This is a genomic window from Lysobacter sp. (assembly GCF_035655815.1).
Lineage (GTDB): Bacteria > Pseudomonadota > Gammaproteobacteria > Xanthomonadales > Xanthomonadaceae > Lysobacter_J.
Genome location: NZ_DASRTS010000064.1, coordinates 1 through 57,671 on the forward strand (window position 1 = coordinate 1; position 57,671 = coordinate 57,671).

35 protein-coding genes (1 of these 35 running past the window's edge) are annotated in these 57,671 nt (G+C 69.1%); 17 read left to right on the plus strand and 18 right to left on the minus strand.

All coding sequences use genetic code 11. The features are described from left to right. Positions 1–44 precede the first annotated feature (44 nt). The 8 genes from VFE83_RS16895 (at position 45) to VFE83_RS16930 (ending at position 10,736) form a co-directional block, all read left to right on the plus strand. Complete coding sequence (locus VFE83_RS16895) at positions 45–824, plus strand: ParA family protein (protein WP_324908303.1); 780 nt, start codon at positions 45–47, stop codon at positions 822–824. Between the two features lie 68 nt (positions 825–892). Further along, positions 893–2,023 (plus strand): chemotaxis protein CheW, encoded by a 1,131-nt coding sequence (locus VFE83_RS16900; RefSeq protein ID WP_324908305.1) that lies wholly within the window; start codon positions 893–895, stop codon positions 2,021–2,023. Positions 2,024–2,516: 493 nt separating this feature from the next. Next, positions 2,517–2,801 carry an STAS domain-containing protein gene (locus VFE83_RS16905; protein ID WP_324908307.1) on the plus strand — a complete coding sequence of 95 codons (285 nt, stop codon included), beginning with the start codon at positions 2,517–2,519 and terminating at the stop codon, positions 2,799–2,801. Between the two features lie 39 nt (positions 2,802–2,840). Then, positions 2,841–3,206, plus strand: a complete 366-nt coding sequence (locus VFE83_RS16910; RefSeq protein ID WP_115844924.1) for a response regulator — start codon at positions 2,841–2,843, stop codon at positions 3,204–3,206. A 124-nt stretch (positions 3,207–3,330) separates the two neighbouring features. Further along, a complete protein-coding gene (locus VFE83_RS16915; RefSeq protein ID WP_324908312.1) occupies positions 3,331–5,328 on the plus strand; it encodes a chemotaxis protein CheA in 1,998 nt (665 codons plus the stop codon). Positions 5,329–5,495: 167 nt separating this feature from the next. Continuing rightward, positions 5,496–5,978, plus strand: coding sequence for a chemotaxis protein CheW (locus VFE83_RS16920; RefSeq protein WP_324908314.1), 483 nt, complete (start codon positions 5,496–5,498; stop codon positions 5,976–5,978). A gap of 218 nt (positions 5,979–6,196) precedes the next feature. Next, positions 6,197–8,005, plus strand: a complete 1,809-nt coding sequence (locus VFE83_RS16925) for a methyl-accepting chemotaxis protein (protein WP_324908316.1) — start codon at positions 6,197–6,199, stop codon at positions 8,003–8,005. 454 nt (positions 8,006–8,459) lie between these two features. Then, positions 8,460–10,736 carry a methyl-accepting chemotaxis protein gene (locus tag VFE83_RS16930; protein WP_324908319.1) on the plus strand — a complete coding sequence of 759 codons (2,277 nt, stop codon included), beginning with the start codon at positions 8,460–8,462 and terminating at the stop codon, positions 10,734–10,736. Between the two features lie 725 nt (positions 10,737–11,461). On the opposite strand, the gene VFE83_RS16935 is transcribed toward VFE83_RS16930, so the two are convergent. From VFE83_RS16935 to VFE83_RS16975, 9 genes are all read right to left on the minus strand, one after another. Next, positions 11,462–12,565, minus strand: a complete 1,104-nt coding sequence (locus tag VFE83_RS16935) for a hypothetical protein (protein WP_324908321.1) — start codon at positions 12,563–12,565, stop codon at positions 11,462–11,464. A 173-nt stretch (positions 12,566–12,738) separates the two neighbouring features. Beyond that, positions 12,739–14,358: a ShlB/FhaC/HecB family hemolysin secretion/activation protein gene (locus VFE83_RS16940; RefSeq protein ID WP_324908323.1), complete on the minus strand. Its 1,620-nt coding sequence runs from the start codon at positions 14,356–14,358 to the stop codon at positions 12,739–12,741. A 71-nt stretch (positions 14,359–14,429) separates the two neighbouring features. Further along, a complete protein-coding gene (locus tag VFE83_RS16945) occupies positions 14,430–30,767 on the minus strand; it encodes a leukotoxin LktA family filamentous adhesin (RefSeq protein ID WP_324908325.1) in 16,338 nt (5,445 codons plus the stop codon). A gap of 92 nt (positions 30,768–30,859) precedes the next feature. Next, complete coding sequence (locus VFE83_RS16950; RefSeq protein ID WP_324908327.1) at positions 30,860–31,600, minus strand: SapC family protein; 741 nt, start codon at positions 31,598–31,600, stop codon at positions 30,860–30,862. A 122-nt stretch (positions 31,601–31,722) separates the two neighbouring features. Then, positions 31,723–34,473 (minus strand): serine/threonine-protein kinase, encoded by a 2,751-nt coding sequence (locus VFE83_RS16955; protein ID WP_324908329.1) that lies wholly within the window; start codon positions 34,471–34,473, stop codon positions 31,723–31,725. Between the two features lie 37 nt (positions 34,474–34,510). Then, entirely contained in the window at positions 34,511–35,056 is a 546-nt protein-coding gene (locus VFE83_RS16960) for an ECF-type sigma factor (RefSeq protein WP_324908331.1), read from the minus strand. Between the two features lie 178 nt (positions 35,057–35,234). Continuing rightward, positions 35,235–35,504 (minus strand): hypothetical protein, encoded by a 270-nt coding sequence (locus VFE83_RS16965; RefSeq protein ID WP_324908333.1) that lies wholly within the window; start codon positions 35,502–35,504, stop codon positions 35,235–35,237. Between the two features lie 5 nt (positions 35,505–35,509). Further along, positions 35,510–36,004: an SRPBCC domain-containing protein gene (locus VFE83_RS16970; RefSeq protein WP_324908335.1), complete on the minus strand. Its 495-nt coding sequence runs from the start codon at positions 36,002–36,004 to the stop codon at positions 35,510–35,512. Further along, entirely contained in the window at positions 35,997–36,428 is a 432-nt protein-coding gene (locus VFE83_RS16975) for a YybH family protein (protein ID WP_324908337.1), read from the minus strand. The genes VFE83_RS16970 and VFE83_RS16975 overlap by 8 nt, the downstream gene beginning before the upstream one ends. A 149-nt stretch (positions 36,429–36,577) precedes the next feature. Here VFE83_RS16975 and VFE83_RS16980 point away from each other — a divergent pair, with 149 nt between their 5' ends. Beyond that, complete coding sequence (locus VFE83_RS16980) at positions 36,578–36,991, plus strand: hypothetical protein (RefSeq protein WP_324908340.1); 414 nt, start codon at positions 36,578–36,580, stop codon at positions 36,989–36,991. 80 nt (positions 36,992–37,071) lie between these two features. On the opposite strand, the gene VFE83_RS16985 is transcribed toward VFE83_RS16980, so the two are convergent. Continuing rightward, positions 37,072–37,383, minus strand: coding sequence for an energy transducer TonB (locus VFE83_RS16985; protein ID WP_324908342.1), 312 nt, complete (start codon positions 37,381–37,383; stop codon positions 37,072–37,074). Between the two features lie 156 nt (positions 37,384–37,539). On the opposite strand from VFE83_RS16985, the gene VFE83_RS16990 reads away from it, so the two are divergent. The 6 genes from VFE83_RS16990 (at position 37,540) to VFE83_RS17015 (ending at position 45,562) form a co-directional block, all read left to right on the plus strand. Next, positions 37,540–40,209 carry a methyl-accepting chemotaxis protein gene (locus VFE83_RS16990; protein ID WP_324908344.1) on the plus strand — a complete coding sequence of 890 codons (2,670 nt, stop codon included), beginning with the start codon at positions 37,540–37,542 and terminating at the stop codon, positions 40,207–40,209. Positions 40,210–40,588: 379 nt separating this feature from the next. Then, positions 40,589–41,434, plus strand: coding sequence for a CheR family methyltransferase (locus VFE83_RS16995; RefSeq protein ID WP_324908346.1), 846 nt, complete (start codon positions 40,589–40,591; stop codon positions 41,432–41,434). After that, positions 41,431–42,033: a chemoreceptor glutamine deamidase CheD gene (cheD, locus tag VFE83_RS17000; RefSeq protein ID WP_324908348.1), complete on the plus strand. Its 603-nt coding sequence runs from the start codon at positions 41,431–41,433 to the stop codon at positions 42,031–42,033. Before VFE83_RS16995 ends, cheD begins: the two co-directional genes overlap by 4 nt. After that, positions 42,033–43,091 (plus strand): chemotaxis response regulator protein-glutamate methylesterase, encoded by a 1,059-nt coding sequence (locus tag VFE83_RS17005; protein WP_324908350.1) that lies wholly within the window; start codon positions 42,033–42,035, stop codon positions 43,089–43,091. The genes cheD and VFE83_RS17005 overlap by 1 nt, the downstream gene beginning before the upstream one ends. 319 nt (positions 43,092–43,410) lie before the next feature. After that, a complete protein-coding gene (locus VFE83_RS17010; protein WP_324908420.1) occupies positions 43,411–44,583 on the plus strand; it encodes a methyl-accepting chemotaxis protein in 1,173 nt (390 codons plus the stop codon). Between the two features lie 16 nt (positions 44,584–44,599). Beyond that, positions 44,600–45,562 carry a sensor histidine kinase gene (locus VFE83_RS17015; RefSeq protein ID WP_324908352.1) on the plus strand — a complete coding sequence of 321 codons (963 nt, stop codon included), beginning with the start codon at positions 44,600–44,602 and terminating at the stop codon, positions 45,560–45,562. 312 nt (positions 45,563–45,874) lie between these two features. On the opposite strand, the gene VFE83_RS17020 is transcribed toward VFE83_RS17015, so the two are convergent. From VFE83_RS17020 to VFE83_RS17040, 5 genes are all read right to left on the minus strand, one after another. Beyond that, complete coding sequence (locus tag VFE83_RS17020) at positions 45,875–46,789, minus strand: TrmH family RNA methyltransferase (RefSeq protein ID WP_324908354.1); 915 nt, start codon at positions 46,787–46,789, stop codon at positions 45,875–45,877. Beyond that, positions 46,779–47,348: a GNAT family protein gene (locus VFE83_RS17025; protein ID WP_324908356.1), complete on the minus strand. Its 570-nt coding sequence runs from the start codon at positions 47,346–47,348 to the stop codon at positions 46,779–46,781. The genes VFE83_RS17020 and VFE83_RS17025 overlap by 11 nt, the downstream gene beginning before the upstream one ends. Before the next feature lie 175 nt (positions 47,349–47,523). Then, positions 47,524–49,023, minus strand: a complete 1,500-nt coding sequence (locus tag VFE83_RS17030) for an alanine/glycine:cation symporter family protein (protein ID WP_414674778.1) — start codon at positions 49,021–49,023, stop codon at positions 47,524–47,526. Positions 49,024–49,264: 241 nt separating this feature from the next. Beyond that, complete coding sequence (locus tag VFE83_RS17035) at positions 49,265–52,405, minus strand: efflux RND transporter permease subunit (RefSeq protein ID WP_324908359.1); 3,141 nt, start codon at positions 52,403–52,405, stop codon at positions 49,265–49,267. 4 nt (positions 52,406–52,409) lie between these two features. Next, the gene (locus VFE83_RS17040; RefSeq protein WP_324908361.1) at positions 52,410–53,516 is read right to left on the minus strand and encodes an efflux RND transporter periplasmic adaptor subunit; all 1,107 of its coding nucleotides are present in this window, start codon (positions 53,514–53,516) and stop codon (positions 52,410–52,412) included. 260 nt (positions 53,517–53,776) lie between these two features. Here VFE83_RS17040 and cysK point away from each other — a divergent pair, with 260 nt between their 5' ends. Beyond that, the gene (gene cysK, locus VFE83_RS17045) at positions 53,777–54,733 is read left to right on the plus strand and encodes a cysteine synthase A (protein WP_324908363.1); all 957 of its coding nucleotides are present in this window, start codon (positions 53,777–53,779) and stop codon (positions 54,731–54,733) included. A 184-nt stretch (positions 54,734–54,917) separates the two neighbouring features. Next, complete coding sequence (locus VFE83_RS17050) at positions 54,918–55,439, plus strand: O-acetyl-ADP-ribose deacetylase (protein ID WP_324908365.1); 522 nt, start codon at positions 54,918–54,920, stop codon at positions 55,437–55,439. 711 nt (positions 55,440–56,150) lie between these two features. Here the strand turns inward: VFE83_RS17050 and VFE83_RS17055 are convergent. The 3 genes in view from VFE83_RS17055 to napA are tightly spaced (at most 10 nt apart) and all read right to left on the minus strand, a layout consistent with a single transcriptional unit that may run on beyond the window. Beyond that, positions 56,151–56,747: a NapC/NirT family cytochrome c gene (locus tag VFE83_RS17055; protein ID WP_324908367.1), complete on the minus strand. Its 597-nt coding sequence runs from the start codon at positions 56,745–56,747 to the stop codon at positions 56,151–56,153. Beyond that, positions 56,747–57,364: a nitrate reductase cytochrome c-type subunit gene (locus tag VFE83_RS17060; protein ID WP_324908369.1), complete on the minus strand. Its 618-nt coding sequence runs from the start codon at positions 57,362–57,364 to the stop codon at positions 56,747–56,749. The genes VFE83_RS17055 and VFE83_RS17060 overlap by 1 nt, the downstream gene beginning before the upstream one ends. A gap of 10 nt (positions 57,365–57,374) precedes the next feature. Continuing rightward, positions 57,375–57,671, minus strand: partial view of a periplasmic nitrate reductase subunit alpha gene (gene napA / locus VFE83_RS17065; protein WP_324908371.1) — the 3' portion only. 2,196 nt of this gene lie beyond the right edge of the window; the window shows 297 of its 2,493 coding nt (coding positions 2,197–2,493); its start codon lies beyond the right edge, outside the window; the stop codon is at positions 57,375–57,377.

The window sequence follows — 57,671 nt, forward strand, 5'->3', positions numbered from 1 at the left end:
GCCGCGGCTAAGCGTTCCTCCACCACCCCACCGGGAGCGGGCTGATGCGCGCCTGGGCTATTGCCAACCAGAAGGGCGGCGTCGGCAAGACCACGACGTCGCTGTTGCTCGCACGCGGACTGGCCACCAGCGGCCACCGCGTGCTCCTGCTCGACCTGGACCCGCACGCGTCGCTGACGCGCGCGTTCGAGGTACCGGTCGACCCACCGCCGTCGGGCACGCACGACCTGTTCAACGGCAGCAGCGCAAGCCTGCTGGAACTGGCGCGCTACACCGAGATTCCCGATCTGCAGCTGGTCGCGGCGCAGGCCGCGCTGGCGACGCTGGAGCGCCGCGGCGCGACGCAGCCGGGCCTGGGCCTGGCGCTGGGTCGCGCCCTGCACACCGTGCGCGAGATCTACGACTACGTGCTGATGGACTGCCCGCCGACGCTGGGCCTGCTGATGGTCAACGCGCTGGCCGCGGCCGATCGCCTGATCGTGCCGACCCAGACCGACCCGCTGGCCCTGCACGGCCTGGCCGACATGCTGCGCACCGCGGAGATGGTGGAGCGCTCGCGCCGCCGTCCGCTGCCGCGCCACGTGCTGCCGACGCTGTTCGACCGCCGCACCCGCACCGGCGTGCAGAGCCTTTACGAACTGCAGGACCGTTACGGAGACCGCGTCTGGCCGCACGCCGTGCCGATGGACACGCGCCTGCGCGACGCCGCCGCACTGGTGCGCGCCGAACCGCCGGACGGCCGCGGCGTGGACATGTACCGCCGCGCGCTGAAGTGGCTGCTGGAAACCGAAGCCGCCGGCGACCAGCGTCGCGAGGCCGCCTGAGTGGCCCGCGCCTTGCATCGCGTGTCGTGCACCTGCCGGTGACGACGCAGGACTGATCGGATTCCCCCATGAACCAACCGGCCATCGACGCCTATCTCGACGAACTGCTCGACCTGACCGTCGAAACGGTGGCGCCTGCGCCGGTCGCGGCCAACGCGCCCGCAGTCGAACCGATCGCAGCGAAGGTAGAGATCCCGCCGGAACTGCTGGCCGAACTGGACTCGGATCCGCTGTTCGCCGGGCAACCGGCGACGCACGCACCGGTCGAAGCCGGCATCGAAGCAGCCGTTGCCGAAGTGCCGTCCGCGGCTGCCGCCGTCGAGATTCCGGCAGACCTGCTGGCCGAACTCGACTCCGACCCGCTGTTCGCCGCGCAGGCACCGCAGGCCGCGTCGGCGGCGCCGGCGATCTCGGCCGATCTGCTGGCGGAACTGGACTCGGATCCGTTGTTCGGCACTGCGCCGACGCCCACGCCTGCAGCCTCCGCGGCCATCCCGCACGACCTGCTGGCCGAACTCGATTCGGACCCGCTCTTCGCCGCCGCACTCACGCCCACGCCGGCAGCCTCCACGGCCATCCCGCACGACCTGCTGGCCGAACTCGATTCGGACCCGTTGTTCGGCGCCGCGACGGAAGCGCCGAAGCCAGCCGCTCCACACCCGGCACCGGTCGTTGCGCAGCCGCCTGCCGCGCCGGTCGCGAGGCCCGTTGCCGCGGCGCCGGTTGCCGCCAAGACGACCGGCCTGCGGCCGATGGACCTCACGCCGCCGGCGCTACCGCCGTCGGTCACCACCACGCATCGCTGGTTGCGCGTGGCCGTCGGCCTGGACAGCTACGCCGTCGAACTGCTGCGCGTGCAGGAAGTCGGCCGCACCGCGCCCATCGTCGCCATGCGCGGCGCCGCGCCGTCGGTACTCGGCGCGATGAACCTGCGCGGCCGCATCGTCCCAGTGTTCGACCTGGGCCTGTGGCTGGGCACCGGCGCGGTGGTTCCGGACGAGCGCGCGCGCATCGTCGTGGTGGAACGCGACAACGAGCTCATCGGCGCACTGGTCTCCGCGGTGGACGACGTGGTGACGCTGGGCCCGGAACGCATCGAACCCCCGCTGATGGCCAGCCCGTCGCGTGCCATCGTCGGCGTCGCCCGCGTCACCGCCAAGCCGACGGTGCTGCTGGATGCGAATGCCCTGTTCGGGTGAGAAGCGAATCCTCCCCGACCCTCCTTTTCCAAAGGAGGGAGCACAGCGTGGATTTCGACAACGCAACCGGCTGCTGCATGCCCCCGCTCACTCCGGTTCTCCCCCTTTGGAAAAGGGGGGACACAGGGGGATTCGCTCCACCGCCCAAAGCAAATCCTCCCCGGCCCTCCTTTTCCAAAGGAGGGAGCACAGCGTGGATTCCGACAACGCATCCCGCTGCTGCATGCCCCCGCTCACTCCGGTTCTCCCCCTTTGGAAAAGGGGGACACAGGGAGATTGGCTTCATCGCCCAAAGCAAATCCTCCCCCGGCCCTCCTTTCCAAAGGAGGGAGCACAGCGTGGATTCCGATAACGCAACCGGCTGCTGCATGCCCCGCTCACCCGGCGGTTCTCCCCCTTTGGAAAAGGGGGATACAGGGGGATTCGCTCTCCGCTCAAGTCCTCCCGTCCTGCGCCGTTATCCCAAACGAATGACCACGGCCGCACGAACGCCATGAACGCACTGCCACTTCCCGCCGACCTCGGCATCGAACACGTCAGCGACCTGCAGGCCGCGCTGCGTGCGCACCTGGACGACGCCGAACCGCTCTCGCTGTCCGGCGACCGCGTCGAGCGCGTCCACACCGCGGGCCTGCAGATGCTGCATGCCTTCGTGCGCGAACGCGCCGCGCTGGGCCGCAAGACCGTCGTCACTGACGCCTCGCCGGTGCTCGCCGACGCGGCCCGCCAGCTCGCGATCGCCTGCAGCCTCGGCGTCGACGTTCCGTCGGCGGCCTGACCGCATCCCTTCCAACCACCTCAATCAGAAGCCGCCACGATGTCCAAGAACCTGCTGATCGTCGACGACTCCACCTCCATGCGGCAGATGGTCGCCTTCGCCCTGACCGGCGGCGGCTTCAACGTGCGCGAAGCCGAGGACGGCCAGGCCGCGCTCGACGTCGCCAAGACCCAGCGCTTCGATGCGGTGGTGACCGACGTGAACATGCCGCGCATGGACGGAATCGAGCTGATCCGCCAGCTGCGCCAGCTGCCCGACTATCGCTTCACGCCGTTGCTGATGCTCACCACCGAATCCGGCGGCGACAAGAAGGCCGAGGGCAAGGCCGCCGGTGCGACCGGTTGGCTGGTCAAGCCGTTCGACCCGGAACAGCTGCTGGCGACCGTCCGCAAGGTTCTTGGCTGAGGCCAGGGGAGAGTGGAGAGGAGTGAGAAACGCGTCAGAGCATCTCTGCTGACGTCACTCCACTCCTGACCTCTTCCCGCTTTCGCTCCCTCTCTCCTCACTTCTCTCCACTCTCCACTCGCCCATGGACATCACCCGCTTCCACGCCGCGTTCTTCGAGGAAAGCCGCGAAAACCTGGACGCCATGGAAGCGGGCCTGCTCGCGATGGAATCCGGTTCGGCCGACGGCGAGACCATCAACGTCGTCTTCCGCGCCGCGCACTCCATCAAGGGCGGTGCGGCCACGTTCGGCTTCACCGCCATCAGCGAGCTGACCCACCAGCTGGAAACACTGCTGGACGAAGCCCGCAGCGGCCGCCGCCAGCTCGACGCCGGCGCGATCGGTGCGTTGCTGGTAGCAGGCGATTCGCTGCGCGGCCTGCTGGGCGCGGCCGAGCACGGCGACCCGATCGACGAGGCCGGCCTCAAGCGTGCGCACGACGGATTGGCGAAAATGATGGGCCGTGAGCCTTCGGCCACTGCCAGCCAGCCCGCCGCCGCGAGCCAGCCCGCCACCGGCCAGTGGCGCATCGGTTTCAAGCCGGCGCCGTCGATGTTCCTCAGCGGCAACGACCCGCTGCGCATCCTGCGCGAGCTGGGCAGCCACGGCGAACTGGGCGTCACCTGCCTGGACAACACGCTGCCGGCGTTCTCCGAACTGGACCCGTACGAGGCCTACCTCGCGTGGGACCTGATGCTGCCCGGCAGCGTGCCGCGCAGCGCCATCGACGAAGCCTTCGCATGGGTCGAGGACCAGTGCGAACTGGCGATCGAGGCCATTCCCGCCACGTCCGCCGTCGCGCCGCCGCCTGCACCGCTGCCCGCCGGCGAGCACGCCGACAACGTGGTCGCGCTGGAAACGCGCGGCGACGCGCGCAAGAGCGCCGGCAACGACAACGCCGACACGTCCATCCGCGTAGCGGTCAACAAGGTCGACGCACTGATCAACCTGGTGGGCGAACTGGTCATCACCCAGGCCATGCTGCGCCAGCGCTCCACGCAGCTGGACCCGGTCGCCAACGAGCTGCTGCTGTCGGGCCTGGAACAGTTGGATCGCAACACCCGCGACCTGCAGGAAGCGGTGATGGGCGTGCGCATGCTGCCGGTGGAGTTCGCCTTCAGCCGCTTCCCGCGCATGGTCCGCGACCTGGCCGCGCGCCTGGACAAGAAGGTCCGCCTGCGCACCAGCGGTGAAGCCACCGAGCTGGACAAGGGCGTGATCGAGAAGATCGTCGATCCGCTGGTGCACCTGGTGCGCAACGCCATCGATCACGGTCTGGAAATGCCGGCCGAGCGCCGCGCCGCGGGCAAGGACGAGACCGGCACCATCAGCCTCAACGCGCAGCACCAGGGCGGCCATATCGTCATCGAGATCAGCGACGACGGCCGCGGCCTGGACCGCGACCGCATCCTGCGCAAGGCCGCCGAACGCGGCCTGCCGATCGGCGACAACCCGACCGACGCGCAGGTGTGGGACCTGGTGTTCCACCCGGGCTTCTCCACCGCCGAACAGCTCACCGACCTGTCCGGCCGCGGCGTCGGCATGGACGTGGTGAAGAAGAACATCGCCGCGCTGGGTGGCCAGGTGGAAATCCGTTCGAAGAAGAACGCCGGCACCACCGTGTCGATCCGACTGCCGCTGACGCTGGCGATCCTGGACGGCATGACGGTGTCGGTGGGCGGCGAAGTGTTCATCCTGCCGCTCAACGCGGTGGTCGAATCGCTGCAGCCCGCCACCGGCGACGTGCGCACCATCGCCGGCGATGCGCGCGTGCTGCGCGTGCGCGAGGACTACCTGCCGCTGCTCGACCTGGCCCGCCAGTACGGGCTGTCCAGCGCCACGCGCAACGACGCCAGCGGCAACACGGCGATCGCGGTGGTGGTGGAAGCCGACGGCCAGCGCCTGTCGCTGGAAGTCGACGAACTGCTCGGCCAGCAGCAGGTGGTGGTGAAGAACCTCGAAGCCAACTACCGCCGCGTGCAGGGAATTTCCGGCGCGACCATCCTCGGCGACGGCCGCGTCGCCCTGATCGTCGACGTCGGCGGCCTGGTGCAGGCGCAGCGGATGCCGGCAGCGGCGTAACAGGCAGACAGAAACATGAGCCCTCCCCCTGCTTGCAGGAGGAGGTCGGGAGGGGGTCGTGAGGCGCGAAGCGCCGAGCGTGGCCGCAGTGGACTTCAACCCTCCCCAACCCTCCCCTGCAACCGCAGGAGAGGGAGCAGAAGCAGAACGAGACGACGAGAACCGACATGAACCACGACACCACCACCATCGAATCGGCCGACGAATACCTGACCTTCGCCCTGGGCGAAGAGGAATACGGCGTGGAGATCCTGAAGGTCCAGGAGATCCGCGGCTACGACACCGTGACCCGCCTGCCCGACGCACCGGACTACATCAAGGGCGTGATCAACCTGCGCGGCACCATCGTGCCGGTCATCGACATGCGCCTGAAGTTCCGCCTGGCCAAGGCCGAGTACAACGCGCTGACGGTGATGATCGTGCTGAACGTCGCCGACCGTGTCGTCGGCATGGTGGTGGACAGCGTGTCCGACGTGGTGCGCCTGGACGCCGAGCAGATCCGGCCGGTGCCGGAAATCGGCGCGACCATCGACCGCCAGTTCATCACCGGCATCGGCACGCACGGCGAACGCATGCTGATCCTGCTGGAAATCGAGCGCCTGATGACCAGCGCCGAGATGGGCCTGGTGGCGCACGCACACGCCGCCTGACCGCTCGTCCGGCTTCGCGCTCCACGCCTCACCACGTTCCAAGCCAGCTGGGCGCCGCTCCTCCGGGAAGGCGTCCGTGCAAGCCGCGTTGCAAAGTCCCACCCAAGGTCCGCCGTCCCCTGGGCGATCTTCCGTGAGTCCCCAAATCAACGCAGTACCAGCGCCGTGCGGATTGCACGGCGCGTCGATTTGAGCCACAAGGAAACGAGGATCCGACGATGACCATTGCTGCCACGCAGCCGTTCGTTGCTGCACCCGCTCCGCAAAGCACGCCGTCGCTGTGGCGACGCATCCAGGCACTGTTCCGCTCCGCTCAAACGCCCTCGCCCGCCGCGAACGCGCGACTGGCCGACCTGGAAGGCCAGGTCGCCGCCATCCACCGCGTGCAGGCGGTGATCGAGTTCGATCTCGACGGCACTATCCTGCACGCCAACGAGAACTTCCTGCAGACGATGGGTTACCGGCTGGACGAGATCCAGGGCCGGCACCATCGGATGTTCACCGATCCGGCTTACGCGCAAGGCGACGAGTACCGCGCGTCCTGGGCCAAGCTGGCGCGTGGCGAGTTCGACGCCGGCCAGTACCGGCGCGTCGGCAAGAACGGTCGCGAGGTGTGGATCCAGGCCTCGTACAACCCCGTGTTCGATTCGATGGGGCGCGCGCGCAAGGTGGTGAAGTTCGCCACCGACATCACCGCGCAGAAGATGCAGGCCGCGGACTTCGCCGGGCAGCTGGCGGCGATCAGCAAGTCGCAGGCGGTGATCGAGTTCGACCTCACCGGACGCATCCTTTCGGCCAACGAGAACTTCCTCGCCACGATGGGCTACACGCTGGAGGAAGTGCGCGACCGGCACCATTCGATGTTCGCCGAGGAGGACTACCGCCGCAGCGCCGGATATCACGAATTCTGGGCCAAGCTCGGACGCGGCGAATACGATGCGGGCGTCTACCGGCGCCTGGGCAAGGACGGCCGCGAGGTGTGGATCCAGGCCTCGTACAACCCGATCTACGACATGAACGGCCGCCCGTTCAAGGTGGTCAAGTACGCCACCGACATCACGGCGCAGGTACGCGACACGCAGGCGCTGCAGCACGCCGTGGCACAGACGCGCGAAGTCGTCGGCGCCGCGCGCGATGGCGACCTCACCCGTCGCATCGACACCGCGGGGCAGACCGGTTCCATCGCGGAACTGTGCGCCGGCATCAACGCGCTGGTCGAGACCATGGCCGGCATCCTCGGCCAGATCAAGGTGGCCGCCGACACCATCGGCATGGGCGCGCGCGAGATTGCCTCGGGCAACAGCGACCTGTCGCAGCGCACCGAATCGCAGGCGGCCTCGCTGGAGGAAACCGCAACGTCGATGTCCGTGCTGACCGGCACGGTGCGACAGACCGCAGACAACGCGCGCCAGGCCAGCGAACTGGCCACCGGGGCGACGCGCGTGGCCGCACGCGGTGGCGACGCGGTTCACCAGGTCGTGTCCACGATGACGCGCATCAGCGAGTCGTCGAAGAAGATCGCCGACATCATCGGCGTGATCGACTCCATCGCGTTCCAGACCAATATCCTGGCGCTCAACGCCGCGGTGGAAGCCGCCCGCGCCGGCGAACAGGGCCGCGGCTTCGCGGTGGTCGCCAGCGAAGTGCGCACCCTGGCGCAACGTTCGGCCAGCGCCGCAAAGGAGATCCGCCAGCTGATCGGCGACTCGGTGGAATCCGTAGGCACCGGCACCCGCATGGTGGAAGACGCCGGCCGCACGATGGACGAGATCGTCGCCAGCGTGAAGCGCGTGGCCGACCTCGTCACCGGCATCAGCGCCGCCGCGCTTGAGCAGAGCTCCGGCATCGAGCAGATCAACCAGGCCGTCGCGCAGATGGACGAAAGCACGCAGCAGAACGCGGCCCTGGTCGAAGAAGCCTCCGCCGCCGCGCGCAGCATGGACGAGCAGGCGGCGCAGCTGATGAAGACCGTCTCGGCGTTCCGCCTTGTAGCGCATGCGCCGTTGCGTGCGGTAGCGACGGTCTGATCCGTAATCCTGCGCAGGCGACGCACCACGGCCCTGCATGCCCTGCCCACTCAACAGCTCGTCGACCCCTACGAGCGCGGGACGGGGCCAGCTGCACGCCTCTGCTCTTAGGTCGTCATCCCGGCGAAAGCCGGGATCCATCTTGCCGTCGCTCTTAGCTCGTCATTCCCGCGAAGGCGGGAATCCAGGGCCTTTTCACGCTTTCTCGATGCGATGGAGCAACAACAGCCAAAGCGGCGGACACGCGAGCGATGAAGCATAAAAGTCCATGGATTCCCGCCTTCGCGAGGACGATGAGCAGCAGCAATTGCCAACGAGCCTCCAAAACGCAACCCACTTTGCACTTCCTGTTTGCTGAACAGGCGCTACACCAAAAGTCGACCTCCAACAATCGCAAACGCAGCCGATATGGAAAGCAAGACGCACGCCGCGTCGAGTACTTCTGGTGCCTTCCATGCCGACCGCAACTTCGCTGTTCCGTTTCTCCTCCCTGACGCTGCGCGCCAAGTTCACCTGGATGATCGCCGTGCTCGCGCTCGGGCTCATCGCGCTCACCGGCATTGCCGTGCAGCGCAACTACTCCAGCCAGATCGACTTCGAGCGCGCCCGCCTGCATCAGCGCGTCGCCGCCGCCATGACCGTGGTGCAGCGGTACGCCGACATGGCGAAGGCCGGCACGCTGCCCGAAGACGTCGCCAAGCGCGAAGCGCTGAAGGTCATCGGCACGCTGCGCAGCAAGGACGGCACCGATTACCTGTGGATCAACGACGAGCATCCGCGGATGCTGATGCACCCGCATCAGACCAACCTGGTCGGCAAGGACCTGACCGATTTCATCAGCGCCGACAACAAGCGCATCTTCGTCGAGATGGTGAAGACCGCGCGCGACGGCGGCGGCTTCGTCGACTACGAGTGGCCCAAGCCCGGCGTGGAAGGTCCGGTGCTGAAGATCTCCTACGTCGCCCGCCAGCCGCAATGGGGTTGGGTCGTGGGCAGCGGCGAATACACCGACGACATCGCGGCGCGTGCGTGGCAGTTCGCGCGCGTGCTGCTGCTGGCGGCGTTCCTCGCGCTGGGCGCCGTGGTGTTGCTGAGCGTGATGATCTCGCGCAGCATCGCCGGTTCGGTGCGCCGCGCCACGCATGCCGCACGCGAAATGGCCGATGGACGCTTTGAACTGGACCTGCACGCCGATAGCACTGGCACGCCGCGCGACGAGATCGGCCAGCTGCTGCAGTCGCTGGAACGCATGTGCGACCGCCTCAACGGCTACTCCGCCGCGCAGGGCGAGATGGCGCGCCGCCATGACGAAGGCCAGATCAGCTTCCGCATCGACGAGAGCGCGTTCCCGGGTGCATACGGCCGCATGGTGCGCGAGACCAACGGCCTGGTCGCCTCGCACATCGATTCGATTCAGTCCGCGCTGCAGATCATGGAGCGTTACGCGGTGGGCGACCTGAGCCAGGACATGGAGCGCCTGCCCGGCGAGAAGGCGGTGCTCACGCACACCATGGATTCGGTGAAGGTCAACCTGCAGGCCATCAACGCCGAGATCAAGCGCCTGGCGGCCGCGGCCGCCGACGGCGACTTCGCGGCGCGCGGCGATGCGGAGCGCTTCCAGCACGATTTCCGCGCAATGGTCGACACGCTCAACCGCCTCATGTCCACCGCGGACGAGAACCTGGCCGCGCTGTCGACGCTGTTGCGCGGCGTCGCGCGCGGCGACCTCAGCCAGCGCATGCACGGCGACTACCGCGGCGTGTTCGCGCAGATGAGCGTGGACGCCAACGAGACCGTCGATCGCCTGGCGGAGATCGTCGGACAGATCCGCGAGGGCACCGACGCGATCAGCAGCGCGGCTGCCGAAATCGCCGCGGGCAACAACGACCTGTCGCAACGGACCGAGTCGCAGGCGGCCTCGCTGGAAGAAACCGCCTCGTCGATGGAAGAGCTGACCAGCACGGTGCGGCAGAACGCCGACAACGCGCGCCAAGCCAACCAGCTGGCGCAGACGGCGGCGGAAGTGGCGGGCAACGGTGGCGCGGTCGTGAGCAAGGTCGTCGAGACCATGAGCGCGATCAACGAGTCCTCGCGCCGCATCGGCGACATCATCGGCGTGATCGATTCGATCGCCTTCCAGACCAACATCCTGGCATTGAATGCCGCGGTGGAAGCCGCGCGCGCCGGCGAGCAGGGCCGCGGTTTCGCGGTGGTGGCCTCCGAAGTGCGCTCGCTCGCACAACGCTCGGCCAATGCCGCCAAGGAGATCAAGCAGCTGATCACCGACTCGGTGGTGGAAGTCCAGCACGGCACCAGGCTGGTGGACCACGCAGGCCAGACGATGGAGGAAATCGTCACCAGCGTGCGCAAGGTGACCGACATCATCGCCGACATCTCCGCCGCTTCGCAGGAACAGAGCGCCGGCATCGAGCAGGTCAACCAGGCCATCACCCAGATGGACGAAGGCACGCAGCAGAACGCCGCGCTGGTGGAAGAAGCGTCCGCCGCCGCACGCAGCCTGGAGCAGCAATCCGAACAGCTGGTGCAGACGGTGGCGGTGTTCCGCCTCTCGGACACGGTGCAACCGACCGCACGTGCGACCGCACCGGTGATGGAGCATCCGAAGGCGCTCGTGCCGCGTCCGAAGTCCACCGTCCGCACGCCGGTGGTGCCTGCACGCAACCTGCGCGCACCGGCCGCGAACAGCGATCGCGAGTGGCAGGAGTTCTGACGAAGGGATACTGCGGGCGCCTTCGCTCCTTCTCTCTCCGGGAGAAGGCGCCCGCGGGTGTCGGATGCCGATGCCGCGCTGTAGCGACACCTCGCGCCATTGCTCGTAATCCCGGCGCAAGCCGGAGTCTGTTTTTGCTGTTGCTCGTCATCCCGTGAAGGCTCGGATCCATCTTGCGGTTGCTCGTCATCCCCGCGAAGGCGGGGATCCAGGGACTTTTCACGCTTTACCGGTTGCCTTTGAACGGCAACAGCCACGCCCGTACAAGCTCGGAGGAAGCTCCTTCCTGTTGCTATCCAACCCAGGCGATAGCGAGAGCAAAGACAAAATGGATCCCGGCTTTCGCCGGGATGACGCATGACGGACCAAGACATCGCGGCGGGGCGACGAAGCGTAAAGTCCCTGGATCCCCGCCTTCGCGGGATGACGGATGAGGGCAAACAACAACATGGCTCCCCACCTTCGCGGCGATGACGGGTGAGAGCAAACAACAACATGGATCCCGGCTTTCGCCGGGATGACGAGTAATGGCCCAAAGCATCGCGGCTGGCGACGTCCGGTAAAGCGTGAAAAGTCGCTGGATCCCCGCCTTCGCGGGGATGACGGGCAAGAGCAACAGCAAACATGGATTCCGGCTTTCGCCGGGATGTCGATTCCTTGAGGGCTGAGCCCCTCTCCAGCCGGAGAGGGGCTTACGTTCGCGTCATCAAGCGGTGGTTGCACCTTCAGCGATCGAACCAGGCCTCGTCCGAGGCCTCGCCCTGCGGCAGCGGCCAGAACTCGGCCGTGGCGAGGTCCAGGATGGCGAGTTGTCGGTGAAGGTCGCCTTCGTTCCAGTGCTGCACGAGGACGTGGGTGCCCTGCGCCGACCAGTCGAGGGTCGAGAAGCGCAGCGTCGGATCACGGTGGTTGGTCACCTGCCGTTGCACGCCGGTATCCAGGTCGGCGACGAAAACCTGCGTGAGTTGCAGCGAATCCGGCCACGTACCGACCGTGATAGTGCGGACGAAGGCGAGTTGCCGGCCATCGCTGGAGAACACGGGCGTACCACCGCGACCCAGCGACGTCCGCGTTCCGTCGGCAACATCCAGTCGGATCAACCCGCTTTCGCTGAATTCGTCGTGGAACACCGCCGTGCGCCCATCGGGAGCGATGATGCCGTGCGACTGCTCGTCGAGCCAGGTCTGTGCAAGACGGGTAGCCGAACCGGTCGCAACGTCGACTCGATACACGTCTCCATACCAGGCTTCGCCCAGCCGTCCAGCCGGAGGCGAGGCCGCCACGTACACGCTGTTGCCGTCCGCGGACCACATCGGCGATTGCACGTCGGTGCGTGCGCCGTTGTACTCGGCCACGGCGCAGAACAGTTCGCGCTGTCGCCGCGTCTGCCAGTCGACCACGCGCAGGCAATCCGGCTCGGGATCGCTTGCAGCGGACTCGAAGACGATCAGCGAGCCCGGGCCCCAGACGGGGTTGTGGTCGTCGCGCTGGCCCGATGTGAGTCGACTCACGCGTTCGCCTTGGCGATCGACCACCAGCAACTGGCTCCCCGGGCTTCCGCCGTAGCGGGCGAACACCAGATGCGTGCCGCCGGGCGACCAGCTGGCTTCTGCATCGCGCACCCCGTCCCTGGGCGAGGTCACCTGCGCAAGCGAGATGCCCCATCGATCGGTGACGAACAATGCCTGACTGGATTCGCCCGTCCTCGGATTGATCACATCGCGGCCGAACACGACCGCACTATCGGCGGGCTGGGACTGCGCATGGACCGTTGCGCAGCAGGTCAGCGCCAGCGCAACGGCCAGCGCGCGGAACGACTGGGAATGCATGATGTTCCCTCCAGGATGGGTGACCTGCCCTGTCGGCCGCGGACACTAGCAGCCGGCGGGCGTGAAACCCCTCACCTTCGCGACACCATGCTGAAGCACGAATTCGTGCGTCACGCTTCTCAACGTGCAGCGGACGGCGGCCGCGTGCGGCCGCCATTCCGGAATGTGCAGGCCTACTGCCAGCGTGCGGTCAGGCGGAAATCCACCCGCACCGAATCCTGGTCGTTCAGCACCTCGTCCAGCGGGTGCGACACGTCCACGCTGGCGGAGAACCAGCGCCTCTGCCAGCGGGCGCCCAGGCCCGTACCCATGATGTCCTGCGAACGCGGGAAGTCGCTGTGCACTGCGCCGTAGTCCACGAACACATAGCCGTCGAACGTCTCGCCGAAGCTGCGGTGCAGCTCCGCGTCGAGAAAGTAGCCGCGCGGGCCCGACAGTGCGCCGCGTTCGTAACCGCGCACGCTGCCGACGCCACCGATCTGGAACAGGTTGCCCGATGGCAGCACGTCGTCGTTGCTGTATTGCCAGCCGGAACTCAGGCGCACCAGCCAGGAACTCTGCCCGAGCTTCTGCAGGTAGCCGAAGCCGCCGACCGCGGTGGTGAAGTTGCGCGAGCCCAGCAGCGGTTCTTCCGAACGCAGCCGCGACGCCACCTGCGTCACCGTCCACTCGCGTCCCGGCGAGCGGCGCGAGACGCTGGCGCCCAACGTGAACACCGTCGACTCGGTGTCGGAGATGCGTTCGTCCGCAATGTCCGTGCTCGACTCTGAGCGCCCGGCGGACGCTAGGCCCGACACCAGCCAGGTGCGGTTGGCGATGAACGGCTGCGTGAAATCCAGCGTCATCGATTGCGATTCGCCGGTGATGTCCAGGTCGCGATAGGCACCGTTGACCAGGTTGATCTGGCTGCGCGAATAGCTCAGGCCAAGACGCCCATTTCGGCGGTTGATCAGGCCCGAGTACGAGGCCTGGCCTTCCAGCCCGCCTTCGGCATAGGCGAACGAGGCCGACAGGCGATCGTTGATGCCGGCCAGACCGTTGGCGAAACCCTGCACGCCGATGCGCTCGCGGCCGGTGCTGTCGATGCCGGCGTTGTCGACGAACACGTCCAGATAGCGGCGTTCGACCTCCGTCGCATGCACGACGACGTCGGTGTGGCCCACCTGCGCGCCCGGACGCAGCAGCGCCTGCGCCTGCACGTCGGAAGTGCGGTTCATGTACACCAGGTCGTCGCGCAGCCGCGTGCTGTCCACCACCTCGCCCGGCTGCTGGTGGATGCGCTTGCGGATGAAGCTCTCGCGCGTCTGCGCCTCGCCTTCGATGTGCAACTCGCCGAGGCGTCCTTCGACCAGGTCGACCTGCAGCACGCCGTCGCGGATCGCCTGGCCGCCCAGCATCGCGCGCGCGGTGGTGATGCCGCGCTCCGCATAACGGCGGTTCACGTCAGCCAGCATCTGCTGCAGTTCGGCCATACCCACTTCGCAGCCGGTGTACGGCGCGGCCGCCGCCTGCAGCTCTTCCCGCGTCAGGAACGCCGATGGTGCGAAGCGCACCTCGCGCAGGACGAAACGGACGTCGCCGTCGGCGGATGCAGGCGCCGATGCCGGCGTGTCCGTCACCGGATCCGGCGCGGGCGCCTGCGGCTGCGACTGTTCGCGCTGCAGGTAATAGCGCTCGGTGCGTTGCTCCTGGCTCTGCAGGGTGGATGGCTGCACCGTCTGCGGCGCCGCCATCGCGGTGCCGGCCGACGCGGCCATGAGCAGGCCGAGGGCCGCGCAGGTGTGCTGCTTCATGCTGGAGTTCTTCCCCTGTTCCGTTGCCGCGCCGCGTCCCGTGCGGACGCGGCGTTCATCGCGGTCGAGCCTCACGGGCCGACCGCCAGCTTCACTGCGGTATCCACGCTGGGCAGCAGCGGATCGTCGCGCTCTTCGTCGCTGCCGACCTGCTCCCCGTCGACCGGCATGCCCTGCACTTCCTCGTCGTCCAGCGTGCGCCAGGTGAAGCGCAGCGCGCTCTCGCCGAGGTAGTCCACATCGCCCCAGCTGTGCGCGGCGATGAAGTTGGGCACACCCACCGCGTAGCCCGGCGCGAAGCGGATGACGTACGCATCGGTGTAGCTGTGGCGGTTGGACTGCATCAGCGTGAAGCGCTTGTCGAGCTCCAGCAGCTGCACGTCGGCTGCCAGCAGTCGGGCGTTCGCGTTGTCCATCCAGACGGTCGCCGCCGGCGTGGTCAGGCGCATGGTTTCGCCGATCTCGCCATCGACGATGGACACGTTGCGCGCGGTGGTGTCGAGCTCGGCCTGCATCGCCGACAGACGTTCCAGCAGCCACTCGTCGCGTGCGTCCACGTCCAGCACGACGCGCTGCGCCATGCCGCCGCGGTAGCCGGTCAGCACCATCGACAGCGGCCCGCTGCCCGCGGTCTGCTCGACACGGGCGAACACCTCGGCCGAGGCGAGGTTGAGGCGATCGTCCACGCGCGCCAGGTCCAGCGAGATGACGTCGTGCGCCGCGAAGTCCGCGCGCGGCGCCTCGACAAGCGCACCCCGCAGCGAGCCGCCGGCGGCATCTGCGAACAGCGACGCATCGCTGCGCAGCGAATCGAAGCCGAGGCTGCCGCCCACCAGCAGGTTCTGCGCACCGCCGCTGCGGCCGTCGCCGATCGCGGTGTCGGCGCCCGACCGCAGCGAGACCGTGCCGTCGATGTCGTACGCGTCCAGCTGCACGCGGCTTGCGGCATCGAGCGACGCATTGCCGCCGATGGCCAGCGAGCGGCCGACGATGTCGCCGCGACGCGAGCGCAGCCCCAGGTTGCCGCGGGCCTGCAGCGCATCGAAGCCGAGCGTGGTGCCGGCGGTTAGGTCGATGTCGGTGCCGGCGCGGATGCCCGCCACCTGCAGCGCCTCGCCCGCATCCAGCACTACCGCCTGGCCCGCATCGACCTGGCCCAGGGCGATGTCGCGCCCCGCCTGCACGCGCACATTGCCGCCGGCGGCGACATCGCCACCCAGCACGTCGACGCCCGCGAGCACCGTCGCGTCACTGCCGCTGGCCAGCGACGCGAACTTCAGCGTCTGCTGTGCCTGCGCCGACAGATCGCCCCCTGCCGCGATCCGTCCCAGCGTCATCGCGGTGCCCGCGGCGAGGGTGGCGTCGCCGCCCACCTGCGCGTCGTCGATGGCGAGGGCGCCACCGGCGGTCGCCACCAGCCCGTCACCGGCCTCGACGCTCCCCAACGTCAGGCCGGTGCCGGCTTCGACGCGCGCATTGCCACCGGCGCGCGTCTGGTCGATGGCCACCGCGCCCTGCGTCGCGGTTGCCACCACGTCGCCACCGGCGCCGACGCTCCCCAGCGTCAGTTCCGTGGCGGCCTCGATGCGGGCGCCGCCACCCGCATTCGTGTCGTCGATTGCGATCGCACCCGCGCCCAGCACCGACACGTCGCCTGCCGCATGCACGTCCGCATAGGCGAAGTCGCCCATGGCATCGACGCTCACATTGCCCTGCTCGGCGGTGATGCCCTGCCCCGTGACCGACCGGAGCATGCGCAGGTAGATGTCGCCCTGCGTCGTGTCCGCGCGCGTGAGCTCCGGCGTGTCGACGGTGAGGTAGTGCTCCGCGCTGCCGATGCCCTGGCCGGCGTCGATCGTGCCCGGCGCTGCATTGTCGCCGACGAGATTGGCGCGACCGTCGCCGTTGGCGAGAACGCGGCCGCCCGCGACCAGCTCGAACTGGGTGCCGCCCAGCGTCGAGGTGTGGTGCAGTTTGCCCAGCGTCATGTCGCCCGCGGTGTGCAGGCGCAGCGTGTCGGCGGCGGCAATCGTGCTGCCCGCGCCCATCGACAGCGAAGCGCCGTCGAGGTCGAACGTGCCCTGCGCGGCGATGCGGCTGTCGTCGCCCATCGCGATGCCGCCATCGGCACGCAGGCTGGCCTGCGCGCGGCTGTCGACCTGCGTACGCGCACCCAGTGCGATGCTGGCGCCGTCCAGCGTGACGCCATTGCCCGACAGCTGCGCATCGTCGGCGACGTTCAATGCGCCACCGGCCAGCACGTCGAGCGTGTCGCCGGCCTGCGCGCGCGTGGCGACGGACAGATCGCCCACCGCGGTCAGCGACAGCGCGCCACCCGCGATCGCTTCGCCCACGTTCGCATCCGCACCGGCCGAAGCGTGCAGCGCGCCGTTCTGTGCCAGCAGGCGCTGGGCGTCCACGCGGCCGCTGCCGGTCACGTCGAGGTTGCCCTGCGCGGCCAGCTCGCCGATGTCCAGGTCCAGGTCGCTGGCGAGCCACACGTTGCCGCCGGCCGTGCCGTTGAGCTGGCCGGAGCTGCGCACCTGCATCGGGGCATCGATGCCGCCGATGGCGGCGTCGCTGCGGCGGCCGATGTCGCCCTGCGCACGCAGGTTGACGTCGCGTCCATCGACGGCGATCACATCCAGGTACGACAGCAGGCTGCCGTCACGCGCTTCCAGGTCGACGGTGCCGCCGGCGAACACGCTGCCGATGGTGAAGTCGCCATTGATCTGGCGCAGCAAGGCATCCTGGCCCGCGGACGCCGACAGCAGCCCGCCGCCGATGTCCACCACCAGCGGCGATGCCGCCGTGGTGTCGGTGGCCGATGTGCCGATGCTGCCGCTGCCCGCCAGCACGACCAGGTCGCCGCCGATCGCGATGGCGGCGATGCCGTCGTCGCGCGCGGCGGTGATGCCGCCGCCGGCCGCCAAGCGCACGTTGCCGCCCGCATCGATGCGGTCCACGCGCACGTCGCCGTTGGCCTGCACGAATGCGTTGTTCTGTGCGTCGGCCGACAGCGAGCCGCTTGCGGCGACGAACAGCGGCGAGGTGCGCTTGACGCGCACGGTCGCGATGGCGCCGTTGCGGATGTCATCCTCGCTCAGCGCGAGCAGTTCGTCGCGTGTGAGCGCATGGCCGTCCGGCGCGAGCAGCGAGACGTCGCCCGGCGCGTTGGCCAGTGCCAAGGCCAACGCCTGCTCGACATTGACGTTGCCCGAGGCCAGGTCGGCGTAACCCACGTCCAGGTCCGGGGCCAGGCGGCCGATGTCGCGCGCGTTCAGCACGACGTTCCGACCGCTGACGTTCGGCTCGGTGTTGCCCACCGCGCCGCCGGACGGTTGCAGTGCGTTGGCGTTGATCGCATAGCGCAGCTGCTCCTGCGTCCAGACCGCGTTGCGGGTCAGGTCGGTGTAGAGCTGCGAGGCCGTGTCCACCGTGTAGGCGTAGGACGCCACCTGCTGCTGGAACTCGCTGCGCTGGGCCCAGCCGTTGCCGTAGGCCTGTTCGAACAGCAGTGCCATGCTGTCGTAGCGCGAGGCCACGTAGGCACGCACTTCGTCGTCGCCCAGGCCCATGCGGCCGGCCGCGGCCTCCGCCTGCGGGCGATACAGCGCGATGCGCGCATCGTCCAGGCGGAACTCGCCGTCCACCACCTGGCCCATGTCGAGCAGGCGCCAGTATTCCTGGTACCGCGCGGTGACCTGGTTCTCGTAGGCACGAACCGAATCGTCGCGACCGCTGCCGTCCAGTTGCAGGTCGTCCCAGATCTCCTGCGCCTGCTCCGGCGTCAGCGTGTCGGCCGCGGTGCGCAGGCCGGCGTCGAGCAACGCGCCATTGGGCGCATCCAGCCGCACGTCACCGGCCTCGGACACGATGCTGCCGATCCAGAAGTCGCCGGCATGGTCGGCCAGCGCGATGTCGCCCATGGCCGATGCATTGACCACGCCGCCGCTGGTACCGCCGTCGTACAGCGCGGTTTCGTGCGCTTCCAGGTTGAGCGGTCGCGCCAGGCTGCCGATGTCGCCGTAGCGGCTGCGCAGCGTGATGTCGCGGCCGACCACGTCGCGCGACTGTCCGTCGATCCCGGTGATGTTGCCGTTGGCCACGACGTTGACGTTGCCGTAGCCGCTGGCGTCCTTCGCGCTGACGTTGAGCTTCACGTCCGAGGCGATGTCGAGGTTCACGCCGCGCGCACCCGAATGCGCCGTGACCGAACCGCCGCCGGCCAGCGTGATCGCCAGCGGATTGACCACGTCGTGCACGCCGATGCCGCCGGTGGCTTCAAGGCGCAGGTCGCGCGCCAGGATTTCCGAGGTGTCGCCACCGCGCACGATGTCGCCCGCGCCGGACGCGCCGCCCTGCCCGTTGGCGCTCAGGCTGGTCTGTCCGTACTGGTTGGAGATGCGGCCGTCCAGGTACAGGTCGCCGCGGACGTCGACGTCGATATTGGCTTGCGTGTTGCCGCTGAAATCGATCGCGATGCGGTTGTCGGCCTTGACCGAAGCGCTGAGCGTGATGCTGCCGGTGTTCGGCATCCAGTAGCGCCACCAGGTTTCGTAACCGCCGTCGTCCTCGCGATCCTCGTTCCAGTGCATGCCATTGGGTGGCGTCGGGAAGCCGTAGTTGCAATCGCCGTCGTCATCGCAGCCATAGCTGACCTTCCAGCTGTTGCCGCCGCCCAGGGTTCCGGTGATCGATTCCTCGAACGCCGGACCACCGGTGGCGCCCTGGTAGAAGCCGGCGTTGCGGGTCTGCCACTGCTGGCCGTCGTCGACGCCGCCGCCGCTGGCGTCGGTCCAGTACCAGTTGTTGCCCTCGATGTCGCGACCGACATAGGCCACCTCCTGCCAGCGGTAACGCATGCCGGCCGTCGGGTCATAGCCGGTGGCGTCGCCGAGCTGGTAGGCGGTGTCGTAGCTGGTCGCGCCGTTGCGGTTGTCGTAGGCCACCGCAGCTTCGCCCTGGCGGCTCACGTACCAGGTCGTGTACGGACGGCCATTCACGACGGCCTTCTGGCGGTCGACGATCTCGATCACGCCCACCGCGCCGTTGCCGACGTTGATGTCCTGCACGGTGACGGGCAGCGCGAGCTGGCTGCCGATGCGCACGTCGCCGTAGCCGCTGTTGACCTTGATCTTGCCGTGCGGCGTGCTGCTGACGATGCGGCCGTCCAGGTAGACGTAGCCGCCGCCGGACGCGTTGACGTCGTCGACGACGATGCGCTTGTTGGAGGCGTCGTACCAGGCCTGGATCTTGTTGGAATCCACGCCCATCGTCGCGAGCAGGTTCTCGGGAATCTCGTACAGGCCGCTGCCGCCGATGGCGTCGATGCCGGCGATCCAGTTGCCCGCCGCCGAATCGATGCGCAGGGACCAGTCGGTGCCGGCGCCGGCGTTGATCTCGCTGTTGACGTCGATGTAGGCCGCGCGCACGTAGATCTGCTGGCCGCGGAAGCTGCTGTTGCCGGCGTTGGTCGCCGCGCCGCTGGACTCGTATCCCAGCGTCTGGCCGAGCGAGCGGCCCGGCAGGATCGGCATCCCGCGACCGTGGAAATCCACGGTGCCGTATGGGCCCACTCCACAACCGTCGTTGCTGGTATGCGGCGTGCAGCCGCCCCATAGCACGATGGATTCGCCGGCGTAGTCGCCATTGGGGCCCGGCCGGTACAACAGGTTGCCGGTATTGCCGTACAGGTAATTGGCGATGTACGCGACCGCATCGTTGGCGCTGCCCGGACGCAGCATCACGTTGCGCCAGTCCGACTGCGGGTTGCTGCCGCTGAACCAGTTGGCGTTGATGTCGTTGAAGGTGACGATGCCGTTGGGCGCTTCCACCAACTGCTGCTGCGCGTAGGTGGTGCCGAACTGGCCGATCGAGCCCTCATCGTTGCGCACGTGGACCAGGCCGCCGATGTTGCGCACGTCTTCCATCATGAAGATGGCCGGCGCATTGCTGCCGCCCCACGCGTTGTGCAGGAACACCTTCGGCTGCGCACCGGAGGACTCCTGCGCCAGCGTCATGCCGCCGGCGGTGTTGCTGGTGCCGGTGAAGCGCACGCGGCCGCCGGAATAGTCCGGCGTTTCGATGGAATCCAGCAGGAGATAGCGGTTGCTGTTGTTGACCACCGAGATGCTCGGCGCGCCCTTGGCGGTCGCCGTGCCGGTGCCGGTGATGCTGTCGCCGTGCAGGAACACGTCGCCGCCCGCCGCGAACAGCGGCCCCAGCTGCCAATAGCCGGTGTTGCCGTTGTAGACCGAGCCCCGCAGCGCGGCCAGGCCCTTGCATCCGTCGCTGTCCGAACCACCGCAGTCCAGGCCGTCCAGGAAGGCCACCGGATTGAACGTGCCACTGGTCGCCACCACCGGCATGCCGGCGTTCTGCGTGAGGCTGCCATCGGCATTGATCACGATATCCAGGCGGTTGTAGCGGCCGGCCAGGATCTCGCCGTTGAGGTTGAGCGTGCCGCGGCCGTAGGTGTGGCTGTCGCTGTCGTGCTGCGTGACCGGGATGAAACCCAGCTGATAACCGTGCCCGGTGCCGTCCACCTCGTTGCGCAGATCGCCGGTGTACGCGCCCGCCGTGACGTTGCTGGCACCGAGCGCCTTGCTGCCGGCGGCCATGGTCACGTCCGAGGTGCTGCGCGAATCCGCCGACGCGCTGGCGTCCGGGATCGCGATCAGCCCGCGCACGTAGCCCTGCGCCTGGCTGGTGGCGGTAAGGCGCGTGTCGTGCAGGTTGCGCGCGTCGCGGCCGGCGGTCAGGTAGATGTTCTTGTAGGCCTCCAGCACCGCGCCGTCGCCCACCGCCACGCCTTGGCTGTTGTCGAACGAAACGTCCGAGGACGCCACGCCCACCGCGGCCAGGCCCCAGGTGTTGACCAGCGCGCGCGCGGTCGAGGCGGCCTGCGTGTACGTGCCGACGTTGATGTAGCCGAAGCTGTTGAGCCAGGCGTTGTTGCCGATGCCGACGCGGTTGTCGAAATCGCCGTCCACGTCGACCTTGACCACCGCCACGTCGATGGCACCGCCGGTGCTGAGGCTGGCGGTGTCGCTGGTGTCGGCCTGCGTGCTGGCGACGACTTCCAGTTCGCCCGCCTGCCCGTTACTGGCGTTGCCGGCGCCGGTCAGCAGCACCGCATTGCTGCCGATGTCGGCGCGCGTGTTGCCGGTCAGTCGCGTTTCGATCAGCGCGGCGCTGCCATTGATCACGCCACCGCCCGCGGCGGACACCGATGTATCGGTGACGTCGCTGTGGAAGGCGTTGTTGGCGATGACGGACAGGTCGCCCACCGAGTCCAGGTAGGCGCGGTCGCCGACCTTCGCGCGCACCGTCGCGTTGGCGCTGTTGTAGGCCGCCGCGCCGCTGCCGCCGACGACGGCCGCATTGGTCGAGTCGGCCAGGCCCGCATAGCGCGAGTCGTGGTCGGCACGCAGCTGGATGTCGCGCGCGCGCACCACCGCATCGGCGGCGATCGCCGCATCGACCGTGGAAATGGCCGACGTGGTCGATTCCGCCGCCGCGCCGGACACCACGCCGCCGCTGCCGGCGGTCGCGTTGGCCCGGTTGCGGTCGGTGCCGTCGGCCTTGACCAGCACGTTGCCGGCCACGTTGTGGACCGGATTGCCATTGCCGTCGCGGACGATGTTGCCGTTGCCGTCGCGGCGCACTTCGCCGTGCACCAGCGCGCTTTCGCCCAGCGTTGCGGTGGTCTGGGTGTTGGAGGTCGCCTTGGCGACGGACGCACCGACCGCCAGCGCGCCGACGGCGACGCCGAGGCTTTCGGCTTCCTGCGAGGTGTCGTTGGTGGCACGCACGGTGACGTTGCCGCCGACGATCTCGATGTCGCGGCCGGTATCGGCGGTGACGTTCGAATCGCCGTGGGCCTCCGCGACCGACGCGGTCGCGCCGAGCAGCGTGCCGCCGGTGCCCGCGACCGCCTTGGCGTACGCGCCCGGCGTGGTGCCGTCCGGCGATGCGCTGGCGTCCACGCTCACGCTGTCGGCGGCGAGCAGCACGTTGTCGCCCAGGTGCGCATCGACGTCCACGTCGGCGCGTGCGATGGCCACCGAGGCGCCCAGGCCGGCCGTGCCGCCCACGCTGACGCCCAGCGCATCCGCGTACGCCTGCGGCCGCGCGCTGGCGTTGACCGAGATGGCGTTGTTGACCGCGACGACGGCGGCATCGCCGATCTCGGCGCGCACGCGCGAGCTGTCGCGGGCGCTCACACCCACACCGTTGGCGGCGAACAGCAGGCCGGCACTGGCGCCGATGCCTTCGGCTTCCACGCGGCCGTGGCTGTCTGCGTCGATGGTCAGCGAGTCATAGCCGCTGACGCGGCTGGAAGCGGCCAGCACCGCTTCGACCTGGCTGGACTTGGCCGCATCGGCGACCACCACGCCCGCGGCCGCGCCGCCGGCGGAGCCGCCATAGGCGTGCGCCTGCACTTCGCTGTCGTCTTCGGCGGTGACATCGAGGTGACCGCCATTGCCGGTGAAGGTGCCGCCGGCCTTCGCGCTCACCACCTGGTCCACGCGGGCGATCGACACGCCCGCGCCCAGTCCGACCAGGCCGATGCCGCCGACGTAGCTTTCCGCCAGCGCCGCGGCACCGCTGCCGTTGCCGGCGCGCGCGCCGACATCGACGCTGCTGCTGTTGACCTGTGCGCCGGCAATCTCCGCCTGCGTGGTGCCGTACAGGGCGGTGTAGGCGAACGAGCCGCCGACGCCGACGCCCAGGCTTGCGCCGAGCGCACCGACGCGGTTCTCGGTACGCACGGTGCTTTCCGCATCCACGGTGAGCGAGGCGGCATCGACGGTGCCGCCGTGCACGCTGGCGTACACGCCGTCATGGCCGCCGCCGACTGCGTCCTTCAGGCTGTAGGCGGAACGGTTGTTGATGCGCTGGCGCTCGTTCTCGCTCAGCGCGTCGCCGACCAGCGCCGAATCGACGCGGCCGAGTCTGGCCAGGTCGTCCAGGCGCGAGACGGTGCCGTTGCCGCCGGCGTCGAGCTCGTCGTTCGCATCGCCGCGATCGCCGTCGCCGATCAGCAGCAGCGCGGCCGCGCCGCCGATGCCGGCGGTCTGGCCCACGCCCGCGGAAATGGTGATGGCGTCGATCTCGCGGTCGCTGTCGGCTTCCACGCGCATCGCGCCGGCCACGTCGACGTCGCTGTCGACCACGGCGGCGGACACGTTGCTGCCCAGCACCGCGATGTTGGCCGAAGCGCCCACGCCGTAGCCGCCCAGGCTCACGCCCAGTGCGCCGGAATACGCAGCCAGGTCGAGTTCCTCGCGCGCGCTCACGGTGAGCGCGCCACCCGTGTCGGCGACGGCGTTCTGCAGCCAGGCCTGCGTGTCGTTCTGCACGACGTTGACGATGGCCATGCCGGCCACGCCCGCGGCACCGCCGACCGCGCCGGACACCGCGATGCCCTGCATGTCGTTGCGGGTCAGCGCGTCGATGGTCAGGTTGCCCGACAGGTCCAGCGTGGTGGCGCTGTCGCCATCGCCCACGTACGCCTGCGTGGTGGTCTGGCCGACGTTGACCAGGAAGCTGCCGGCCACGCCGACGGCGCCGCCCGCGCCGCTGCCGGCGATCAGGTTGACGTTGGTAGTGTCCAGCGCGGAGACGTCGAGATGGCGCGCGCCGATCGAACCGCCTTCGACATAGGCGCGGGTGTCCGCGTCGAACAGGTTGATGGCACCGCTGGCCGCCCCGCCGACGATGGCGCCGGCGATGCCCGCCGCGATCGACACCGAGTTCTGGCTGGCTTCCGCGGACACGTTGACGTCCTGCGCGGCATCGACCGTGGCGTTGCGGATGTAGGCGCTGGTGCCCTGGTCGAACACGGTGCTGGCGATGGCCGCGGTGGCGCCAACGTCGGTGGTGCCGCCAGCCGCGCCGAAGATGAAGTTGGCGCTCATCACGTGGCTGCCGGCGCGCACGTCGACGTTCTGGTCGGCGGCCGCACCCGCGGCCTGGTTGATGCGTGCGCCGTCGATGCCGGCCGTGGTGGTGCCGCCCAGCACGTTGGTGCCGCTGATGGCCGCCAACGCGAACGAGCCCTTCGGGTTGAACGACAGCGCCAGGCTGGCGCCCAGCGAGGTCACGTGCTGCGCGCTCGCCGCGTTGACCGCGACGCCGTTGACGGTGGTGGTGCCAAAGCCCAGGTCCGGCGCGACGTAGTCCTCGACGTTCTCCAGGTCCAGCGCATTCACCGCGTCGGGATCCTGCAGGCTGCCGCTGGACACCGTGCGACCCTCGCCCTTGGCCAGCGCGCTGACCTGCGTGGTGCTGCCGCTGATCAGCGCGCTGGTGTCGCCGCCGATCTCGTTGACCACTGCGCCCAGGCCGATGCCCGCGCGCATCAGGCTGATGCCCGCGCTGCCGGCGAACACGTCGATGCCCTGGCGGTTCTCGGCCAGCACGGCGACGTTGTTCTCGGCCAGCACGTTGGCGCCGTTGCCGATGCGCGAGGACACGTCGCCGTCGATCAGGTTGACCGCGACCGACGCCGCGCCGCCGACATCCACGCCGCCGCCGATGCCGATCGCGATGGTGCGGATGTTGGCCGAGTCGTCGCTGTTGCGGTTGGTCCCGCGCGCGCTGATGGTGACGTCGCCCGCGTGGTACTGCCGGTTGTCGGCGCCGCCGTCGAGCCAGGCGCTGACGTCGGTGCCGACGCGGTTCACCGCGACCGCCGCGCCGATGCCCGCGTTCTGCGCGACGCCGGCCGCGCCGGCCAGCGAGTCGATCTGCGAGGCGTCGCGCGCGGCCACCGTGGTGACGTTGCCCGCCTGCGCCAGCGAGGTGTTGGCGATGCCCGCCTCGACCTGGCTGTCGATGGTGTTGGTGGTGGCCGAGCCGGCGAAACCCACCGTCTGCGCGCCACCGGCGGCCACGGCAATCGTTTCGATGGTGGCCCGCGACTCGGCGCTCACGTCCACCGTGTCGCTCACTGCCAGCACGGAATCGGTCAGCAGCGCGCGCGTGCTGCCGTCGATCATGTTCACGCCGACCGCGCCACCCACGGCCACGCTCTTGGCCGCCGCGACCGCACCGGCCAGCGAATGCGCGGCCACCGTGTTGGTGGCTTCAATGTCCAGCGTGCGCGCACGGGCGCCCGTCTGCGCCGCGACGCCGCGCACGCCGTCGACTTCGGCGCGCACGGTGTTGTCGATGAAGTTGTCGGTGTTGGAGCCGCCGACCGCGAAGTTCTGCGACACCGCGCCGGCCACCGCCAGCGAGTACACCTCGCCGGTGCCCTTCGCGGTGACGCGCAGCGCGTCGTCGATGTCCAGCCCGGAATCGAGGATGCGCGCGGTGGTGGTGTCGGACACGTCGACGATGTTGAACGCAGCGCCGATGGCCGCCTGTTTCGAGATCGCCACGCTGCCGGCCAGCGTCTTCAGATTGGCCGCGTTCTCCGCGCTGACGGTCAGGTCGCCCGCGCTGACCTGGCTGTCGCCGTCGATGGTGGCATCGACCTCGCTGTCGCTTTCGGTCCAGCTGAGCGAGCCGGTGATCGTGACGCTCTGCGAGGCCGCACCGGCAACCGCGCCGGCCAGCACTTCCGCGTCGTTGAGCGCCGTCAGCTGCGCCGCGCCGGCCACGTCCAGTGTGCTGCCGGACAGGTGCGCCTGCACGGTGTTGTCGAGGCTGTTGTAGGTGACCGCCGCGCCCACCGCCGTGTTGGCCGAGTACGCGACGTTGCCGGCCAGCGTATCGATGCGCGAGCGGTCCTCGGCCTTGGCGCTGAGGCTGGCGCCGGTCAGCGACGAATCGCTGATGGCGACGCGGTCGATGTTGCGGATCTGGTTCGCCGTGGCGTTGCCGATGCCGGCGAACTTGCCGGTGGCCACGCCCGCGCCCACCGACAGCGAGACGATGCGCGTGTCGTCGCTGGCGTGCAGGTCGATCGCGCCGTCCTGCGCGTCCAGCGTGGCCGAGTCGATCTGCACCTCGTGCGTGTTGTGCACGTCGCTGCCGACGAACGACAGGCCGATGTTGTTCTTGCCCACCTGCACCAGGCCGGCGACCGAGACGATGGCGGTGCCCGGCAGACCCGTCTCGCCGGCATTGTCGTACAGGCCGTTGCCGCTGAAGTCGTAACCGGAGCGGTTGCCGATGCCACCGTCGATGAGCGCGTCCAGTTCGCCCAGCGGCGCGCTGGACCGCGCGCTCACCGCGATGCCGTCGGCACCGGCGGTGCGCAGCACGGCGCCGTCGGTGATCGAGGCGCGCGTGGTGTTGCCGATGTCGTTCCACACGAACGCGCCGGCCAGGCCGTTGGCCTGCGCGCCGCCGCCGCCCATCCCCGCACCGGTGCCGATCAGCGCCGAATCGATCGCGCGCACCTGCACCGCATCGAACGAGGTCAGGCTGCCGCCCTTCACGTAGGCCAGCGTTTCGTCGTCGGTCTCGGCGTAGGTGAACGCCGCGCCGATGTTGGCGTTCTGGCTGGAGCTGGTGGTGTTGACGTACAGCGCGCCGCCGCCCAGGCCGATGCGCGTGCGGTCGTACGCGGTGATCTCCACGTCGCGGTCGCTGCTGCCGGCCGCACCGGTGACGGTGCTGTTCTCCAGCCCGGCGTGCGTGCGGTTGGACGACTGACCGATGGAGAACGAGCCGGTGACACTGGCGCTGGCGCTCTGTCCGCCGGACGCTTCCACGCCGACGCTGATCGCGATCCCCGTCTGCTCGCCGGCGCTCAGCGCGCGCAGCGTCACGTCGTTGGCCTGCGAGATCGCGCTGTCCTTCGCGTACGCCTGCGTGTCGTTGTCGATCAGGCTGTACGCCACGGCCCCGGCCATGGCGGCGTTGAACTTGCTGCTGGGTGCCTGTGCACGGACGATCGCCGCCGCACCGCTGGCGCTGACCAGTTCAGCTGAATTGGTGGCCTGCACCGAGGTGGTCTGCGTGCCGCCGTCGCGGCCGGTCACCGTCGCGCCGTCGAGATACGCACGCGAGCCCAACTGCGCCATGTTGACGCTGGCCGACCCGGAAATGCCGATGCCGAACTTCGGCTGCGCCTGCTCGCTGGCGGGCGTCAGGTCCTGCTTGCCGCGCACGGTGTCGGCCAGCTTGTTGAGCAGCGGCAGCTTGGTGAACTTGTCCGCCGCCTTGCCGCGCAGGCCGTCGATCTTGCCGTTGACCGAGCTGGTCAGGCGGTCGATCAGGCCCGGCGGCGAACCCGGCGGTTCGCTGCTGGTGTAGCTGCCGGCCACGGTGACGGCACCGGCCTGGCCCTTCGTCGCGGCATCCACGGCCAGCGCATGCGTGGCGACCATGCCGTCGGTCTGCGCCGAGCTGCGGCCGTTGGCGTCGTCGTCGCTGTTGTCGCCGATGTAGGCGCGCGTGTCCGCATCGAGGTTGTTGATGCCCACGCTCATGCCGACCGAGACGCTGTTGCCCATGGTCAGCGCGCCGGCCACGGACCAGACGAACAGGTCTTCCTGCGCGCTCAGGCCGACGGTGTCGGCGGTGATGCTGGCGTCGTTGCTGATCGAGGCGCGCGTCGTGTTGTCGATGTCAACGATGGCGACGGTGCCGTTGACGCCGATGCTGGCCCCCTTGCCCGCCATCGGGGCCACCGTGACGATGTTGTCGCGGCTGTCGGCACGCACGGACAGACCGTCGGCCGTGGTGACGACGGCACCGGCCGCGATGCCGGCGATGGTCTTGCCGCTGTAGATGGTGTCGGTGAACGCGCCACCGACCGCCGCGCCGTCCTGGCCGGCTTCGTTCGATATCACCGGCACCGGCAGGCCGATGTGCCCAGCCACGTGCACGGCGCTGACTTCGTTGAGGGCGGCCACGTCGATGGACTGCGCCCAGTTCGCCGTCGCGCCCGAGACCAGCGCGGTGGACCACGCATCGTCGCCGTCGGCGCGGGCGGTCAGGCGCGCGTCATCGTCGATCCACGCGCGGCTGGTGTTGCTGACCTGGTGATAGTTGACCGCACCGCCGATGGCGAGGTCGCCCGCCTGGCTCTTGGCGCTGGTGTAGCTGGTGAGTACCTGGTCGGCCACGCCCAGCGTCGCGTTGAGCTTGCCCAGGATCTGGTCGAGGCTGGAGAAATCGGTCCAGCTGATGTTGACCGGCACGCGCGTTTCCGAGCCGACCGCGATGCGCGCGGCATCTATGGCCGCGCCGCGGCCCACGCGCGCGCTGGCATTGTGGCGGTAGTTCGCCCAGTTCATGCCGGCCGACAGCGACACGTTCGACATCGAACCGTCTTCGTTCTTCTGCTTCGTGTCCGAATCGACCGCGCTCACGGCCTGGCTGCGGATCGCGCCGTCGGTGACGCCGGCATGCACGGTCACGTTGCCGCTGGCGACGATGCTGGTGTTGTCGGCCAGTTCCGCCGTGGCGTCGTGCTGCGCGTCGGTGAAGGCCAGCGCACCGCCAAGCCGGAACGGTGAATCGCTGGTATGCGAGGACGCCTTCTGGTCGCCGATCTGGCCGGAACTGTCGCGCAGTGCGTTGCCGATGCGGCTGCCGATGGCGTCCATCGCGTCGCCGGCCACCTGGTACATCTTCATCGCCATGCCCTGGCTGGCGACGCCGACTGTGGCGGTGGTGGCGTTCTTCGAGGTCGTGGTGTCCGCGTCGATCAGCAGCGAACCGATGCCGCTCATGCTGGCGGCGTTGATCGCGGTGGCGTTGACGTCCTGCAGGCTCACCGCGCCGGCCACGCCGACCTTGCCGGCCGGATTGGACATGGCGGTCGCGGCGGTGGTGAAGCTGTTCTTGTTGGCCGCGCTGATCTCGACCGCATCGCCCTTGAGGTCCGCGCCGGCGGCCACGGTGGCCGAGCTGTCCACTTCGATGTCGGACCAGGCGATGGTCGCCACGAACGGCTGGTCGCCGGTGGTGATCGACTTGGCCGAGATGTCCATCAGGTTGTCGGTGCGCGCCTGGATGGACAGCGCATCGGTCGCATGCAGGCTGGCGCCGCCGGCGACGGCCACCGTCGCGTCGGCGTCGATGCCGCCATACACCGAGGCCATGCCCGCGAACTGGTTGAGCATGCCGCTGCCCAGGTTCATCGCGGAGGTTTCGACCTTGTCGATGGCTTCGGCCTTCAGGGTCAGGTCTTCCGACGCGCGCAGCACGGCGTGCTGGCCAACGCTCACCGTCGCGCTGGCCGTGGCGTCCAGGTAGCCCATGGAGAAGCTGCCGGCGACACCCAGCAGGGTCGAGCCGGCGGCGAGCACCGGATCGACCAGGTCGCCGTTGGCGTCAAAGTCCCAGCCCGACAAGGCCTGCGAGCGCGCGGTGGCGCTGACGTTGCGCCCGCGCAGCGTGCCGTCCACGGTGACGGAGCTGATCGCTTCCGCATCGCCCGTCTGCACCTTGTCGTAAGCCGAGGCCTGCAACGCGATGTCGCCGGCAGCATGACCGTTGTCGGCGAACGCCAGCACGCGTGCGCCCTGCTGCACGTCGATGGTGCGCGCGGCCACGGTGACGTCGCCGGAAGCGCCGGTGGACGCGGTAGCGTCCTGCGACGCGTCGGCCGCGACGGCCACGGTGCGCGTGTTGATCTGCGCGGTGCCGGCGAGCGTCACCGCATCGTCCGACTGCAGGATCACGTCGCCGCCCTGCGTGCGCAGCGTGCCGCTCACGTCGATGGCATCGGTGGCCACCAGCAGCACCGTGTCGCCATCCTGCACCAGGCGCGTGCCGGTGCCGGCGCCGGTGTTCACGGCGATCTGCGTGTCGAGCCTGTCGTCGCCGTTGCCGCCCTCGACCCAGATCACGCCGGAGGCATCGACCGCGCGCGCCTGCACGCGCACGTCGTCCAGCGCGTTGATGCGGCCGGCCAGGCTGACGCTGCCGTCGGCCAGGTCGACGTCGCCCTTGAGCAGGCGCTCGATGCCGTTGTCGCCGATGGTGCCGTCGGCCGACAGCACGCTGTTCATGAAGGCCGTCGTCGGCGTGCTCACCGCCAGCGCGCCGACGTTGATCACGCCCTGGCTGCCCAGCACGAAGCCGTGCGGGTCGGCGAAGAACACGCGGCCGCCGATCTGGTTGTTCGCCAGGTAGCTGTTGAGCGTGCCGTTGACCAGCGCCTGGCTGTCCCACACCAGGTTGATCAGGTTGCGCGTGCCGCCGGGCAGGTGCAGGTTGACCGTGTCGCCGCTGCCCACCACGAACTCGCGGAAGGAGTTGATGGCGTTGGCGCCGCGCGTGGTCGACGTGGTGACGTCGAACGTGCCGCTGCCACCCGTCACCGTGGTGCCCGTGCGCTGGTCGGGGGCGATGTTGGTCGCCTGCGCCCAGGCCTGCGCGGGCAGGCCGACGCCGAGTACCGACGCGATGGCCGCGGTGAGCGTGCGGACCGTGGCGGGCGCGTGCGCCTGCTGCGGCTGGGTACGGGCGGTCAGTCGGTCGATGCGCGTCATGTGCTTCCCCTGGGCACGGCCGGTCCGGGCCGTGCGCCGATGCGTTGCGGGTGTCGGTGAAGGAGTGCGATGCGGGCGTGGTGCCCGCGTCGTCAGTGCGCCGGTTGCGCGGCGCGGCGTGCGTCGAGCTGCACGGTGAGCCGCTCGATGCGCGACAGCGAGACCAGGTGCGCGTAGATGAAGCCCAGGTCGCCGCTGCGCAGCAGCTCCTGCAGCGGCTTGCCCTTCAGTGCCTGCAGGCGGGTTTCGTCGACGACGGAGAAGCCGTGCAGCTGGAACGCCTCGTCGCCCTGCGGTTCGACGCGCATCACCTTCGGCACCAGCAGGTCGTGTTCCTTCAGCCGCGCGACCAGGTCGCGCGTGCGGCGCAGGTGCTGCTGGTATTCGCCGAGAAAGGCCACCGCGTTCTTCAGCAGCGGGGTGTCCTCGCCCGAATCGGTGAACAGCGGCTCGCCGTGTTCGCCGCCCAGTCCGGCGAAGGCCGCATCCAGGCACACGGTGAAGTCGTCGCTGTCCGGCTTTTCGGCCAGCACGAATGGATACCGGCGCAGGAACGCCGGCACGTACGCGCCGTCGCGCCAGCGGCCCTCGGCGTCGGTCATCAGGTTCTCGTTGGCTCGCAGGCCGACCAGCGCCGCCGGCACCGGCTGTTCGTCGCCGGCGAACACGATGGGGAAATCCGCGCTTGCGCGGGCGAACTCGGACGCGGCCAACGGCACCGAATTGACCTGCGCGGAGAAGCGGAAGTCGCCCGGGCGCGCCTGCACGCGCAGGTGGCGGTGGATGTCGCGGTTGAGCGGCGTCGGGCGGTCGTAGATCAGCAGCTGCTTCATGGCTTCCCCCTGTTCGATCGGCAAACGGGGGCCATGTACGCGCATGCGTACTCCCCCTGTATCTGGTTTACCGGCAAAAGCGGACCGGCCCTATCACGCCGGTTCCGCTTCCGTGGAGGGCCTCACCCTTTGCGGGAGGTCTCTGGCGCGCCCATGCCCAGGCCCTGCTCGAGCGCCTGCAAGCGCTGCAGGGGTTCGGCGCCGTCAGCCAGCGCGTGCCGCAACGGTGCCTGCGCCAGTTCGACCTGCCGTCGCGCCTCGTCGGTACGACCGGCGGCACGCAGCGATTCGGCATACGGCACGCGCCAGCGCGCGGTGGTGACCTGGCCGGCCCCGACCTGCTGGCTGGTGCGCTCCACGACCTGTCCCCACAGGTCCTGCGCCTGCACCCATTGGCCACGCCGCTGGGCCAGCTCCGCACGCATCGTCAGGCGGCGCGTCGCCAGGTTGGGCGATTCCTCCGGCAACACCGGCGTGCGCTCCAGCAGCGCCTGCGCGGCGTCGTACTGCCCGTCGCGCAGGTGCCACTCGACCACGCCCAGCATCGCGATCACCAGCTCCGGCGTCGGCTTGTCGGACCTGCGCTGCCACTGCGCCAGGTTCTGCTCCAGCACCGGGCGGGATTCGCGCAACTGTCCGCTGCGCATCATCAGCCGCGCCAGGTTGCCTTCGGCGCGCAGCACGCTGCGGTCGTCGGGCGGAAGATGGGAACGGCGGATCTCCAGCGAACGCCGGAAGGCCGTCTCGGCCTGGGCCAGCTCGCCGCGCGATTCCAGCAGCGTGGCGAGGTTGTTGAGGCTGATGGCGTATTCCATGGTGTCGTCGCCGCCCGACTCGGCCGCCACTTCCAGCGAACGCCGGTAGTTGGGCAACGCCTCGCCGTACTCGCCCATGTCCTGCAGCGTGCTGGCCAGTTCGCTGTACACCGTGGCCATGTCGTCGCCGCGGTCGTCGTAGACGGCGCGCGCCAGTTCGACGTTCTCGCGCAGCACCCTGGCCGCTTCCGCGTGCCGGCCCTGCGCGTTGAGCGCGCTGGCCAGCCCGAGCTGCGCATGCACGATGCCCAGCGTGCGCGTGCCATGCCGGCGGCGCAGCGCCAGCACGTCGTAGTACATCTGCTCGGCCAGCTTGTACTGGCCCTGCTCGCGATAGGCCATCGCCAGGTTCTGCAGGGTCACGCCGACGCTGTCGTGGCCGGCACCCAGCTTCGCGCGGCGCAGCTCCAGCGACTTCTTCAGCGCCTCGACGGCCTGGTCGGGCTCGCCCTGCGCGACCAGCGCGATGCCCAGCGAGTTGTACGAATCGGCGATGGCTAGCGCATCGCCACCGTTTTGTTCGCGCAGTTCCAGCGAGCGCCGGCCGACCGCGACCGCCTCGTCGCCGCGCTTGCTGTTGGCCTGCAGCACCGAGAGTTCGCTCAGCACGGCGGCCGCCTCTTCAGGCGCATCCAGCGCCAGGAGTTCGTCGGCCGCCTGCTTCATCAGCGGCTCGGCGCGGCTGGTTTCGCCGAGGTTCTTGTAGGCCATGCCGATCACGGCGCGCTGCCGCGCGAGCAACTCCGGCGAATCCGCCAGTTCCGGCAGCTGTTCCGCACCGCGGTCGAGCACGTCGCGCGCAGTCAGCACCTGCGCACCGCGTGCGCCGCGCGCCTTCGGGTCGGCCGCGGCGAACGCCTTCACCAGCAGGTCGCTGACCTTGCGCGCAACCTGCGCTTCCTGTTCGGCACGCTGGCGCGCTTCGCTCAGTTGCCACACGAACGCGACGCACAGCGCGATCACGCCCGCCGCCGCAATGCCCTCGCGCCAGCGGCGCGCCAGCAGGCGCGAGAGCCGGTAACCGGCGCTGCGTGGACGCGCCAGCACCGGCCGCCGATCCAGGTGACGCTGCAGGTCGTCCGAGAACGCTTCGACCGAGGCGTAACGCTGCGCCGGATCGGCGTGGCAGGCCTTCAGGACGATCGCATCGAGATCGCCTTGCAACTGCCTGCGCCACGGTGTCTCCGGCGGCGCGAGCGCGCTGGGCGGCAGTGCACCGCCCTGCGAAGGCGCGCGTGCCGCGACCAGGCGGCACAGCAGCGCGCCTAGGCCATACACGTCCGCGGCGACGCCGATGCGTTCGCCGGCGAGCTGCTCGGGACTGGCATAGCCGGCGGTGCCGTAACCCGCCGCGCCGTCCTCGCCGTGCTCGGCCAGCAGCCGCGCGATGCCGAAGTCCAGCAGTACCGGTTCGCCGTCCCCGCGCACCAGCACGTTGCCGGGCTTGAGGTCGCAGTGCACCACCAGTTGCCGGTGCGCGGCCGACACCGCCGCGCACACGCGCTGGAACAACTGCAGCCGCGCGCGCAGGCCCAGCCGGTTGCGGTCGCAGTATTCGTCCAGCGGCAGGCCGTCGACGTATTCCATGACCAGGTACGGCTGGCCGGTCGGCGTGGTGCCGCCGTCGTACAGGCGCGCGATGCCCGGATGCTGCAGGCTCGCCAGGATCTGCCGTTCCGCGGCCAGGCGCCGCGCGGCGACGGGGCCGGCGAACCCGCGCAGCAGCTTGATCGCCACGCGCTGCTGGAAAAGCCCGTCGGCGCGCTCTGCCACGTACACCGTGCCCATGCCGCCGCTGGCCAGGCACTCGCCCAGGCGCCAGCCGTCCAGCCGGTCGCCGGGCTGCAGCTGCGCATCGGGCATGCCCGCCAGCAGCGTCGCGACCGGGCCGGACACGCGCTGCAGCTGCACGGTCTGCGCATCCAGCAGCGCCATCACCTCGTCGATGACGACCTGGTCGCCGGTCATGCCGCGCAATGTGGGTTCCCAGCGCGACGGCGGCAGTTCGCACACCGCGTCGAAGAGTTCCCGGATTTCCTGCCAGCGCTCTGCGTCCATCGCCCTCCCCCGGGCCGTGCCGCTCAAGCCGTCGTGCTCAAGCCAGTTCCCTGTTCAACCACGCCTTGGCGAACCGCAGGTCGCGATCCACCGTCGGCACCGATACGCCGATCACTGCGGCGATCTCCTCGCGGTCCATGCCGCCGAAGTACGCCATCTCGATCACCCGCGCCGAACGCGAATCCATCTCCGCCAGTTTCTCGAGCGTGCGATGCAGTTCCAGCACGTCGAACTCCACCGCCACGCCTTCGTGCTCGGCATGCGAGAGCGTCAGCAGCTCGACATCGCCACCGCGCTTGGCCGAAGCCATCGCACGCGCGTAATCCACCAGTACCGCCCGCATCTTCAGCGCCGCCACGGCGAAGAAGTGCGCGCGGTCGTTCCACTCCACGTTGCGGCCCATCAGGCGCAACACGGCCTCGTTGATCAGCGAGGTCGGCTGCAGCGTGTGCTGCGCGTTGCTGCGCAGGCGCGCCACGGCGATCTCGTGCAGCGTCTCGTAGACGAGCTCGAACAGCGGGCCGAGCGCCTCCTGGTCGCCCCCGCTCCAACTGCGCAACAGTCGAGTAATTTCCTGGCTCACGTCAGGAACCTGATGGCGTGTGGTGGTGTGACCGCCGTCTCACCCCCGGCGGTCACGCGATGTTACCGAAATCGGCGGTCCGCGCGTTAAGCGGTCGCTTCACGACGTACTGCGTCATTGGCGCCATCGCGTCGCGAGCTTGCGCCAGCATCGGCAAAACGGCGGCGAATGGCGTATCTCAGGCGCGCAGCCCGGGACGCGATGCTCGCCGGCGGATCCATAACGCCAGCACGCCCGTCACGATGGCCAGCGCGCCCAGGCCATAGGCGACGTACAGCAACCTTGCGCCCGCCTGGCAATACGCCTCCGCGGCCGCGAGCGACGAGGGACCGCACTGGCCGAACCGCAGGCTCGCGGTCGTCAGCGCCGACAGGCCGACCCACACGGCCGCGATGGCCGCACCGACGCACACGATGGCGCTGATGAAGAATGCGCGGGGTGGGCGCATGCGTTTCACGTGATCGTCTCCGCGACGACGTCTTCCCGCTCGCAATGACACTTGAGCGCGGGCAGCGTCATGTCCCAGTGGAAATCCATGTGGCCGCGCACCGCTTCGTCGTGCAGCCGGCGCAATGTGAGGTCTAGCCGCGTGCCACCGCCATCGGGCGTCAGCGCGAATTCGATCACCACGTGGTTTTCCGGCACGTCGCCCAGCGCGCGTTTCGACAGCGAACTGTAGTGCGTGTACTGCAGGCGTAGCGCAGGTTCGAACGCTTCCACCACGCCGTGGTTTTCGAAACGCAGGCGCCCGTGCAGCACGCCGCGAAACACGATGGGACCACCGATGCGCCAGTCGGTGATCACTTCCAGCGGTTCGTCCGAGGTCCACGCGGCGATCGCGGCCGGGTCGATCAGCGCGCGCCACACGCGTTGCGGCAGTGCGTCGATGTGCACGCGCTTGTGCAGCTCCGATGCGGCGGCGGGATGCACTAGCAGGAGATCAGCCACGCTGCAGGATTGCCTTGAGCGTGGCGTGTTCGATCGGGACCGAGGTGTGTTCGTGCACGATCTTCCAGTCCTCGCCGTGGCGCCGTAGCGCGAGCGTCATGCGGTTGGTCAGCCAGCGCAGGCGTTCGCCCTGCGGCGAGAACGCGGCGAAAGTGACGAAGGCATGGCCGACGACGAGATCGGCCGTGTCGACGCTGGCGACCTGGTCGAACTCCACCGCCACGCGTTCCTCGCCCAGCGAGCCGAACCAGTCGGCCACCAGCTTGTGCCAGGCCTCGCGGCCGCGCAGCGACCACGCCCCCCAGGTGTCGAAGACGGACACGTCCTCGTCGTACAGCGACACCAGCGCGGCGGCGTCCTTCGCATGCACCGCCTCGCGGTAGCGCTGCAACGCCAGCTGGAAAACCTCCTGCGGATCGGTCATGACGGCCTCGACGCGCGCGTGGGAGACCGATGGTTCGACAGCGCCCGGTCGGCGTCAACCCGCATGGCCGCGCGCGGACTGCCGCATGGCGGGACGGCGCGTTAAGCTCGCGCACCGCGGCACGAGGCCGCATGCCCGGAACCCCATGCATGGCCGCCCGCATCGCACGCACGCTGACCGTCGCGCTTGTCCTCGCGCTGCAGGCACAGGCGGGGTTCGCGCAGACGCGGCCGTTGCCGCCGGGCACGCAGGAGATGGCGGAGAGCGCCGCGCAGGCGTTGCTGCAGGTGCGCGATGACGGCGCGGAGCTGTCCTGCGCCAGGGCCGTGGAGAACGCGCACGGGGGCCTGGACACCATGCTGGAGGTCGGCCGCAGGAACATTGACGACGGCTACCTGCGCCGCGCCGATTTCGAGGCCACCGCGAAGACCCTGACCCAATTACGCGGGCAACTCTCGCTCGGCGACTGCCAGACGGCCGGTGGAGAGAAGCAGGCCTTCTATCGCTGCATGTCCAGCGACTACAACCACGTCATGGCCTGCGCGACGCGGCACAGCTTCTGAGCGCAGCCGCCACAGCGGACCCCTGAAACGAAGAACGCGCCACGGGGGCGCGTTCTTCGCATGCAGCTGGCGATCCGGGATTACAGCGAGAAGTCCAGGCGCACCTTGCCCTTGCCGCCGCCCGGAGCGAACTCCCACTGCTTCACGGCGCGCACGGCCGACTGCTCGAACACGCGGGCAGGCTTGGCGTTGACGACCGAGACGCTGGCGACCTTGCCGGCCGGGTCCACGGTGAATTCGACTTCGACGAAGCCCTGGGTACCGGCGCGGGCGGCTTCCGGCGGGTACTGCGGCTCGACGCGCTTGGTCGGCTTGAGGTCGGCCGAGGCCGGCGCGGCGAAGGACAGGGCCAGCACGGCCAGGCCGGCGGCGAGGATGAGCGAGTGGCGCATGGGGAAGCTCCTTGGGTGGACGTGTCAGCCCCTACATCGGCCGCCCCCGGCGAACCTTGAGGGGCCCGTTTGCATTCGTTCACCTAAAGTTTCGTCCCGCCCCGCCGATGCACCGGTTGTCGACCCGAAAGGGCCCGTTTGCAATCGCGAGGCATCATGTCCAACCGTCCCTCTTCCCTGCTGGACCGTTTTCTCGCCCCCGCCACCCGACTGATGGAGCAGTTGCGCTTCAACCAGAAGGCGATGGTCATCGGGGCTGCATTCATGCTGACCTGCGGCGTACTGGCCGGCATCCTGGTCGTGCGCTCCAACGCCGAGATCGACGCCGCCCGCGCCCAGCGCAGCGCGGTGGTCGGGCTGGGCCACCTGCACCGCGCCATGCTGGGCGTGCAGCAGCACGAGCAACTGGTCGTACGCAAGTTCGCCAAGGACGACGTGTCCGACCAGGCGATCGAGCAGTCCACCGCTCAGGTGAACCGCGAACTCGACGCGCTGGCCGCCTGGCAGCGTTCGCAGCTGTCGGACTCGACCATTCCGGCCGCGCTGCAGGGCGCGCGTGAAGCATGGGGCAAGGCCACCGGCGAACAGGCCGACTCCGCGGCCGCCTCGACCGCCCACGCCGTTGCCGTCCGCAAGCTGGGCGACATCCACGCGCTGATCGCCGACGAGACCGGCCTGGCGCAGGCGCAGAACGCGCCGGTGCTGTACATGGGCCGCACCGCCACGGTGTGGGTGCCCACGCTGGCCGAGTACACCGCACAGCAGAGCGCCACCGCGCTGCGCGTGCTGGGCGACGGCGCCATCTGGGTGGACGACCGCACCGGCCTGGCCGTGTCGCGCAACATGCAGGACTACGTGCGCACGCGATCGGAAGTGGAGATCAAGGACGCCGAGGAAGAATTGCCGGCGCTCACCGACTCCATCGGCAAGCCGTTCCGCAAGGCGCTGGACGCCGTCGCGAAACAGAACGCCGACATCCAGAAACACGTACTGGACGCCGAGACGCCGGTGCTGCCGGTGAAGGTGATGGCCGCACGCGTGGAAGCCACCCGCCTGGCCCTGGCCGCCGCGCTGTCGGCCGCCAACGCCTCGCTCGACCACGCCGCGAGCGCCGAGATCAGCCGCCTGCAGCAGCGCACCGCGCTGACGCTGGGCATCTGCGTGCTGATCCTGGCGATCGCCGCGTACCTGTTCCTGGGCTTCAGCCGCAGCACGCGCGCCGCCCTGCGCCAGGTGCAGGACGCCTCGGACCTGTTGGCCCGCGGTGAATTCCCCGATGCCGTGCGCGTGGACAGCCGCGACGAGGTCCGCGACATCGCACGTGGCCTGGAGCGCGCCATCAACACGCTGCGCAACTTCGCCGGTGCGCAGCGCGACCTGTTCGAAGCGCACCAGGCCGGCGAGATCGACCGCCGCCTGCGCAGCGAGGATTTCCCGGGCGCCTACGGCCAGATGGCCGGCGAGGTGAACACGCTGGTCGATTCGCACATCCAGGTGAACACCCGCGCCATCGAGATCGTCGCGTCGTACGCGCGCGGCGACCTGTCGCACGACATGGACCGGCTGCCGGGCCAGAAGGCGCGCATCACCGATGCCGTCGATTCGGTCAAACACGGCATGAACGCGATCAACGCCGAGATCAAGACGCTGGTCGATGCCGCCTGCGCCGGCGACTTCAGCCGCCGCGGCGACGCCTCGCGCTTCGAGTTCGTCTACCACGACGTGGTGCAGTCGCTGAACCAGCTGATGGCCACCGCCGAGGAAGGCCTGCACGAAGTCGGCACGCTGCTGGCTGCCGTCGCCGACGGCGACCTCAACCGCCGCGTCGAGGTGGAACTGCCGGGCCAGTTCGGCCGCTTGGCCGGCGATGCCAACCGCACCGTGGACCAGCTGGCGCAGATCGTCGGCCAGATCCGCCAGGGTTCGGACGCGATCAGCAGCGCCGCCGCGGAAATCGCCGCGGGCAACAGCGACCTGTCGCAGCGCACCGAGCAGCAGGCCGCGTCGCTGGAAGAAACCGCCTCGTCGATGGAAGAGTTGACCAGCACGGTGCGCCAGAACGCCGACAACGCACGCCAAGCCAACCAGCTGGCGCAGAGCGCGGCCGAAGTCGCCGGCCAGGGCGGTACGGTGGTGGGCGAAGTCGTCGAGACGATGAATGCCATCAACGCCTCTTCCAAGAAGATCGCCGACATCATCGGCGTGATCGATGGCATCGCGTTCCAGACCAACATCCTGGCGCTGAACGCCGCGGTGGAAGCCGCGCGCGCCGGCGAGCAGGGCCGCGGCTTCGCGGTGGTCGCCGCCGAAGTGCGCTCGCTCGCGCAGCGTTCGGCCAATGCCGCCAAGGAGATCAAGCAGCTGATCACCGACTCGGTCACCAAGGTCGAGGAAGGCAGCGAGCTGGTCGACCAGGCCGGCAAGACGATGAACGAGATCGTGACCAGCGTGAAGAAGGTCACCGACATCATCGCCGACATCTCCGCCGCATCGCAGGAGCAGAGCTCGGGCATCGAGCAGGTCAACAACGCGATCACGCAAATGGACGAAGGCACGCAGCAGAACGCCGCGCTGGTCGAGCAGGCCTCGGCCGCTGCGCGCAGCCTGGAGCAGCAGTCCGAGCAGCTGGTGCAGACGGTCGCGGTGTTCCGCCTGGCGCATGCGGCGCAGGCCGCACGCGTCGCCGCCGATGTCATCGAGATGCCAGCCGCCGTGAAGCCGGGCCGTGCATCGAAGGCCCCCGCCGCCAAGCCCGCTCCAGCGCCGCGAAAGGTGCGCGCCACCGCCGCGGCCAACAGCGCCGAGCCGGACTGGCAGGAGTTCTGATGCACCGCCCTCTTCTCTTTCGAAGAGGGCTGCTTCACGTAGTCGACGATTGGTTCGCCTGAAGCCCCTCTCCCACCGGGAGAGGGGTTGGGGTGAGGGTCGGGGCGCGCTCTCGACAAACCGCCATCGGCTCTGGCGACGGCTGAGGGTCGGGAGGGGGCGGAAAGCGCGACAGCGCCGGGTTCGCCGCGAAGTAGCCGCCATTCGTAGGAGCCAGCTTGCTGGCGACCGCCCGCGTGGGCATGTCGCCAGCAAGCTGGCTCCTACGTTATCCACCCCTCCGGTGCAGTGCGCTCTCAAGCACTCAGCGCCGCAGCCTCAAAGCTTCCGCCCTCCTTGCCGATAACGAGGGCAACACCGGACCGGACGAGCAGTACCCATGCGTGCAACGCGCAGCCACGACGAACGCGAATTCACCTTCGACGAACGCGACTTCCGACGTGTCTGCCGGATGATCCGCGACCGCGCCGGCATCCACCTGCATCCGCACAAGCGCGACATGGTGTACAGCCGCCTCGCGCGCCGCGTGCGCGCGCTGGGCATGGAGAAGTTCGGCGCCTACCTCGACCACGTCGAGGCCGATCCCGACGCCGAGCTGCAGGGCTTCATCAACGCGCTCACCACCAACCTCACTTCTTTCTTCCGCGAGTCGCACCATTTCGACGCGCTGGCCGACCACCTGCGCACGCGCGGTCGCGACGGCGTGCGCATCTGGTGCAACGCCGCGTCGACCGGCGAGGAGCCGTATTCACTCGCGATCACCGCCTGCGAAGCGTTCGGCACGCTGACGCCTCCGGTGCGCATCCTGGCTACCGACATCGACACCAACGTGCTGCACACCGCGGCGCGCGGCGTGTATCCGGTCGAGCGCGTGAACACGCTGTCGCTGCAGCGGCGCAAGCAGTTCTTCCAGCGCGGCAGCGGCGCCAATGCCGGCCTGTGCCGGGTCAAGCCGGAGCTGCAGGCCATGATCGAGTTCCGCCCGCTCAACCTGCTGTCGGAGGACTACGGCCTGCGCGGCGGCTTCGATGCGGTGTTCTGCCGCAACGTGATGATCTATTTCGACAAGGCCACGCAGTACGAGGTGCTGCAGCGGGTGGTCCCGCTGATCGCACCCGACGGCCTCTTCTTCGCCGGACACTCGGAAAGCTTCGGTCATGCCCATGACCTGATCACTCCCTGCGGCCGAACGACCTATCGCCCCGCCTCAGGAGCGCGTGCATGACCGTCGCGTCACCCGCCGTCCGCAACAACATCGAAGCGGGCAGCTATTTCGACCCGGTCCTGCAGACCGAGGCGATCAAGCTGCTGCCCGCCGACTACCGCGTCACCGAACGTCCGATCGCGCTGGTCACGCTGCTGGGCTCGTGCGTGGCCGCGTGCCTGTACGACCCGATGCTGCAGGTCGGCGGCATGAACCACTTCATGCTGCCCGGCGGCGAGGCCGAGTCCGTATCGTCGCGCTACGGCGCGCACGCGATGGAACTGCTGATCAACGACCTGCTCAAGCGTGGCGCACGGCGCGCGCGCCTGCAGGCCAAGGTGTTCGGCGGCGGCAACGTGCTCAGCGGCTTCTACAGCGACCCCATAGGCACGCGCAACGCGTGCTTCGTGCTGGAGTACCTGGCCGCCGAGCGCATCCCGGTGATCGCGCAGGACCTGGGCGACATCCACCCGCGCAAGGTCTGCTTCTTCCCGCAGACCGGGCGCACCCTGGTCAAGCGCCTGCCGTCGGCCCGCAACGACGTCATCGTCGACGCCGAGCGCGCCTACTACGGCCGCCTGGCCCGCGAGCCCGCCGCAGGCAGCGTGGAGCTGTTCTGATGAATGCCGTGCGTGCCCCCCGCAACCGCATCAAGGTGCTGGTCGTCGACGACTCGGCGCTGGTGCGGCAACTGATGACGCAACTGCTGGAGGAGGATCCCGGCATCGAGGTCGTCGGCAGCGCCGCCGATCCGTACATCGCGCGCGACAAGATCAAGCAGCTCAACCCCGACGTGCTGACGCTGGACGTCGAGATGCCGCGCATGGACGGGCTCACTTTCCTGCGCAACCTGATGCGCCTGCGCCCGATGCCGGTGGTGATGGTGTCCACGCTGACCGAACACGGCGCGCAGGTAACGCTGGACGCGCTGTCGCTGGGCGCGGTGGACTTCATCGCCAAGCCCAAGCTGGACGTCGCGCGCGGCCTGACCGATTACGCCGGCCTGCTGGTGGAGAAGATCAAGCAGGCCGCCCGCGCCCGCGTGGTGGCCGCCGCACCGGCGCGCAGCGGCGACGCGCCACCGCCCGTGGTGGCCTATCGCACCACGCACCGGCTCATCGCCATCGGCGCCTCCACCGGCGGTACCGAGGCCATCCGCGAAGTGCTGGCGCAGATGCCGGCCGACGCGCCGGCGACGGTCATCGCCCAGCACATCCCGGGCGCGTTCAGCGCGCCCTTCGCCGAACGCCTGGACCGCCACAGCCGCATGACGGTGATCCACGTCGAGCGCGACCAGGAGCTGCTGCCCGGCCACGCCTACGTCGCCCCGGGCGGACGCCACCTACGCGTGTACCGCAGCGGCGCGCGCTGGCACGGACGGCTGGGCGACGACGATCCGGTGCGTCGCCACCGTCCCAGCGTGGACGCGCTGTTCGAATCCGTGGCCGAGCACGTCGGCAGCAACGCCAGTGCGGCGCTGCTGACCGGCATGGGCGACGACGGCGCGCGCGGCCTGCTGGCCCTGCGCAAGGCCGGCGCGGCCACGCTTGCGCAGGACGAGGCCAGCAGCGTGGTCTGGGGCATGCCCGGCGCCGCGGTCGCGCTGGGTGCGGCCCAGGACGTAGTGCCGCTGTCGCAGGTCGCGCAGAAGCTGCTGGCGGGTACGGCGCACGATTGAGGGGCGCACACAGGCGCGTTCGGCTTTTCGGTCCTCTGTCGTGATTCCCGCGAAGGCGGGGAATTCCTCTGTCCGACGCGTCATGCCCTGCGAATGCGTCGACGCCCGCAAGCATGGGCCCCGCCATCGCGGGATGACAACAACGAAAGCAACACCCTGCGGGATGTTTCGCCTGCCCGGGCACCACCGCTGTCGAAGAAAAGTCAAAAACGCGCTCTTCGTCACACACATGCAGCGCGCCGCAGATCAAGCGCATTTCACCTAAAGCACCGTCCCCGCCCGCCGTTATCTAAGTTGCCCCACTCCGGTGAGATCGATGATGGATTCCCGCGTACTGATTCGCCTTGCAGCGCCGCTGGCGCTCACTTCCCTGTTCGTTGTCGCCGAAGCGCTGGGCTGGCCGTCCGCCGTGCGCTGGGGCGCGCTGGTCGCGATGATCCTGGCCTGGCTGGGCTTTGCCTGGACGATGATGCGTCCCAGCGGCAGCGACGCCGCGATGCTGCGCGAACAGACCCGCCTGCTCGACGACCTGCGCAACTTCGTCAGCTCCGAAGTGCAGGGCTCGCGCGGCGAGATCGAGCGCACCCGCGTCCTGATCCGCGAGTCGGTGGCCAAGCTGGGCACCAGCTTCGAAGCGGTCAATCGCAAGTCGCGCGAGCAGAGCGAAGTGGTCTCGCGCATCATCGACCGCACCGACGGCGAACACGGCGGCGTCGACGTCTCGCGCTTCGCCGTGCAGGCCAGCCAGCAGATGGAACAACTGGTGGAAGCGCTGGAAGCCGTGAGCGGCCAGAGCACCACCACCGTCACCCACATCGACGCGATGGCCGAGCACCTGGACGGCATCTTCGCGCTGCTGGAAGACGTCAAGTCGATCGCCGACCAGACCAACCTGCTGGCGCTGAACGCCGCGATCGAGGCGGCGCGTGCCGGCGAGGCGGGCCGCGGCTTCGCGGTGGTGGCCGACGAGGTGCGCAACCTGTCCGAGCGCTCGACCGCCTTCAACGAGCAGATCCGCAAGCTGGCGCACAGCTCCAAGGACGCCATCGCCCGCGTCCGCGACACCGTCACCCAGATGGCCTCGCGCGACATGGACCGCTCCCGCGGTGCACGCGCCGAAGCCGCGGCGATGCTGGAGCGCGTGGACGGCATCAACCGCGGCCTGGGCAACGGCATGCGCGAGATCGCCGACTGCGGCCGCGCCATCGACGGTTCCGTCGCCGAAGCCGTGCGTTCGCTGCAGTTCGAGGACATCGCCACCCAGGCACTGGGCGCGGCCACCACGCACCTGGACCGCCTGAGCGCGATCAACCGCGAGGCCACCGCCCTGCACCAGCTGCTGCATCGCGCCGACCGCGCCGACGCCGAAGTGCGCCAGACCCTGCAGCAACTGGGCCAGCGGATCGCGGCGATGCGCACGGAATGGGAACGCCCTCCTCACAAGCCCGTGATGCAGCAGTCCATGGATGCTGGTAGCGTCGAACTCTTCTGATCCGGCAACCCATGGGATGAGCACGATCCCGCCATCGCCTCCGGTCGGCACCGCCGACCCGCAGGCCACCCCGAACGGGCGCGCAGACTTGCGCGCCCGTTTGCGTGGACGCAGCGGCCTCGTGCTGTGCCTGCTGATGGCCGCGGTCGCCGTGCTGTGGATGGCGCTGGCCGCACCGCGCGTCGCGCTGGAGCTGCGTCCGCTGTTCGGCGACGCCTCGCGCTGGGTGGCGTGCGCGCTGTCGGTGCCCATCGTCACCGCGATGCTGTTCCTGATGTTGCGCCGCAGTTGTTCCGACGCACGCGAGGCCGAGCTGACCGCGCACCTGCAACGCCAGCAGCAGGAGCTGCACGCGCTGGCCGGCCACCTGATCGAAGTGCAGGAGAAGGAACGCCGCACGCTTTCGCGCGAACTGCACGACGACATCGGCCAGGCGATCAGCGCCATCAAGATGGGCGCGACCTCGCTGGACGGCGAGGACGAAGCGGTGCGCCAGGAGATCGTCGGCGAGATCGTCGCCATGTGCGACCAGACCATCGGCAAGCTGCGCGACATCTCCACCCTGTTGCGCCCGCCGCAGCTGGACGCGCTGGGCCTGGTCGCGGCGCTGCGCTGGCAGTGCGAGCGCCTGTTCCGCAGCGGCCGGCCCGTGCTGGAACTCGACCTCACGGCACCAGCCGAACGCCCTGACCCCGCGGTCGAGCTGGCCTGCTTCCGCATCGCGCAGGAAGCGCTGACCAACGTGCTGCGCCACTCCGGCGCGACCCGCGTGACGGTCACGCTGGCGCCGCGCGACGAGGAGATCCTGCTGTCGGTGATCGACGACGGCCGCGGCCTCGATCCGGAGCGCCTCAATGGGCTGGGCCTGATCACCATGCGCGAACGCGCCCAGCAGCTGGGCGGCACGTTCGACATCGAAACCGTGGCCGACGCCGGCACGTGCGTGCGCGCATGCCTGCCGTTGCGTGCGCCCGCCTAGGCCACGGACTCGCTGGCCCGATCCCGTCTACCGTGGGAGACAGCTTGCTGGCGACTGGTTCTCGACGCAGAGAAACGCGGACGAGCGCGGAACAAGGGGCGTGCGACGTAGAAGCCAGCTTGCTGGCGACAGCGCGGCCCGGTCGCCAGCAAGCTGGCTTCTACGACAGCGCGCACGTGCTTGTCTGCGTTATCTGCGTCGAGAACTGCCGAATCTGCCAGGCCAGGCTTTCCGCCCACTCCACCTTCCATCGGGCGTGAGGCGCTTCCGAGTGGATTCCCGCCCCGCGGGAATGACGGCAGGACTACCGCTTCAATCCCGTTTCGCCCGCCACTGCGCCAGCAGCACCGCTGCGGCCGACGCGACGTTGAGGCTTTCCACCGCACCCGTGCCGGGAATCGACAGGCGCAGGTCGCAGGCCTGGGCGAGCTCACGATCCATGCCTTCGCCTTCCGCGCCCAGCACGTAGATCACGCGCGGCGGAAGCTTCGCGGCGAACAGGTCGCTGCCGCCCTGCACCACCGTCGCCGCCAGCGTGAAGCCGGCGCCGCGCAGTTGTGCGATGGCGTTGTCGTCGCGGCCCAGCCGCACCAGCGGCACGGCTTCGGCGCCACCTTCGGCCACGCGCGCGGCCGCGCCGGACAGCGACAGCGTCGAGTGCTTCGGCAACAGGATGGCCGACACACCGAAGTGCGCCGCCGAGCGCAGGATCGCACCGAAGTTGTGCGGATTGCCCACGCCGTCCAGCCAGATCGCGCATTGCGGTCCGGCGGGCAGGTCGCGCAGCCAGGTGGAAAGCGGCAACGGCTCATCGCGCAGCACGTCGGCCACGACGCCTTCGTGATGGCTGCTGGCGGCCAGCTTGTGCAGGTCCAGTTCGTCGACCACGCGGTAGCCGACACGGTTGGCCACGCACCACTTCAGCAGCGGCTGTAGCGCAGGAATGCGCGCCTCGCTCAGGTACAGCTTGCGCATCGCCTGCGGGCGCCGCTGGAACACCGCATTGATGGCGTTGAGCCCGTACAGGCGCAGCTCGGCGCCGCGACGCTCGCGCATCGCATGCGCGGCATCGTGCTCGTGTCCGTGCTCGTCCTCGTGCGGTCGCTGCACGCTGGCGGTGCGGTCGGCGAAACGCTCCTTGCGGCTGCGCACGTCGACCTTGCCCCACGGGCCTTCGCCGGCCGGACGCGGACCTCGCGGCGGGCGACCGGGTGGATCATGGCGCATCGGACAGACTCCTTCTCGCTCGGGCGAACACACGCAGGTCGTGCACTTCGCCAAACTTCATCACGGCGCAGCGTGCCACGCCTTCTTCTTCGAAACCGTTCTTCTGCAACACGCGCGCCGAGGCGGTGTTGAACGCGAACACACCGGCCTGCAGGCGATGCAGCGACAGCGACTGCATCGCCCACGGCGCGAACACCGCGACCGCCTTCGTCATCAGGCCGCGGCCCCACAGCGACGGCGTGAGCCAGTAGCCGAACTCGGCCGAATGGCTGCGCTCGCCGCGGCCCGGATGCGCGCCGATGCCGCCGCATGCCTCGCCGTCGACCTCGATGGCGAACACCGGGTCGGACAGGTCGACCACGTCGCCCGCGAGGAAGCGTTCACCGTCCTCGCGCGTGTACGGGTGCGGGAAGCGCGTGCTCAGCCCGCGCACGATGCGCGCGTCGTCGGCGTGGCGCACCAGCGCATCCAGGTCGTCGAGGCGCCACGGCCGCAGCACGAAGCCCTCGCCCGGCAGGCGTACCTGGCTGAAATCCCGGATGGCGGCAGCGACATTCATGCCGCACAGGGTAACCGCCGCCGGCCGGGAAGGCCGAACGGATATTCAGTTATAGCGCTGCTTCAGCAGCACGCGCGTGGTGCCTGCGGCCGTAGGAGCGAGCCTGCTCGCGACCCGCGCTCATAGCGTCGGTCGCCGGCAAGCCGGCTCCTACGCGAGGAGCGGAGGCAGCGCCTCAGCCCTCTCCCTGCAGCGACGCTGCCGACGTTGCCGTGCCGCCGTCCTGCTCGACCGGCTGCGCGCCGCGCCGGCCGCGCCAGAAGTCCGCATTGCGGATGCCCAGCGCGTCCGGGTCGAACACCGGATCCAGGCCCAGCTTCTTCTGCCGCTCGTAGTCGCGCAGCGCCAGCATGGCCGGCTTGGCCAGGATCAGGATGGCGACGATGTTGAGCCAGGCCATCAGGCCCACGCCGATGTCGCCCAGCGCCCACGCCTGCGTCGCGTTGTGGAATGCGCCGAAAACCACCATGAACATGATGCCCAGGCGCAGCAGCAGCACGGTGAGCGGCCGGCGGCGACCACCGTTGACGTACGCGAGGTTCGTCTCGGCCATGTAGTAGTACGCCATGATCGTGGTGAACGCGAAGAAGAACAGCGCCACCGCCACGAAGCCCGCGCCCCAGCCAGGCAGCACCGACTCCACCGCGGCCTGCGCGTAGCCGGGGCCCGCCTCGATGCCGGCCAGGCCGGAGTACAGCTGCGTGCCGTCGGCGCCGTGCACGTTGTAGCGGCCGGTCGAGAGGATCAGGAACGCCGTCGACGTGCACACCATCATCGTGTCGAAATAGATCGCGAAGGCCTGCACGTAACCCTGCTTGGCCGGATGCGACACCTCGGCCGCGGCGGCCGCGTGCGGGCCCGTGCCCTGGCCGGCCTCGTTGGCATAGATGCCGCGCTTGACGCCCCACTCCACCGCCAGGCCCAGCATCGCGCCATAGGCCGCGTGCGAACCGAAGGCGCTGTTGAAGATGATGCTGAACATCTCCGGCACGCGCTCGGCGTTGAGCACCATCACCGTCACGGCCATCAGGATGAAACCGGCCGCCATGAACGGCACGACGATCTCGGCGAAATTGGCGATGCGCTTGACGCCGCCGAAGATGATCACCGCCAGCAGCACGGCCACCGCCAGGCCGATGCCCAGCTTGAACGCGTCGCGCGCCGGCATGCCCAGCCACTGGCCGTCCATCGCGCCGCACAGCGAGGAGCCCTGGCAGACGTTGGCGGCGCTGTCGGCGATGGCGTTGGCCTGCACGCCCGGCATCAGGAAGCCGGTGGCGATGATGGTCGCAACGGCGAATGCCAGCGCGTACCACTTCAGGCCCATCGCCTTCTCGATGTAGTACGCCGGACCGCCGCGGTAGCGACCCTCCGCGTCCTTGGTCTTGTAGATCTGCGCCAGCGTGGATTCCACGTACGACGTGGACGCGCCCAGGAAGCCCATCACCCACATCCAGAACACCGAACCCGGGCCGCCGAAGGCGATGGCGGTGGCGACGCCCGCGATGTTGCCGATGCCGATGCGCCCGGCCATCGACATGGCCAGCGCCTGGAACGAGGACACGCCCGCGTCGGACTTCTGCCCGCTCACGGTCAGGCGGACCATCTCGACGAACCCGCGCACCTGCATGAAGCGGGTGCGGATGGTGAAGTACAGGCCGGCGGCCAGGCACATGAAGATCAGTGCCTTGCTCCAGATGATGCCGTTGACGGCATTGATGAGGTTTTCCACGCAGGCTCCCGGACGGGTGAGTGACGAAGTGCCCCGTCGCCCGGGACGGACCGATTCTCTACGAAAAAGTCACGTTGCGCGCGGCCCGCCCGGCCTGCCTGGCCGCCGCATCCCTATGGCGACCTCCCCCGATGCGGCACTGGCTGGGAGCGGCGGCGCCAGCAGCCAGCCCGCGCGCCGCCGGTCAGGCGTGCCCGCCCACCGACGGCGTCTGTGCTTCCAGTTTCTCCAGCTCCTGCGACACGGCTTCCGGAGAGCGCGTGTACTTGGCCAGCAGCACGTAGAACGCCGGCACTACGAACAGCGACAGCAGCGTGGAGAACGACACGCCGAAGATCACCACGATGCCGATCGTCGCGCGGCTGGCCGAACCCGGGCCGCCGGCCAGCACCAGCGGAATGGCGCCGACCACCGTCGCGATGGACGTCATCAGGATCGGGCGCAGGCGCACGGCCGAGGCCTCGACGATGGCGTCGCGGATGCTGCGGCCTTCGTCGCGCAGCTGGTTGGCGAACTCGACGATCAGGATGCCGTTCTTCGCCGCCAGGCCCACCAGCATCACGATGCCGATCTGGCTGAACAGGTTGAGCGTGCCGCCAGTCGCCGCCAGGCCGATCAGCGCACCCAGCACGCCCAGCGGCACCGTCAGCATGATCACGAACGGATGGATGAAGCTCTCGAACTGCGCCGCCAGCACCAGGTACACCACCAGCAGCGCCAGGGTGAAGGTCAGCAGCACCGCGCCGCCGGCCTGGATGTACTCGCGCGATTCGCCCTTCCAGTCGATCTGCGTGTGATCCGGCAGCTCGGTGCGCACGGCGTCTTCCAGCCAGGTGATCGCCTGGCCCATCGGGTAACCCGGGGTCAGGCCGGCGCTGATGGTGATGGCGCGCAGGCGGTTGAACCGGTTGAGGCTGCCGGGCTCGGCCAGTTCACGCAGCGTCACCAGGTTCGACAGCGGAATCAGCGCACCGTCGCGCGCGCGCACCTGGATCGCGGCCAGGTCCGCGGGCGAGGCGCGCAGCTCGCGATCGGACTGCACGATCACGTCGTACTCCTCGCCGTTCTGCACGAACGTGGTGACGCGACGGCTGCCCATCATGGTTTCCAGCGCGTGGCCGATGTCGGTCACCGGCACGCCCAGGTCGGCGGCGCGCTGGCGGTCGATCTCCACGCGCATCTGCGGGCGCGTTTCCTTGTAGTCCGAATCCACCGAGAAGAAGCCCGGGTTGGATTCCATCTTCGCGATCAGCTTGTCGCGCCACTGCGCGAGTTCCGCGTATTCCGGGCCGCCCAGCACGATGTTGATGGGCTGGCCGCGGCTGCGCACCAGGCCGCCGGACACCTGCGGCATCGCGCGCACGCCCGGCAGCTTGCCCAGCTCGGCGCGCAGCGAGTCGGCCACCTGCGCGGTGGGCACGTCGCGTTCCTTCCAGTCCTGCAGGAACACCGCGATGCGGCCGGTGTGCATTTCCTCGCTGGCGCCGAAGCCGCCGGGCACGCGCGGGTTGTAGCGCTGGATCAGCTCGCCCTTGCCGGTGTGCGCGGCGACGATCTTCTCGACCTGCTGCACCTGTCCGACGGTGTAGTCGAAGCCCGCGCCTTCCGGCCCCTGGATGGTGATCTGGAACGAACCGCGGTCTTCCGCCGGCGCCAGTTCGGACGGCACCACCTTCAGCAGCACCGCACTGGCGATGAAGGTCAGCACCATCACGCCGATCACGATCATGCCCACATGCCGCGGCGGGCGGTCGGTGGTGCGCGAGAGCAGGCGGCGATAACGGTTGCCCACGCTGTCCAGGCGCGCGTTGACCCAGCGATGGACGAAGTTGGACTTCTCCTGGCTGTGCGGTCGCACCAGCTTGGACGACATCATCGGCGTCAGCGTCAGCGCGACGAAGGCGGAGATGGCCACCGCGCCGGCCAGCGCCACCGACAGCTCGCGAAACAGGCGGCCGGTGTTGCCTTCCATGAAGCCCACCGGCAGGAACACCGCCACCAGCACCGCGGTGGTGGCGATGACCGCGAAGGCCACCTGCTGCGTACCGCGCTTGGCCGCGACCAGGCGTGGCTCGCCCAGGTCGGTGCGGCGCTGGATGTTCTCCAGCACCACGATCGCGTCGTCCACCACCAGGCCGATGCACAGCACCAGCGCCAGCAGCGTCAGCAGGTTGATCGAGAAACCGAACAGGTACAGCGGAATGAACGCCGCGATCAGGCACACCGGCACCGTGACCGCCGGAATCAGCGCGGCGCGGAAGCTGCCCAGGAACAGCCAGATCACGATCAGCACCAGCACGATGGCTTCGATCAGCGTGTGGTACACGCGTTCGACCGCGGATTCGATGAACACCGTGGTATCGAACGCGACGAAGATCTTGGTGCCTTCCGGCAGCGTCTTCTGCACGCGCTCGGCTTCATCGCGCACCGCGCGCGCGACGTCCAGGCTGTTGGCGGTGGAGGTCTTGACGATGCCGAGGCCGATGTTGGGCTCGCCGTTGCTGCGGTAGTAGGCGCGCCGCTCGGCCGAGGCCAGCTCGATGTGCGAGACGTCGCCAAGGCGCACCACGTAGCCGTCCTGGCCCTTGCCCAGCGGGATCTGTGCGAAGTCCTCGGGCTTCTGGTAGCTGCGCGCCACACGCAGGGTGAAGTCGCGCGTGTTGGATTCGATGCGGCCGGCCGGCAGTTCGACGTTCTCCGCCTCCAGCGCGTTCTCGACGTCGTTGACGGTGATGCCGCGCGCGGCCAGCGCATCGCGGTTGAGCCAGATGCGCATCGCATAGCGCTGCTGGCCGCCGATGCGCACCTGCGCCACGCCGTCCACCGACGACAGGCGATCGACCACGTAGCGCTCCGCATAGTCGGACAGCTGCAGCGTGTCCATCCGCGTGGAGCTCATGTTGAGCCACAGGATCGGGTCGGCGTCGGCTTCGACCTTCTCCACCTCCGGCGGATCGGCCTCTTCAGGCATGCGGTCGAGCACGCGGCTGACCGCGTCGCGCACGTCGTTGGCGGCGGCCTCGATCTCGCGGTTGAGCGTGAACTCGATGCTGATGGCGGCGCGGCCGTTGACGCTGCGCGATTCGATCGTTTCGATGCCCTCGATGCCGGCCAGCGCGTCCTCGAGGATCTGGGTGATGCGCGTCTCGACCACCGCCGCCGACGCGCCCGGATAGTTCACGTCCACCGACACGATCGGCGGGTCGATGGCCGGCAGTTCGCGCAGCGTGAGGCGCGAGAACGCCATCACGCCCAGCACGATGATGAGCAGGCTCATCACCGTGGCGAATACCGGGCGACGGATCGAAAGGTCGGAGAGGTTCATCGCATCAGCCCTGCTTGGTCGCCGCATCCACCGCGGAGGCGGGCGGGCGGTCGCCGCGCGCGTCGACGATGCGCGCGCCAATGCGCAGCTTGCCGGTGCCGTCGACCACGATGCGGTCGCCCACGTTCAGGCCCTGCGCGATCTCCGCCAGGCCGTCGCGACGGCTGCCGACCTTTACGTCCACGCGCTCGACCGTCGAATCGGGCTTGACGCGGTACACGAACGAGTCCGTGCCCACCTGCACCACCGAGATTTCCGGCACCAGCAGCGCCTGACGCTCCGGCCGCGACAGCGTCACCTGCATCAGCATGCCCGGCCGCAGCGCGCGGTCGGGATTGGGGAAGTCGCCGCGCACCACCACCGAACGCGTGGATTCGTCCACGCGCGCATCGATGGTGCTGACCTGCCCTTCGAACGTACGCCCCGGATAGGCGGTGCTGGTGCCAGTGACCTGCTGGCCCACGCCGAGCGTGGCGAGCATCGCTTCGGGCACCGGGAAGTCGACGTACACGCGGCCGATGTCGTCCAGCGTCGCGATCGCGGTGCCCGGCGTGACCAGCGCGCCCGGGCTGACCTGGCGGATGCCCAACACACCGCCGAACGGCGCGCGGATCACGCGGTCGCCGATGTCGGCCCGCATCTGCGCGACGCGCGCGCGCGCGGCGTCGCGCAGCGCCATCTGCGTGTCCAGCGAGGAGCGCGCGATCAGTTGCTGGTCGGCCAGTTCGCGCTGGCGCTGGTAGAGCTTCTCGGCTTCGTTGGCCGTCGCCTGGGCCTGTTCGAACGCGGCCTGCTGCTGGCGTCCGGTCAGCGTGACCAGCGGCGCGCCCGCCGCAACCACGTCGCCGCTTTCGAAATGCACCTGCTGCACCGTCTCGCTGACCTTGGCGGTCACGGTGATCGATTCGCGCGCACGCACGTTGCCCAGCGCCAGCAGCGTGTCGCTGAAAGGCTGCATGCGCACCTGCTGCGTGGTCACCGGGATGGGACGATCGCCGTCGCCGCCGCGCTGCTCCGCGCCGTTGCTGCCACATGCGGTAACGGCGGTGACAAGGGCCAGCAAAGTGCTGGCGCGAAATGCGCTGGCCCAGGCTCTGGAACTGAATCGCATGCGGCTCTCTACAGTGGGTGGCGGTGGCCGAAACTCGGGGATTCTAGCGGTCGAGTATCAACGCATGCCTGGGCCATTGGTTGACAGCACACTGCGCACAGCGGGCGCCGGTCCGGGCGCCCCGGGAGCGGCGCAACGAGACCTGTATCACGACTGTGGCACTCTCCGGTGACGATTGCGTGCATGGCCCGGACCGGCCGCGCCGCACCCGACCGGCGGTCCCCGCCGCCCGACTTCCACATGCCCAGGAGTCGCTCCCCATGATCCACGACAGCATCCTCGACACGGTCGGCCGCACCCCGGTGGTGCGCCTGCATCGCCTCGCTCCGCCCAACGTGACGCTGTACGCCAAGGTCGAGGCCTTCAACCCGGGCGGCTCGGTCAAGGACCGCCTCGCGCTGGCGATCGTGCTGGACGCCGAAGCCCGCGGCCTGCTCAAGCCGGGCGACACCGTGGTGGAAGCCACCTCGGGCAACACCGGCGTCGCGCTGGCGATGGTCTGCGCCGCCCGCGGCTACCGGTTCGTGGCGGTGATGACCGAGACGTTCTCGATCGAACGCCGCAAGCTGATGCGCGCCTACGGCGCCAAGGTGATCCTCACGCCCGCCGTCGAACGCGGCAGCGGCATGGTGCGGCGGGCCGCGGAACTGGCCGAGAAGCACGGCTGGTTCCTGGCGCGCCAGTTCACCAACCCGGCCAATCCGGCCTACCACCGGCAGACGACTGCGGCGGAAATCCTGCGCGACTTCGCCGGACGCCGCCTGGACCACTTCGTCACCGGCTGGGGCACGGGTGGCACGCTGACTGGCGTGGGCGAAGTGCTGAAGGTCGCGCGTCCGGAAGTGCGCGTGACCACCTGCGAACCCGCCGGCGCCGCGCTGCTGTCGGGCAAGGAATGGCAGCCGCACAAGATCCAGGGCTGGACGCCGGATTTCGTGCCGGAAGTGCTCAACCGCGAGGTGGCCGACGCGATCCTGCCGATCGACGACGTGCTGGCACGCGACACCGCGCGTCGCCTTGCCGCCGAGGAGGGCCTGTTCGTCGGCATCTCCGCCGGCGCCACCGCCGCGGCCGCGCTGGAAGTGGCACGCAACGCGGAAGACGGCGCGGTGATCCTGGCCATGCTGCCCGACACCGGCGAGCGCTACCTCAGCACGTTCCTGTTCGAAGGCGTAAACGAGGGATCGGACGATGAGTGGCTGGCGGGGCTGGGGTGAACTGCCGCGTGCGGCTGGCGCTCGCAACCGACCCAGTCGTCATTCCCGCGAAGGCGGACTCCCGCTTCACTTCGGCGACCGTGTGTCACCCATGACGCAGGCACAGAGGGTGCTGCTACCGCTGCGCTGACGCGGTCGCAGTCGGCACGCCAGATCGAACGCACGCGCTGGACATGACGCCATAATGCGCATCGAAGTCTTCCAGACCGACATCACCACGCTCGCGCTCGACGCAATCGTCAACGCCGCCAACGAGAGCCTGCTAGGCGGAGGCGGCGTGGATGGCGCGATCCACCGGGCGGCCGGCCCACAACTGCTGGCCGAATGCCGCGCGATTCCACAGGTACGGCCCGGCGTGCGCTGCCCGACCGGCGAGGCACGCATCACCCTCGGATACAACCTTCCTGCACGCCATGTGATCCACACCGTCGGCCCGGTGTGGCGTGGCGGCAATTTCGATGAATCGACACTGCTGGCCTCGTGCTATCGCGCGTCGTTGCACCTGGCGATGGAACACGGCCTGGCCTCCATCGCGTTTCCGGCGATCAGCTGCGGGATTTACGGGTATCCGCCGGACTCCGCGGTGCCGATCGCGGTTCGCGAGGTTTCCGCATGGTCGGCGATGCACCAGGCACCGGCCCACGTGGTGTTCGCCTGTTTCGGTGCCGGGATGGCGGCGTTGTATCGGGCCGCTTTGTTCAAGTAGGGCTGGCAACCTGCAGCACGGGGTTGACCCGATCGCTCCGTCATTCCAGCGAAAGCTGGATCCATCTTCTCGATGCATCTGACGCCGTTAAAAATGGATCCCGGCTTTCGCCGGGATGACGGTGAGGGCTGGCTCGGTATAGCCGTCCGGCGAAGGCCGGGGGATCCAGGCCCTCACCGCATGCACAACATCGTTCATGCGCGCATCTCCGAAAAGCGAATCCCCCTGTATCCCCCTTTTTCAAAGGGGGAAGGTGGACGCATCCGGCCGCTCCGTCATTCCAGCGAAAGCTGGAATTCATCTTTCTGGGCATTTCGGGGCTGTGGAATGGATCCCGGCTTTCGCCGGGATGACGGTGAAGGCTGACTGAGACAGCCGTCGTCCCGGCGAAGGCCGGGGCGCAGGCCCTCACCCTGCGCAACATTGGATGCACGAATTGCCGTCATTCCAGCGAAAGCTGGAATCCATCTTGCTTGTTCGGCACGTGCGAAGCGGAAGAAAAACGGGCTCCTGCTTTCGCCGGGAAGACGGTGAAGCACGGCGTGTGGGGCATGTCGGCAAGGCCTCAATGAGACATGGCGTGTTGCGTGGTGTTTGGTGAGACCTGCAGCCATCCATGGCGTCACGCGACCGGCTTCGGATCGCCCGGCCCGGCCATCCTTGGCCGGGCGTTCGTCGCGGCGCGCGCCAGTGGCGCGCAAGCGCCGCTCCTCACCCCTGCGGTACGCCGGCCATGTCGGGGAGGTGGTGCGCCACGCCCTTATGGCAATCGATGCACGTCTTCTCGCGCGTGTGCAGCCAGCGTTTGTGGATCTGGGCTGCGCGCGGGCTCTGGCGGGTCAGGTCCATTGACTGGTAGTCGTGGCAGTTGCGGCACTCCAGCGAGTCATTGGCCTTCAGGCGCGCCCACTCATGCATGGCCAGTTCCAGGCGGTGGTCGAGGAACTTCTCGCGCGTGTCGATGGTGCCGAAGACCTTGCCCCAGACTTCCTTGGACGCCTGCATCTTGCGAGCGATCTTGTCCGTCCAATCGTGCGGCACGTGGCAGTCCGGACACGTCGCGCGCACGCCGGAACGGTTGCTGTAGTGGATCGTGGTCTTCAGTTCCTGGAAGACGTTGGTCTTCATCTCGTGGCAACCGGTGCAGAACTTCTCGGTGTTGGTCGCCTCCAGCGCGGTGTTGAAGCCGCCCCAGAACAGGATGCCCGCGATGAAGCCGGCAGCCACCAGGAAGCCAAGGCTGTAGTGCACGCTGGGCCTTCGCAGCGTGAGCCAGTACGGCCGCAGCCAATCCAGCAGGCGGCGCATCACTGCACGCCCCTGTTCGCCGCTTCCGGCGTGGCCGTGCCGGCTTCGGCCGCGGCCAGTACCTCGTCGATGGTCTGGAAGGTGTTGCCCACCAGCAACGGCGCGTCGGTCTGCACTACGTGGCACTGGTTGCAGAAGTAGCGGCGCGGCGAGATCGCGGCGAGGAACTGGTCGTCGCGATCCATGTAGTGCGTCACGCTGACCGGCGGCGCCTGGAACTTGTCCGCGTTGGCACGCGCGTGGCACAGCATGCAGCGGTTGCTGTTCTTGTCGACCTGGTAGCCGTCGATGGCGTGCGGGATCGTTGGCGGCTGCATCGGATACGCGCGTTCGCGGCGGACGTCGGTGTTCAGCACGTGCGCCAGCGGCAAGGGCGTCGCCTCCTGGTCGACCGGAATGCCGCGTCGCAAGGCGTCCAGCTGGCGCATGTCGGTGCGGCCCAGCGCTGATCCCTCCGCTGACGGACGAGTTGTCGTCGCCGCTGGTGGCGTCGCGCGCCCGTGTCGCTCGCTGCCGCGCCCGAACAGCCATCCGGCGAGGAACACCAGCACCATCACGGCCACGCCCAGCCCCACCACGATCCAGAGCGGACGATTACGGGTAAATGCGTTGCTCATGGCGTGGCTCCTATGCAGCCAGGATCTTGACCGCGCACTTCTTGTAGTCGGTCTGCTTCGAGATCGGATCGGTCGCGTCCAGCGTGACCTTGTTGATCAACTGGCCCGCGTCGAACCACGGCACGAACACGACGCCAGGCGGCATGCGGTTGCGTCCGCGCGTCTCCACGCGCGTCCGCATCTCGCCGCGCCGCGATATCACGCGCACCTCGTCGCCACGCTTCAGTCCACGCGCTCGCGCATCGTCGGGATTCATGAAGACCATCGCCGTGGGGAAGCTGCGATACAGCTCGGGCACGCGCATGGT

What these genes read in the sequence shown, in the direction of transcription:
- VFE83_RS16895 (WP_324908303.1), top strand. Translation starts at nt 45, where the DNA reads ATGCGCGCCTGGGCTATTGCCAACCAGAAGGGCGGCGTCGGCAAGACC.
- VFE83_RS16900 (WP_324908305.1), top strand. Translation starts at nt 893, where the DNA reads ATGAACCAACCGGCCATCGACGCCTATCTCGACGAACTGCTCGACCTG.
- VFE83_RS16905 (WP_324908307.1), top strand. Translation starts at nt 2,517, where the DNA reads ATGAACGCACTGCCACTTCCCGCCGACCTCGGCATCGAACACGTCAGC.
- VFE83_RS16910 (WP_115844924.1), top strand. Translation starts at nt 2,841, where the DNA reads ATGTCCAAGAACCTGCTGATCGTCGACGACTCCACCTCCATGCGGCAG.
- VFE83_RS16915 (WP_324908312.1), top strand. Translation starts at nt 3,331, where the DNA reads ATGGACATCACCCGCTTCCACGCCGCGTTCTTCGAGGAAAGCCGCGAA.
- VFE83_RS16920 (WP_324908314.1), top strand. Translation starts at nt 5,496, where the DNA reads ATGAACCACGACACCACCACCATCGAATCGGCCGACGAATACCTGACC.
- VFE83_RS16925 (WP_324908316.1), top strand. Translation starts at nt 6,197, where the DNA reads ATGACCATTGCTGCCACGCAGCCGTTCGTTGCTGCACCCGCTCCGCAA.
- VFE83_RS16930 (WP_324908319.1), top strand. Translation starts at nt 8,460, where the DNA reads ATGCCGACCGCAACTTCGCTGTTCCGTTTCTCCTCCCTGACGCTGCGC.
- VFE83_RS16935 (WP_324908321.1), bottom strand. Translation starts at nt 12,565, where the DNA reads ATGCATTCCCAGTCGTTCCGCGCGCTGGCCGTTGCGCTGGCGCTGACC.
- VFE83_RS16940 (WP_324908323.1), bottom strand. Translation starts at nt 14,358, where the DNA reads ATGAAGCAGCACACCTGCGCGGCCCTCGGCCTGCTCATGGCCGCGTCG.
- VFE83_RS16945 (WP_324908325.1), bottom strand. Translation starts at nt 30,767, where the DNA reads ATGACGCGCATCGACCGACTGACCGCCCGTACCCAGCCGCAGCAGGCG.
- VFE83_RS16950 (WP_324908327.1), bottom strand. Translation starts at nt 31,600, where the DNA reads ATGAAGCAGCTGCTGATCTACGACCGCCCGACGCCGCTCAACCGCGAC.
- VFE83_RS16955 (WP_324908329.1), bottom strand. Translation starts at nt 34,473, where the DNA reads ATGGACGCAGAGCGCTGGCAGGAAATCCGGGAACTCTTCGACGCGGTG.
- VFE83_RS16965 (WP_324908333.1), bottom strand. Translation starts at nt 35,504, where the DNA reads ATGCGCCCACCCCGCGCATTCTTCATCAGCGCCATCGTGTGCGTCGGT.
- VFE83_RS16975 (WP_324908337.1), bottom strand. Translation starts at nt 36,428, where the DNA reads ATGACCGATCCGCAGGAGGTTTTCCAGCTGGCGTTGCAGCGCTACCGC.
- VFE83_RS16980 (WP_324908340.1), top strand. Translation starts at nt 36,578, where the DNA reads ATGGCCGCCCGCATCGCACGCACGCTGACCGTCGCGCTTGTCCTCGCG.
- VFE83_RS16985 (WP_324908342.1), bottom strand. Translation starts at nt 37,383, where the DNA reads ATGCGCCACTCGCTCATCCTCGCCGCCGGCCTGGCCGTGCTGGCCCTG.
- VFE83_RS16990 (WP_324908344.1), top strand. Translation starts at nt 37,540, where the DNA reads ATGTCCAACCGTCCCTCTTCCCTGCTGGACCGTTTTCTCGCCCCCGCC.
- VFE83_RS16995 (WP_324908346.1), top strand. Translation starts at nt 40,589, where the DNA reads ATGCGTGCAACGCGCAGCCACGACGAACGCGAATTCACCTTCGACGAA.
- cheD (WP_324908348.1), top strand. Translation starts at nt 41,431, where the DNA reads ATGACCGTCGCGTCACCCGCCGTCCGCAACAACATCGAAGCGGGCAGC.
- VFE83_RS17005 (WP_324908350.1), top strand. Translation starts at nt 42,033, where the DNA reads ATGAATGCCGTGCGTGCCCCCCGCAACCGCATCAAGGTGCTGGTCGTC.
- VFE83_RS17010 (WP_324908420.1), top strand. Translation starts at nt 43,411, where the DNA reads ATGGATTCCCGCGTACTGATTCGCCTTGCAGCGCCGCTGGCGCTCACT.
- VFE83_RS17015 (WP_324908352.1), top strand. Translation starts at nt 44,600, where the DNA reads ATGAGCACGATCCCGCCATCGCCTCCGGTCGGCACCGCCGACCCGCAG.
- VFE83_RS17020 (WP_324908354.1), bottom strand. Translation starts at nt 46,789, where the DNA reads ATGCGCCATGATCCACCCGGTCGCCCGCCGCGAGGTCCGCGTCCGGCC.
- VFE83_RS17025 (WP_324908356.1), bottom strand. Translation starts at nt 47,348, where the DNA reads ATGAATGTCGCTGCCGCCATCCGGGATTTCAGCCAGGTACGCCTGCCG.
- VFE83_RS17030 (WP_414674778.1), bottom strand. Translation starts at nt 49,023, where the DNA reads ATGTGCCTGGCCGCCGGCCTGTACTTCACCATCCGCACCCGCTTCATG.
- VFE83_RS17035 (WP_324908359.1), bottom strand. Translation starts at nt 52,405, where the DNA reads ATGAACCTCTCCGACCTTTCGATCCGTCGCCCGGTATTCGCCACGGTG.
- VFE83_RS17040 (WP_324908361.1), bottom strand. Translation starts at nt 53,516, where the DNA reads ATGCGATTCAGTTCCAGAGCCTGGGCCAGCGCATTTCGCGCCAGCACT.
- cysK (WP_324908363.1), top strand. Translation starts at nt 53,777, where the DNA reads ATGATCCACGACAGCATCCTCGACACGGTCGGCCGCACCCCGGTGGTG.
- VFE83_RS17050 (WP_324908365.1), top strand. Translation starts at nt 54,918, where the DNA reads ATGCGCATCGAAGTCTTCCAGACCGACATCACCACGCTCGCGCTCGAC.
- VFE83_RS17055 (WP_324908367.1), bottom strand. Translation starts at nt 56,747, where the DNA reads ATGCGCCGCCTGCTGGATTGGCTGCGGCCGTACTGGCTCACGCTGCGA.
- VFE83_RS17060 (WP_324908369.1), bottom strand. Translation starts at nt 57,364, where the DNA reads ATGAGCAACGCATTTACCCGTAATCGTCCGCTCTGGATCGTGGTGGGG.